Here is a 56,194-nt window from a genome sequence, read left to right as displayed (position 1 = left end):
CCGCCGCGGGACGCTCCGGCTCCTCGTACACCGTGGTGAGCGGCGACACGCTGTCCCGGATCGCCGACGCGCGGGACGTGGACGGCGGCTGGCAGCGGCTCTACGACGCCAACCGCCGGGTCATCGGCGGCGACCCGGACCTGATCTACCCCGGCCAGAAGCTCACGCTCGACGCGAGCCGGGCCCCGGCCGGGCAGGCCCACCAGACCCGGCCGCGGGCCGGGCAGCCGGACCGGGCCGAACAGACCGAGCAGGCCGCGCAGCGGGCCAAGCAGGCGGAGCGGGCCGAGCAGCGGGCCGAGCAGGCGGCTCAGCAGCGGGCGGAGCAGGCGCGGAAGGCGCGCGAGCGGGCCGGGCAGTCGGGCTCGTCGGCGCACTCCTCGTCGTCCTTCACCACGCCGGTCGCCGGCCATGCCATCGGCACCGCCTGGGGCGTCCCGGGCAGCCACTGGTCAAGCGGCCACCACACCGGCGTGGACTTCCCCGTGGCCACCGGCACCCAGGTGCGGGCGGTGGGCTCGGCGGAGGTGGTGGCCGCGGGCTGGGGTGGCGCGTACGGCTACCAGGTGGTGCTCCGCCACCCCGACGGCATGTACACCCAGTACGCGCACCTGTCCTCGCTGTCCGTCCACGTCGGTCAGAAGGTGAGCGGCGGCCGGCAGATCGGCAGATCCGGGGCGACCGGCAACGTGACCGGCCCGCACGTCCACTTCGAGGTGCGCACCGGCCCCGACTACGGCTCGGACGTCAACCCGCTCGCCTATCTGCGGTCCAAGGGCGTCCAGATCTGAGGGTGTTCGAGGGACCCTCCGAGGGGCGTCTCCGAGGAGCGTCGCGTACGAACGGAACGGTGCTCTGCCGCGGCTGGATGGCCGCGGCAGGCCCGCCCTACATCACCAGATGTGCCTTCGCGTGCGTGACCTCCTCGATGTCGCCGCCCGCCTTCGAGATCAGCCGGTGAGCGAGGTTGTTCAGCGCCCGCGCCGCCGCGATCTCCTCGCCGACCCGCGGCTGTGCCGGGTCGTCGGGGTTCCGGTTCGCCCGGCCCTGAGCCAGCATCTCGGTCCCGTCGTGCATCCTCAGCCGGACGACCGCTTCGGTCAGCGGGCCGAGCTCACGGAATTCCATCTCGATGTCGCATCCCACGATCGTCTCCATCGCGGTCATCACCTCCTGCGTCACTTACCAGGATGCGCCTCACCTGGCATTCCGGGCGACCGGGACAGCAGGGCGACGACCTCCGCGTCGCTGGTCTGGGAGAAGTCCTCGTACCACTCGCCGACCGCCGAGAACTCCGCCGGGGTGGACAGGCACACCACGTCGTCCGCGTCCTGCCGCAGCGCCTCGGCGGCGTCCGGCGGCGCGACCGGGACGGCGAGGACCACCCGGGCGGCTCCCTGGGCCCGGGCGACCCGGCAGGCGGCCCGGGCCGTGGCGCCGGTGGCGATCCCGTCGTCCACGACGATCACCGTCCGGCCGCCGACCGCGACCCGCGGCCGGCCGCGCCGGAACCGCCGCGCCTGCCGGGTCAGCTCCTCCTGCTCGTCCCGCTCCACCTCCGCGAGCTCCTCCTCGCGCGCCCGGCTCATCCGCACGATCGCGTCGTGCACCACGCGCACCCCGCCCTCGCCGATGGCGCCGAAGCCCAGCTCGCGGTGGAAGGGGACGCCGAGCTTGCGCACGATGATCACGTCCAGGGGGGCCTCGAGCTCCCGCGCGACCTCGAAGCCCACCGGCACCCCGCCGCGCGGCAGCCCGAGCACCACCGGGTCCTCGTCGGCCAGCGGCCGCAGCCGTGCGGCCAGGCGCCGCCCGGCGTCCGCGCGGTCGACGAAGATCATGATCACCCCCAGCGCAGGAGACCGGACCGAAGAGCCGGCCGCCCGTCGCCTCGCCCGGCCCCCTTACGAATCAATCCGAGAATGCGCCGGTCCGCAAACCGGCGGGGACCCGGTCGGCCCCGCCGGCGCGCGCGAGCGGGCCGGGGCGGCCCACCCTGGAGCCATGGAGAACGCCACGGATCCGAGCGAGTCCGGCCATCTCGTCTTCGTGGACTCGTACGACGCGGACAGCAGATACCGGCGGGTCTGGCTGCGGGGGCTGGGCTGGGAGCCGATGGAGCGGGAGGAGTTCGAGCCGCGGGTGCGCCGGCTGTTCCCGGACATCGACCTGGACGACCCCGGGCAGGTCCACTGGGTCGACCGGCCCGGCCAGTGGCCGCCCTGGCACCCGGGCGAAGCATGACCGTCCTGGTCGGCACCTCGGGGTGGCAGTACAAGGACTGGCGCGAGGTCCTGTATCCGGCCGGCTGCCCGCAGCGGCTGTGGCTGGAGGAGTACGCCCGGGGCTTCGCCACGGTCGAGTCCAACAACGCCTTCTACCGGCTGCCCAGCCGCGAGCAGTTCGCCGCCTGGCGGGACCGCACCCCCGACGGGTTCGTGATGGCCCTCAAGGCCAGCCGCTTCCTCACCCACATCAAGCGGCTGCGCGACCCCGAGGAGCCGGTCGGGCGGCTGATGTCGCACGCCGAGGGCCTCGGGGACCGGCTGGGCCCGGTGCTGCTGCAGCTGCCGCCCACCCTGCGCGCCGACAGCGGGCTGCTGGACGCCGCCCTGGGCTGCTTCCCCTCCGGGACGCGGGTGGCCGTGGAGCCCCGCCACGACTCGTGGTGGACCGACGGGGTCCGGAAGGTGCTGGAGCGGCGCGGGGCGGCGCTGTGCTGGGCGGACGCCGGCTCCCGGCCGGTGACCCCGCTGTGGCGCACGGCCGGGTGGGGCTATGTGCGCTTCCACCACGGGCTGGCCCGCCCCGCGCCGCGCTACGGCCGCCAGGCGCTGGCCGCCTGGGCGCGCCGGGTGGCCGACGCGTGGCCGGAGGGCGCCGAGGTCTACGCGTACTTCAACAACGACCCGGGCGGCGCGGCCGTACGCGACGCGGTGGTCTTCGCCCGGGCCGTGGACCGGCTCGGCCGCCGGGTCAGCCGCACGCCCTCCCTGTGACCCTCCGCGCCACCCCTACTCCTTGACCGCGCCGCCGAGCATGCCCTCGATGAAGCGGCGCTGGAGGGCCACATAGACCACGACCACCGGGAGCGCGATGAGCACCGAGGCCGCCGCGAGCAGCGCCGCGTCGGAGCTGTGCTGCCCCTGGAAGAAGGCGAGTCCCAGCGGGACCGTGCGGTGCGCCTCGCCGCTGACCATGACCAGCGCCATCAGGAACTCGTTCCAGGTCCACATGAAGGTGATGACGACCATGGTGGAGATGGCCGGGCGGCCCATGGGGACCAGGACCCGCCACAGCGTGGTCCAGCTGTTCGCGCCGTCGATCCGGGCCGCCTCGATCACCGCCCGGGCGCTGCCCCGGAAGTAGGTCCGCATCCAGAAGACGCCGAAGGCGAGGGACTGCGCGGTCTGCGGCAGGATCAGCGCCCAGTAGGTGTCGGTGAGCTCGGCGTACCGCAGGTCGAAGTAGAGCGGTACGACCAGCGCCTCCTGGGGCAGCGTCAGGCCGATCACGAACAGGTAGAACAGCACCGTGGAGCCGGGGAAGCGCATCACCCCGAAGGCGTACGCGGCCAGGACGGCCAGCACGGTGGTGGCCGCCACCACGGCCGCGGTCACCAGGACCGAGTTGCCGAGGTAGGTGCCGAAGTGGCCGCGGTTCCAGGCGTCGGCGAAGTTGCTCCAGTGGAGTCCGCCCTCGGGCAGCGAGAAGCCGGTGTGCAGGGAGTTCTGCGAGCCGAAGGCGGTGGAGAGGATGCCGATGACCGGGGTGAGCGCGATGACGGAGAAGAGGGCGAGGATGCCGTAGGTGACAGTGCGTTCGAGGCGTGTGGTCATGACCGCCGCCCTTCCACGAGCCGGGAGACCGTGACGGTCAGGACGAAGATCAGGACGGTGAGGGCCACCCCCACGGCGGCCGCCGAGCCGACCTGGTTGGTCTCGAAGGCCCGGTGATAGACCTCGTAGGCGGGCACGGACGTGGTGTTTCCGGGGCCGCCGCTGGTGGTGATGTAGATGAGGTCGAAGTTGCGCAGCCCCGCCACGATGGTGAGGGTCAGCGCGACGGCGATCTGCGGCCGCAGTCCGGGCAGGGTGACGGAGAAGAACTCCCGCACCGGCCCGGCGCCGTCCATCCGGGCGGCCTCGTACAGCTCGCGCGGGATGCGCTGGGCGCCCGCCAGGAAGAGGACCATGCACAGCCCGGTGCCGACCCAGGTGCCGACCACGCCGACGGCGGGCAGGGCCCAGTCGTAGTCGCCGAGCCAGGGGCGGGCGAGCGAGCCGAGGCCGACCGCGCGGAGCACGTCGTTGAGCAGCCCGTCCGGGGCGAGGATCGAGCGCCAGGCGACGCCGACCACGACCAGCGCGAGGACCTGCGGCAGGAAGAGGACCGTGCGGAAGAAGGTCATGCCGCGGACCCGGGCGCGGGACAGCGCGGCGGCCAGCAGCAGGCCGATGGCCACCGGCAGGGCCGAGTAGAAGACGAGGAGCAGCAGCGCGTGGGCGAAGGGGGCGCGCAGCGCGGGGTCGGTGAACAGGTCGCGGTAGTTGTCGAAGCCCGCGGAGGTGGCGACGGTCAGGCCGTCCCAGTGCACGAACGACAGCCAGACCGCCTGCCCGAAGGGGTACAGCAGGAAGGCGGCGTACAGCAGGAGGGCGGGCAGGATGTAGAGGTAGCCGATGGCGCGCGGCTCGCCCGGCGCCCGCCGGCGCCCTCCCGCGGTGTTCAGGAGGCGCTTCATCGGGGCTCCGCCGGGGAGGGGGTGGCCGCCGCGTGGCGCTCGCGCTGTTTCCTCATGAAGGCGCCGTAGTCCTTCTGCAGGGTGGCGGCGAACGCCTCGGGCGAGGTCTTGCCGCTGATGACGCCCTGGAGCCCGGCGGTGATGGTGTCGAAGAAGGTGGGGGTGGAGTAGTCGAGGTAGGGGACCAGCCCGTCGGCGGCGCTCAGCCGCTTCCATCCGGCGATCATCTGGCCGTCCACGGTGTCCGGCTTGACCCGCTCGGCGGCCGCTCCGGGCACCGCGGGCAGCACGCCGTGGGCGGTCATGACGTCGGCGGCGTGTTCGTCGGTGATGAAGTCGAGGTAGGCGGCGGCGACTTCGGGGTGCTTGGAGCGGGAGGTGATGGACCAGGCGAGGCCCTGGCCGCCGGTGGTGACGGGGGCGGCGCCGGCCGAGGCCGGGGGTGGCGTCATCATGCCGAGCTTGTCGCCCATGGCCTTCTTCAGGTCGGCCAGCTGCCAGGTGCCGGTCAGCAGATAGCCGCCGTCGCCGGAGGAGAACTTCTTGGCGGCGTCGTCGTAGCCGAGTCCGTTGGCGCCCTTGGGGAGGTAGCCGCGCTTGGTCCAGTCGGCGAGGGTGGCCGCCGCGTCCTTGGTGGCGGCGGTGTCGAAGCCCGGGCCGCGGCCGAGGACGGTGTCGCGGGCCTCGGCGCCGGCGAGCTGGTCCTGCAGCACGCCGAAGGTGTGGATGGCCGGGTACTTGTCGAGGTTTCCGAACTGGATGGGCTGCTGGCCGCGGTCCTTGAGGCGGGCGAGGCTCTCGGTGAACTCGCCCCAGGTCCTGGGCGGCTGGACCCCGGCCTTCGCCAGCACGTCCTTGTTGTAGTAGAGGCCGATGTACTCACCGGTCTGGGATATGCCGTACAGCCGGCCGGTGCCGAAGTCGGTGCCGTCGGCGGAGACCCGGTTGAGGTTGAGCAGGGTGTTGGGGTAGCGGGTGTTCCAGGCGTAGATGCCGGCGTAGTCGTCGAGCGGGGCGAGCAGCCCGGCCCGGACGAAGGACACCATGTCCGGGTAGCCCTGGTTGGCCTGGATGACATCGGGCGGGTTGTTGCCGGAGACGGCGAGCTTCAGGGTGGTCTTGAGGTCGTTGAAGCTGCGCGCCACCCGCTTGATGGTCACATTGGGGTACTTGCGGTGGAACTCCTTGTTGAGCTGCTCCAGTTCCCCGTTGGTGCCGCCCCGGATCTCCTGGTCCCAGACCGTGAGGGTGACCTTCCCCGCCTTGGCCGGGTCCGGTACGGCGGTGGCGGGGCCGCCGCCGGGGCCGTAGGCCATCGAGCCGTCGGTGCCGGGCACACAGGCCGTGGCCAGCAGGGCGAGCCCGGCGGCGAGCAGGGCGGGCACGGCTCGGCGGCGTATGCCGCGCGAGCCGGTACGGGGACGTCCCATCAAGGTCTCCTTCAGGCGTATCGGTGGACTCGCGGGCATCGTCACACGCCCCGGAAGCCGATGGTGGGCAGCGCCCGCAGGCGCGGCCACTCGCGCACCCCGGCCGGAATCAGCTCGTCCAGGAACCGGTAGCGGCGTACGAGTTCGCCGCAGTCCGCGCCGTCCTCGGCCTGTCGCGCGGTCAGCGCCCACCAGGCCGCCACCTCCGCCCAGCCGGGGGCGGCCAGCGAGCCGCCGAAGTGCTGGACCGAGAGGGCGGCGGTGAGGTTGGCGAAGGCCAGCCGGTCGGCGAGCGGCCAGCCCGCGAGGGTGCCGGTCATGAAGCCCGCGACGAAGACGTCCCCGGCTCCGGTCGGGTCGAGGGCGGCCACGTGCAGCCCGGGCACCTCGGCGCTCTCCCCGGTGAGCGAGTCGATGGCCACGGCGCCCTCGGCGCCCTTGGTGACCACCGCGATGGGCACCAGGTCGGCCAGCGCGCGCACGGCCTGCTCGGGGGTGTCGGTGCGGGTGTAGCGCTGGGCCTCGGCCGCGTTGGGCAGGAAGGCGTGGGCGTGGGCGAGGTCGGGCAGCGCGGCGAGGTCCCAGCGGCCGGAGTCGTCCCAGCCGACGTCGGCGAAGACGTGGCTGCCCTGCGTGTGGGCCCGGCGCACCCAGTCGTCCTGCCGGCCCGGCTCGAAGGAGGCCACGCAGGCGCGGGCGGGCGGCGGGGCGGCGGGGCCGGCGGGCGGCGGGGCCGGGTGCTCGTGGGTCACCATGGTGCGCTCGCCGTCGTAGGCCATGGAGACGGTGACCGGTGAGTGCCAGCCGGGCAGGCGCCGGGAGTGGCTGAGGTCGACGCCCTCGCCGGTGGCCAGGGACTCCCAGCAGTAGTCGCCGTACACGTCGGCGCCGAAGGCCGCGGCGAGGGTGGTGTGGAGGCCCAGGCGGGCGAGGGCGGTGGCCATGTTGGCGATGCCGCCGGGGCTCGAGCCCATGCCGCGGGCCCAGGTCTCGGTGCCGCGCACGGGGGCGTGGTCGAGGCCGGTGAAGATGATGTCGAGGAACACCGTGCCGGTGAGATAGACGTCGTGCTGGGGGTCTCCGGGGGCTCGCAGGGCGGCCAGCGGGTCTATGGAATCTGCGGTTCCGGCAGTGCTCACCGGCGCGCCCTTCCTGTGCTTCGTGCTGTTCATGTCGATCTGTTCAGGTCGATCTGCGTGAGCGAAACCTTGCATGGCCCGGGCGCCGATTGCAAGAGGTCGGTCACACTCGCGCAAACCCGCTCACGTGGAGTAGGTTTGCCGCCATGTTGCGAGAGACCCGGCACGAGAAGCTGCTGAGCATCCTCGGCGAGGAGGGCGTGCTGCCCATCGGGGAGATCGCCAAGAGGCTCGGGGTCAGCGAGGCCACCGCCCGCCGGGACCTGACCGAGCTGGGCCGCGCCGGCCGGCTCACCCGGGTCTACGGGGGCGCGGTGGCCACCTCGCGCCCGGACGACGAGCGGCCCTTCAGCGAGGTGGAGGTGGACGACCTCGCCGACAAGACGGCCGTCGCCCGCCGGGCCGCCCGGCTGGTCGCCGACGGGGACGTGGTGCTGCTGGACATCGGCACCACCACGCTCCAGCTCGCCAAGCTGCTGCGGGGCCGCCCGGTCACCGTCGTCACCAGCAATCTCGCCGTCTACGAGGAGCTGCGCGACGACCCCGAGGTGACCTTGATCCTGCTGGGCGGGCAGGTGCGCAGCAACTACCGGTCCATGGTCGGCTTCCTCACCGAGTCCAACATCCGCCAGCTGCACGTCGGCCGGCTCTTCCTCGGCGCCAGCGGGGTGCTGCCCGACGGGAGCGTGCTGGACAGCACGCATGTGGAGGTGCCGGTCAAGCGCGCCATGCTCGCCTCGACCCGCGAGGTGGTGCTGCTGGTCACCGCCCGGAAGTTCCCCGGCGACACCGGGCTGGCCCGGATCTGCGGGCCGCAGCAGATCGACACCCTGATCACCAACAAGACATCAGACCCGGCGACCCTCGAGGTGTTCCGCGAGGCCGGTGTGGAGGTAGTGACCGTATGAGGCTGACTGTGCTGGGCGGCGGCGGATTCCGTATGCCGCTGGTGTACCGGGCCCTGCTGGAGGACACCGGGGACGACGCCGGGCGCTGCACCGAGCTGGTCCTGTTCGACACCGACCGCGGCCGGCTGGACGCGATCGGCGCGGTGCTGGCCGAGCAGGCCGCGGGGCGCCCCACCGCCCCCGCCGTGCGGGCCACCACCGACCTCGACGAGGCGCTGCGCGGCGCCGACTTCGTCTTCTCCGCCATCCGCGTCGGCGGCCTGGCGGGCCGGGCCCGCGACGAGCGCGTACCGCTGGCCGAGGGCGTCCTCGGCCAGGAGACCGTCGGCGCGGGCGGGGTGCTGTACGGGCTGCGCACCCTGCCGGTGGCCCTGGAGATCGCCGAGCGGATCGCCGCCGTGGCCCCCGACGCCTGGGTCATCAACTTCACCAACCCGGCCGGGATGGTCACCGAGGCCATGCAGCGGGTGCTCGGCGACCGGGTGATCGGCATCTGCGACTCCCCGGTCGGGCTGTGCCGCCGCGCCGCGCGGGCGCTGGGTGCCGACCCGGGCCGGGCCGCTTACGACTACGTGGGCCTCAACCACCTCGGCTGGCTGCGCGGGGTGATCGTGGACGGACGGGACCGGCTGCCCGAGCTGCTGGACGACGCCACGGCCCTGGAGTCCTTCGAGGAGGGCAAGCTCTTCGGGGCGCGGTGGCTGCGGGCGCTGGGCGCCCTGCCCAACGAGTATCTGCACTACTACTACTTCAACCGGGAAGCGGTGACCTCCATCCGCAGCGCCCCCGCCACCCGCGGCGAGTTCCTCCGCGACCAGCAGGCCGGCTTCTACGAGCGGGCCGCGGCGGCGGGGCGGTCCGGCGGGACCGGGGCGCTGGAGCTGTGGGAGCGGACCCGCCTGGAGCGCGAGGCCACGTACATGGCCGAGAGCCGGGAGGCCAGCGGCGGCTGGCAGCGCGACTCCTGCGACCTGGACGGCGGCGGCTACGACCGGATCGCGCTGGCCATCATGCGCGCCATCGCCCGCGACGAGCGCGCCACGCTGATCCTCAACGTCCGCAACCGCACCGCGGTCCCCGGACTGGACGCGGACGCCGTGGTGGAGGTGCCCTGCCTGGTCGACGCCGGCGGCGCCCGGCCACTGGCCGCCGGGGCGGTGGCGCCGGACCAGCTCGGGCTGATGCTCTCGCTCAAGGCCGTGGAGCGCGCCACGATCGCGGCGGCGACCAGCCGCGGCCCCGCCGCCCGCGCCCAGGCGCTGCGCGCCCTCGCCCTCCACCCCCTGGTCGACTCGGTCAACGTCGCCGACCGCATCCTCGACGCCTCGGGAGCGCTCCCCACCCCATAGCACATGCCCGAACGGGCTTTCCCCAGTCTTCCAGAGACTCCGAACGCGCCCGGTCGGGCGCCGTTCGTGCCCTCTTCACAGAAACGGGCGACGAACGGGCCCGACGGGCGCGCATTCGGTCATCCCCGTACTTCGCCGATCCTCGTCGCAGCCCCGTCGACCAGGCACGACGACGCCCCCGCTCCGGGCGCATCCGGGCACGATCCACCCGGTGCCGGCCCTGGCTTCCCCGTTGCGGGTTTGTAAAACTGCCACGCAAGACAGCAGCAGGCAGGAGGTGCGGTGTGGACGCGGAGGAACGCCGTCGGGAGATCCTCGACGCGGCCCGGCGCGCGGGGTCCGTGGACGTCGGCAAGCTCGCCGCGGACCTCGGGGTCTCCAAGGAGACCGTGCGGCGCGACCTGCGGGTGCTCGAGGACCACGGACTGGTGCGGCGTACCCACGGCGGCGCCTACCCGGTGGAGAGCGCCGGCTTCGAGACCACCCTCGCCTTCCGCACCACCATGCACGTCCCGGAGAAGTCCCGCATCGCCGCGGCCGCCGCCGAGCTGCTCGGCGACGCCGAGACGGTGTTCATCGACGAGGGCTTCACCCCCCAGCTGATCGCGGAGGCCCTGCCCCGCGACCGTCCGCTGACCGTGATCACCGCCTCGCTGGCGGCCGCCGGCGGCCTGGCCACCCGAGAGAACACCACCGTGCTGCTCCTGGGCGGCCGGGTCCGCGGCGGCACCATGGCCACCGTCGACCACTGGGCCACCCATATGCTCTCGGGCTTCGTCATAGACCTGGCGTTCATCGGCGCCAACGGCATATCCCGCCAGTACGGGCTCACCACGCCCGACCCGGCGGTCAGCGAGGTCAAGGCGCGGGTGGTCAAGGTGTCCCGGCGGAAGGTGTTCTCCGGGGTGCACAACAAGTTCGGGGCTGTCAGCTTCTGCCGGTTCGCCGATGTGTCGGACTTCGAGACCATCGTGACGGACACCGGGCTCCCGCTGACCGAGGCCAATCGCTACTCGCTGCTCGGCCCGCAGATCATCCGCGTCTGAGGCCCCCTCTTCCCTTCTCGCTCCACCCCGGTTTCCCGACTGTTCCTCCGATTGGACCCGTGATGCCCACCCTGACACTTCGTGCTGCCCGGATACCGGTCGTGGCCCTGGCCGCGGGGGCGCTCCTCGCCGGGTGCGCCGGTATGGGGGGCGGTGGTTCCGGCGGCAAGACCATCAACGTGCTGATGGTCAACAACCCGCAGATGATGGATCTGCAGAAGCTCACCGCCAAGCACTTCACCAAGGAAACGGGCATCCGGGTCAACTTCACGGTGCTGCCCGAGAACGATGTCCGCGACAAGATCAGCCAGGACTTCTCCAACCAGGCCGGGCAGTACGACGTCGCCACCATCAGCAACTTCGAGGTGCCCTTCTACGCCAAGAACGGCTGGCTGCTGCCGCTGGACGACCATGTCGCCGACGACCGGGCCTTCGACCAGAAGGACATCCTGCCCTCGATGCGGGAGTCGCTGACCGCCGACGACGGCAAGCTGTACGCCGAGCCCTTCTACGGCGAGTCGTCCTTCCTGATGTACCGCAAGGACGTCTTCGCCGAGAAACACCTCACCATGCCCAAGCGTCCCACCTGGCGCCAGGTCGCCGAACTCGCGGCCGAGGTGGACGGCGCCCGCAAGGGGATGCGGGGGATCTGTCTGCGCGGGCTGCCCGGCTGGGGCGAGCTGATGGCGCCGCTCACCACGGTGGTCAACACCTTCGGCGGCACCTGGTTCACCAAGGACTGGAAGGCGCGACTCACCTCCCCCGAGTTCACCGAGGCCACGAACTTCTACGTGGACCTGGTGCGGAAGCACGGCGAGTCCGGCGCGGCCCAGTCGGGCTTCGCCGAGTGCCTCAACAACCTCACCCAGGGCAAGACCGCCATGTGGTACGACGCCACCTCCGCCGCCGGCTCGCTGGAGAGCGCCAAGTCCCCCGTACGGGGCAAGATCGGCTACGTCCAGGCGCCGGTGGAGAAGACCAAGAGCTCCGGCTGGCTCTACACCTGGGCGTGGGGGGTGCAGAAGGCGTCCCGCAACACCGACAACGCGTGGAAGTTCGTCTCCTGGGCCTCCAGCAAGGAGTACGAGGAGCTGGTCGGCCGGACGCTGGGCTGGTCCAACGTGCCCGCGGGCAAACGGGCCTCCACCTACGCCAACCCGGAGTACCGCAAGGCCGCCGGCACCTTCTCCGAGGTCACCCGCCGCTCCATCACCAGTGCCGATCCACGCGACCCGGGGGTGCAGCCGCGGCCGACCATCGGCATCCAGTTCGTCGACATCCCGGAGTTCTCCGACCTCGGGACCAAGGTCGCCCAGGAGATCAGCGCCGCCATCGCCGGAAAGCAGTCCGTCGACTCGGCACTGGAGAAGTCGCAGAAGCTGGCCGAGAAGGTGGGCGAGGAGTACCAAGATGACTGATTCCGTGGCGACGACGCCCGTACGCAGCGGACCGCCCCCCGCCGTGGCCGCGCCCGCCCGACGCGCCCCGAAGAAGCCGGGGGCGGCCCGGGCCTGGGCCACGCGGGCACCCCTGATGCCCGCCCTGATCTTCCTCATCCTGGTCACCCAGCTGCCGTTCGTGGCGACCTTGGTGATCTCCCTCTTCGACTGGAACTCGCTCAAGCCCGACGAGCGGAAGTTCACCGGCCTGTCCAACTACACCTCGGTGGCGAGCGACGAGGCGCTGCGCGAGTCGATCGTCACCACCGTGCTGCTCACCGCCACCGTGGTCATCGTGAGCGTGGTCCTCGGCCTGCTGCTGGCCCTGCTGATGGACCGGAAGTTCCGCGGCCGGGGGCTGGTGCGCACCATGCTCATCGCCCCGTTCCTGCTGGTCCCCGTGGCGTCCGCGCTGCTGTGGAAACACGCGCTCTACAACCCGGAGTACGGGCTGTTCAACGGCGTGCTCAGCTGGCTGGGCGAGCTGTTCGGCGTGGACAGCCCGCCGCAGCCGGACTGGATCTCCGACATGCCGATGTTCGCGGTGGAGGCCTCGCTGGTGTGGCAGTGGACGCCGTTCATGATGCTGATCCTGCTGGCCGGGCTGCAGAGCCGCCCCCTGGACATGATCGAGGCGGCGCGGCTGGACGGGGCGGGCAACTGGCAGATCTTCCGCTTCCTGACCCTGCCGCACCTGCGGCGCTATCTGGAGCTGGGCACCCTGCTGGGGTCGATCTACATCGTGCAGAACTTCGACGCGGTGTTCACCATCACCCGCGGCGGCCTCGACACCGCCAACCTCCCGTACACCATCTACGAGACCTTCTACAACGCCCACGAGTACGGGAAGGCATCCGCCGCGGGCGTGCTGGTGGTGATCGGCACGATCGTCATCGCCACCTTCGCGCTGCGCGTGGTGTCGTCCCTGTTCCGTGAGGAGGTGTCCCGCGCATGACCTCCTTGACCACGCCGGCCGCGCCGACCGCCCCGGTGTCCGTGTCCGCCACCCCGCCGGGCGCCCGCCGGGCTCGCCGCCGCGGCGCCGCGCTGGGCCTGCTGGCCTGGCTGGTCGGCATCCTGTTCGTGCTGCCGGTCGTCTGGATGGCGCTGACCTCGTTCCACTCCGAGGCCGACGCCGCCACCAACCCGCCGTCCCTGACCGCCCCGCTCACCCTGGACGGCTACCGGGAGTTCTTCGGGGTGAACGGCGGGGCCGACCCCTGGCCGCCGCTGCTCAACTCGCTGGGCGCGAGCCTGTTCTCCACGGCCTTCGTGCTGGTGCTGGCCCTGCCGGCCGCGTACGCGCTGTCGATCCGGCGGGTGCGCAAGTGGACGGATGTGATGTTCTTCTTCCTGTCCACCAAGATGCTGCCGGTGGTGGCCGGGCTGCTGCCGGTGTACCTGTTCGCCAAGAACACCGGTTTCCTGGACAACATCTGGCTGCTGGTCATCCTCTACACCTCGATGAACCTGCCGATCGCGGTGTGGATGATGCAGTCCTTCCTCTCCGAGGTCCCGGTGGCCCTCATCGAGGCGGCCCAGATGGACGGGGCCAAGCTGCCGACCGTCCTGCTCCGGGTGGTGGCCCCGATCGCCGCCCCGGGCATCGCCGCCACCTCCCTGATCTGTTTCATCTTCAGCTGGAACGAGCTGCTGTTCGCCAATGTGCTCACCGGCGTGGTCGCGCAGACCGCACCGGCCTTCCTGACCGGCTTCGTCACCAGTCAGGGGCTGTTCCTGGCACAGGTGTGCGCGGCCTCGATGGTCATTTCCCTGCCGGTGCTGGCCGCCGGTTTCGCCGCCCAGGACAAGCTGGTCCAGGGCCTGTCGCTAGGAGCAGTCAAATGAGGGCCGCCGTCATCGAAGCCCCCGGCAAGGTCACCGTCACCACCGTCCCGGACCCGGCCCCCGGGCCGCGCGAGGTGGTGGTGGACGTGGCGGCCTGCGGGCTGTGCGGCACCGATCTGCACATCCTCCAGGGCGAGTTCGCCCCCACGCTGCCGATCGTCCCCGGACACGAGTTCGCCGGGGAGGTCGTCGGCGTCGGCAGCGAGGTCACCGAGGTGGCGGTGGGCGACAAGGTCGCCGTGGACCCCTCCCTCCACTGCCACGAGTGCCGCTACTGCCGCATCGGGCGGGGCAATCTGTGCGACCGGTGGAACGCCATCGGGGTCAGCGTGCCCGGCGGCGCCGCGGAGTTCGCCGTCGCGCCGGTGGCCAACTGCGTGCGGCTGCCGGAGCACGTGGACGTCGCGGACGCGGCGCTGATCGAACCGCTGTCCTGTGCGGTGCGCGGCTATGACGTACTGGGCAGCCGGCTGGGCAACGAGGTGCTGATCTACGGGTCGGGCACCATGGGCCTGATGATGCTGGAGCTGGCCAAGCGGACCGGGGCGGCGAGCGTCGACGTGCTGGACGTCAACCCCGAGCGGCTGGCCACCGCACAGCTGCTCGGCTGCAGCCGGGCCGCCGCCTCGGCCGACGAGCTGGACCAGCCGCGCGGCTGGGACGTGGTGATCGACGCGACGGGCAACCAGGCCGCGATCCAGGACGGGCTGGGCCGCGTCGCCAAGGCGGGCACGTTCCTGCAGTTCGGCGTCTCCGACTACGCCACCAAGGCGGTCATCGAGCCGTACAAGATCTACAACCAGGAGATCACGATCACCGGCTCCATGGCCGTGCTGCACAGCTATGAACGCGCGGCCGAGCTGTTCGCCACCGGGGTGCTCGACCCGAAGGTCTTCATCAGCGACCGGCTGCCGCTGGAGCAGTACCCGCAGGCGCTGGAGCGGTTCCGCTCGGGCATCGGCCGGAAGATCGTCGTCGAGCCCTGAGATCGGAATCGAACCCCGGGACCGGAACCACCCCCCGTACCGATGTGCGTGGTTGACGGCCCGAGCCCGGCGCCCCCAGGCTTGGGCCGTACTGATCACGTGCTGACCACGTACTGACTCACGTACGGAGCACCGGGGACGAGGGGGCGTGGGATGGGCGGCGGCGCGGTGGTGATGGGCGGCGGGCTCGCGGGCACCCTGGCCGTGGCCGCGCTGCTCGGCCACGTGGACACGGTCACCGTCGTCGAGCGCGACCGCTACCCGGAGCGGCCGGTCTTCCGCAAGGGGGTGCCCCAGGGCCGCCACCTCCATGTCTTCCTCTCCGGCGGACAGCGGGCCCTGGAGAGGCTGTTCCCCGGGATCGTCGCGGAGCTGGAGGCGGCCGGCGCACACCGCATGGAGGCGCCGCGCGATGTGCTCACCAGGTCCCGGAACGGCTGGCACCGCCGGCTGCACGAGGGCCGCCACGCCGTGATCAGCTGCACCCGCCCGCTCCTGGACACCACCGTACGGGCGCGGGTCCTGGCGGAGGCCGCCGGTTCGGGGACCCGGGTCGAGGTGCTCCAGGCCTGCGAGGCGGTCGGGCTCCTCGGCGACGCGGAGCGGGTGACCGGGGTGCGGACGCGCTCGCGCGACACCGGGCGCGCCGAGCGGGACCTGCCCGCCGACCTGGTCGTCGACGCCTCCGGGCGCGGCTCGCGCGCCCCGAGATGGCTGGCGGAGCTGGGCCGCCCGGCGCCGCGCGAAGAGGTGATCGACGCCGGAATCGGCTACACCACCCAGATGTTCCGGCCCGCCGAGCCGCTGCCCATGGCCGTGGTCATCGAAGCCAGGCCCGATCTCCCGCGCGGCGCAGCCTGGTCGCCCGTCGAGGGCGGCAACTGGCTGCTGACCCTGGCCGGGATGCGCGGCCACCACCCGCCGACCGACGGCTCGGCGGTACCCGACTTCGTGGCGTCGCTCGGCGAGCCGTATCTGCGCGACCACCTGGGGACCTGCGAGGCGGTGTCCCCGCCGTACGCCTACCGCGACACGGCCAACCGGCGCCGCTACTACCACTCGGCGGGCGGCGTCCCCGAGGGGTTCGTCGCGGTCTCCGACGCCGCCTGCACCTTCAACCCCGTCTACGGGCAGGGCATGTCGGTGGCCGCTCTGAGCGGGCTGGCCCTGCGGGAGTGCCTGGCCGACGGGGGCCCGCGCCGCCCCGGCTTCGCGGCCCGCGCCCAGCGCGCCGTCGCCCGCGCGGGCGAGACCGCCTGGCTGACCGCCGTCGGCGCGGACCGCCCGTACGTCGCCGGTGGGCCGGCGACCCCGCCGGGGGCCGCCGAGCGCCTGCAGACCTGGTACTTCGGCCGGCTGGCGGACCGGGCCACCCACGACCCGGTGGTGGGCGCCGCCTTCCGTGACGTCACCCATCTGGCCGCGCCGCCGACCCGGCTGCTGTCCCCCGCGGTCGCCCTGCGCACGGTGCTGCTGCCGCGGCGGCCGGGGCCGGCGGGCATTCCGCTGCGGGTGGAGGGCGCGGCGGGTTAGCTCCACGGCGCGAGGGCGGGTCAGCTCCGCGGCGCCGGGTTGGCTCCGCGGCGTGATGGCGGGCTGGGGAGACGTCAGCCGCGGGCGTCGCGGAGGTGGGCGGCCGCGGCCTGCTCCAGGTGGACCAGGTCGCTGCTGACCGTGGCGAAGGTGAAGCCCTGGGCCAGCCGCTTGGCGGCCGTGACGCCGTCCGGGCAGTGGATGCCGGCCGCGATGCCCGCGGACTTCGCCGCCTCGGCCACCGTGGTGAGGGCCGCGTCGAACGCCTCGGCGACCGAGGGGTCGGTCGAGGTGCGCCCGCCGAGCGCGATGGTGAGGTCGGAGGGGCCGATGTAGACGCCGTCGAGCCCCTCGGTCGCGCAGATCTCCGCGGTGTTGCCGAGCGCCTGGGCGGTCTCGATCATCACCACGCAGGCGACCTGCTCGTTGGCCTCGGCCGGGGTCGGCCCCACCCGCAGCCCCGAGCGCATCGGGCCGTAGCTGCGGACGCCGTGCGGGGGGTAGCGGCAGGCGCGCACCGCGGCGGCCGCCTCTTCGGCGGTGTTGACCAGCGGCACGATGACACCGCGGGCGCCGGCGTCGAGGGCCTGGCCGATCCAGAACCCGTCGTTGGCGGGGACCCGCACCATGCCGGCGCAGGTGCCGCGCGCGTCGATGGCGGTCATCGCGCCGAGGGTGCCCTTGTAGTCGAGCAGGCCGTGCTGGGCGTCCACGCAGACGTAGTCGTAGCCGAGGCCGGCCAGGCGCTCGGTGCCGACCGGGTTGTCGAGGACCACCCAGTAGCCGAGGATCCGCTCGCGTGCGCGCAGCCGGGCCGCGAAGTCGGCGGGGGAGGTTGTCATGGTCTCAGTCTCTCCGGTCGGGGTCGGGGGGCGCGCTCTCCGCCTGCATCTGATCTCCCCACCCAGTGCGTGTTATGAGCGACACGCTCGCATGGTTGCGCGTAACACGCAAGTATTTGGACCATCACAGCGAGGGAAGGGCGCGGAATGCGCAGAATGCTAAGGTAACCCGCCCGTGCGGCTGACGAGACGGCCGGGCGAGTGAGTCCTCAAAAAGGGGAGGGGACGGCAGGCATGAGTCCGGCAGGTATCCGCACAGCACGCACGACGGCCGAGCCGACGGGGGCGCAGGACCGCAGGAGGCTGCGGGCCCGGGATCGCCGGGCGCTGATCGCGCGCATGGTCCAGACCGACGGGGCCGTGGTCGTGGAGGAGCTGGCCCGCTCCCTGGACGTCACCCCGTCCACGATCCGCCGGGATCTGGCCCTGCTCACCGAGCAGGGCACCATCGCCCGCACCTACGGCGGCGCGATGGTCGCGGGCCACACGGCCGAGCCGACGCTCGGCCAGCGCAGCGGGCTGGCCGTCGCCGAGAAGGACCGCATCGGGCGCTGGGCGGCCGCGCGGATCGCGCAGGGCGACACCGTCATCCTGGACGCCGGCACCACCACCGGCCGGCTCGCCCACCATCTGCGCGGCCGCACCGAACTGACGGTCATCACCAGCGGGCTGACGGCCCTGCGGGAGCTGGCCGAGGCGGACGGCATCGAGCTGATCACGCTGGCCGGGACGCTGCGCCAGGTCAGCCAGGGCTTCGTCGGCCCGCTCGCCGAGCTGACCCTGACCCGGCTCACCGCGGACAAGGTGTTCCTGGGCGCCGACGGCCTCGACGCGAAGCTCGGCATCTGCGAGGCCAGCCTCCAGCAGACGGCGCTCAAGGAGCTGATGGCCCAGCGCGGCGGGCAGGTGTACGTACTGGCCGACAGCAGCAAGCTCGGCCAGTCGCCCTTCACCGCCTGGGCCCCGCTGACCGGCCCCTGGACGCTGGTCACCGACAGCGGCGCCACCGACGACCAGCTCGCGCCCTTCCGCGCCCTGCCCGACGTGGACGTGGTCACCGCGTGAAGGTGTGCCTCCCCGAGCCCACCTCGAAGGGCCGGTCGTCGCCCGGCAGCCGGACCTCGGCCCGGGTGTTCGGCGGCACCAGCGCCTCGACGACCAGCCGCTCGCCCTCGTACCGCCAGCCCGCCTCGGCCCGCCCGTACGGGGTGAGATGGGCGGCCCCGGCGTGGCGGAGCCCGCCGCCGGGGACGGGCGCGATCCGCAGCCGCCGCCAGCCGGGGGCGGCCGGGGCCAGGCCGGCCACGGTGCGGTGCAGCCAGTCGGCGACCGCGCCGAGGGCGTAGTGGTTGAAGGAGGTCATCTCGCCCGGGTTGACGGTGCCGTCGGGCAGCATGGAGTCCCAGCGCTCCCAGATGGTGGTCGCGCCCATGGTGACCGGGTACAGCCAGGACGGGCAGCCCCGCTCCAGCAGCATCCGGTAGGCGAGTTCCGGCTCACCGGCCTCGCACAGCGCGTCGCAGATCAGCGGGGTGCCCGCGAATCCCGTGGCGATCCGGAAGTCCGCCTCCCGCACGATGGCGGCCAGCCGCTCCCCGGCCCCCGCCCGCTGGCGCTCGGTGGGCAGCAGCGCGAAGCACAGCGCCAGCGCGTAGGCGGTCTGCGCGTCGGAGGACAGCCGCCCGGCCGGGGTCACGAACCGCTCGCCGAAGGCCGCCCGCGCCTCCTTCGCCAGCGCCTCGTAGCGCCGCGCGTCGTCGTCCTCGCCCAGCAGCCGGGCGGTCCGCGCCAGCACTTCGGCCGAGCGCGCCAGGTAGGCGGCGGCCACCAGGTCGCCGTCGGTCCGCGCGGCCTCCGGGCTCTCCGGCGGCGCCGCCGGGTCCAGCCAGTCGCCCAGGTGGCGCTGGTGCCACACGCCGCCGCCCTCGCGCGCGTACCGGGCGGCGGTCTCCACCCAGCCGCGCATGCTCGGGTACTGGTCGCGCAGCACGCCCAGGTCGCCGAAGCGCTGGTGGAGCACCCACGGCAGCAGCACCGCGACATCGGCCCAGACGGCCTGCGCTCTGGGGAAGACCTCGAACTCCTGCGGAACGGCGTCGGGCACCACCAGCGGCGGCACCCGCTCGGGGTGGGTCAGCTGCTCGGCGGCCAGGTCGCGCAGCCAGCCGGCGAGCATGCCGGAGCAGTCGTACAGGAAGGTGGCGGTCGGCGCGAACACCTGGATGTCGCCGGTCCAGCCCAGGCGTTCGTCGCGCTGCGGGCAGTCGGTGGGGATGTCCAGGAAGTTGCCGCGCATGCTCCACACGACGTTCTCGTGGAGCCGCTCCACCAACGGCTCGGAGCAGGAGAACCAGCCGGTGCGCGCCATGTCGGTGTGCAGGACGACGGCGCGGACGTCGGCCGGGTCCAGCGGCCCGGGCCAGCCGGTGACCTCGGCGTAGCGGAAGCCGTGGAAGGTGAACCGCGGCTCGTAGGTCTCGGGGCCCCCGCCGCGCAGGGTGTAGACGTCGGTGGCCTTCGCCTCGCGCAGCGGCCGCACTCCCAGCTCCCCGCCTTCCAGCACCTCGGCGTGGCGCAGGGTGACGGTGTGCCCGGCCGGGCCGCTGACGGTGATGCGCAGCCGCCCCACCAGGTTCTGGCCGAAGTCCAGGACGGTACGGCCGGACGGCGTGGTGATGACCTCGACCGGGGCCACGGTCCGCACCCGGCGCACCGGCGGGCCGGTCGGCGCGACCAGCGCCCCGGCCGGCGGGGCGGTGTGCCGCACCGGGCCCCAGCCGGTGGTGTCGTGTCCGGGGCGGGACCAGCCGTCGCGCTCCAGGCGGGCGTCGTATACCTCGCCGTCGTAGATCTCCGAGCGCAGCAGGGGCCCGGTGGCCGCCCGCCAGCCCCTGTCGGTGGCCACGGTCTCCCGCGAGCCGTCCGCGTAGCGGATCTCCAGCTGCGCCAGCAGGGCGGTCTCCTCGCCCCAGATGGCGCGCCGCCCGCCCCCGAAGCCGATGCGGCCCGCGTACCAGCCCTCCCCCAGCAGCGCGCCGACGGCGTTCGGGCCCTCGCGCAGCAGGGCGGTCACGTCGAAGGTCTGGTAGCGCAGCCGGTGGGCGTACGAGGTCCAGCCCGGCGCCAGGACGTGGTCGCCCACCCGCGCCCCGTTGAGCTCGGCCTCGTAGACCCCGCAGGCGGTGGTGTACAGCCGCGCCGAGGCCACCGGGCCGCGGACGGTGAACTCGCGGCGCAGCAGGGCGACGGGGCGCGGGCCGTCCGCGTGGGACCCGCCGGGGGTGACGGGGCGGGCCGTCCAGTCGTCGGGCCGCAGCAGCCCCGCCTCCGCGTGGGCGGGCTCGGACCACGCGGAGGGCCCGTCGCCGCCGCTGCCCCAGACGCGCACCCGCACCGCCACCCGCTGCCGGGAGCGCAGCGCCGGGCCCGGCCAGGGGACGAGCACGCTGTCCGCGGACTCCACCCGCCCGGACGCGGCCAGTTCGGTGCCGTCCTCGGCGAACACCCGCAGCTCGTAGGCGGTCTGTTGCCAGTTTTCGGCCTCGGTCTCGGTGCGCCAGCTCAGCCGGGGCTCGGCCTCGCCGATGCCCAGCGGCTCCCGGTGGTGTTCGAAGACCGGTGTGGTGACCTGCACGGGCTTCATTCCTTTACGAGTCGGAGTCGTACCGGGCCGAACAGGCCCGTCCGTACCTGGCCGGCCGCGACGGCGCGGGTCGGCGAGGCGTCGTCGAGGTATCCGGCGAGCGTGCCGCTCACGACGATCTCGATGTCGTTGTCGCCCGCTTTCAGGGCGTCGGTGACCTCGACCGTCCACGGCCCCCACACCCGGCGGCCGGCCGGGGCGCCGTTGACGTGGATCTCGGCGGTGCCGCGGACCTCCCCCAGGTCGAGCAGGGTCCGCCCGGCCGGGGACCGCGGCAGGTGGACGGTGGTGCGGTAGCGGACCCGTCCGCCCAGGGCGCGCAGCCCGAGCTCCTCCCAGGGGACGAGGTCCACCGGGGCCTCGGCGACCTCGGCCTCGATCGCCGCGTCGAGCAGCGCGCCGCCCCGGCGGCCGTCCACCGCGGCCACCTCCAGCAGCACCGGGGTGGCGGCGGCCAGCGGGGCGGGCAGCCGCACCCGGCCCTCGCGGTCCGTGGCGTACCTCCGGCCCTCGATCTCGACCGTGACGTCGAGCGGGGTGGGGACGCGCAGCGCGACGGTGCCGAGCGGGGCGGGGAAGCGCAGCCGCTCCACCCGCTCGGGGCCGGGCGCCAGGTCGGGCACGAGGGGTTCGACGACATCGCCGGGGGCGGCGGCCGGCTCCAGCCAGTGGGCGCCGGGCAGCGGGTGGGGACGGGCCCAGGAACACACCCAGCGCGGGTCGCGGCCCCCGCTCGCGGTGCGCCGCCGCAGCGGTACGGGCGCGCCGTCGCGGCTCGCCCGCCAGTCGCCGCTGCCGCTGAGCCAGCCGGGGCCGCCGCGCGCCGGCGGGGCCGAGTCCAGGGCCGCCCCGGTCGGGGTGGTGCCGGCGTCGGTGACCCGCAGGGTGAGGGTGTTCTCGCCGACGCGCAGCAGCTCGCCGAGGTCGTACGGGTGGACGCGGATGTCACGGTGGCCGGGGTACGGGCTGAAGTCGCCCTGGCGGCCCACCTCGACGCCGTTGACCAGGACGGCGCAGGCGCCGTCGGCGGCGACCTGGACGACCGGGTCGTCCGGGAGGCGGTCCAGGCGCGCCCGCAGCGTCAGCTCGTGGGTGCGTCCCGGCACCGAGCCGTCCCCGGCCTCCATCCACTCCGGGCGGCGGAAGGCGTCCGGGTCGCGGACCACCGCGAAGGACGCGCGCACCGGCCCGTCCTCGACGGCCGTCAGCTCGATCTCGAGGGCGACGGTGCGGCCGCGGGCGGAGGCGGGCAGCGGGCTGAAGGTGCGGTAGCCCTCCCCCTCCAGGGGCAGCTCCGCCCCGTCGAGCAGCACCCGGCGCGCCGCGCCCGCGCCCACCGCGAGGTGCAGCCCCTCGCGGTCGGGGATGGTCAGATGGGTACGGACGGCCACCCGGCCGCCGGCCGGGACGGCCCGCCAGTCCAGGAACTCCTCGGGGACGTAGCCCTTGGGGCCCAGCCGCTCGTCGTGCAGCGGGTCGTCGGGGATGCCCCGGGACAGCGACCACCTGGCGGGCCGCCACTGGTCCGAGTCGGGGCCCTGGACCAGCGCGAAGGGGCCGAACCCGGCGGTGACGGGCCGCCACCGGGCGCCGTCGGGGCCCTCGCCCGGGTCCAGGTGCTCCAGGCGCCAGACCTCGATGGGCAGCACCCCGGTGCGGTGGGCCGCCGCGAGGTCCCCGTCGCTGTTGTCGAGGGTGGAGGTGGCAAGCCCGCGCCAGGGGCCCGGCAGCGGAATGGTCTCCCGGGCCGGGCCGAGGGGGGCGCGGGTCGGCTCGGGCAGCTCCTCGGCGAGCACCACGAGCGCCACCGCGCCGTCCTCGAACGCCACCTCGAGCAGCCAGGCCCCGTCGGGCGCCCGGGTCACGGCCAGTTCGGTGCGGTCGCCGGTGCCCGGGTCCCAGCGCTGGGCGCGCGGCCGGGCCGGGCCCTCGACCCGGACCCGGGCCGTGCGGCCGTCGGCGGGGACGAAGTCGTAGCCGGCGGTGCGCAGTTGCTCCCAGTACCGCTCCCAGGAGAAGCCCTCGGTGGGCCAGTCGCCCATGGGGAAGCCGACGATCGGCGCCCTGGTGCCGGTGGTGTCGTCGTGGGCGGTCAGGGCGAGGACCAGCGCGTCGCGGTGGCGGCGGAGCAGGTACGGGGCGTCGGCGGTGATCCGCAGCGGGCCGCGGGCCACCGCCTCGGGCACCTGCTCGGCGCGCTCGACGACGGTGATCAGGCCGCGCGCGACGGCGTCGGCGAACAGCCGCGCGGCGTCGGGGCCGTCGGTGGCCGGGTCATCGGTGTCGGGACCGCGGGCGTCGGGACCGCCGGGGAACAGTTCGGGCGCGCGGGCCACGCACACCACGCGGCCGCCCGCCGTGGCGAAGCGGACCAGGGTGCGGGCCGCCGCGGCGCCCAGCGCCCGCGGCCCGGGCAGCACCACGGTGCGGTAGCGCTCGTGGCCGATGACCAGGGCGGCGCCCGTCTCGTCGGCGGTCACCTCGCCCCCGGCGAGCGTGTTCTCGTCGAAGGTGTCGTGGTCGAGGCCCGCGCGCTCCAGCACCCCGCGGCGCTCGGCGAACCAGCAGTTGACGCCGTTGAGCTCGTGGTAGAGGCGGCCGGCCTCCGTGGCCGGGGCGAGCGGGCCGTCCAGCGTGAGATACGCCTGCGCGGTGGTGGTCGGCGACAGCAGCACGGTGTCGCACACATGGCCGCCCTCGGTCAGCACGGAGCACAGCCGCGCCACGGCGGTGGCGAACACGTGGTACGAGGACCAGTACGGCTGGCGCCAGCAGGTGGACGGCGGCGCCCACTCCCACCAGCCGCCGACGGTGCTGTAGTAGACGGCGTGCGGGTCGTACAGGGTGGCGCCACGGCGCAGGAAGGGCGCGAGCCAGTCGTAGGTCTCCTCCAGCGTGCCGCCCCAGCCGGAGGAGTGGAACGCCTCGATCCAGGTGCGGCCGTGGCCCAGCGCGTGCGCCATCGAGCTGTGGACCTTGGCGTCGCCCCAGTGGTCGCTGCCCGGCGCCCCGTATCCGGCGTGGGTGCCCTGATAGTCGCCGTAGACCCGGACGCCGCCCACCGGGTCGCCCTCGCGGGCCGGTGAGGGCTGGTCGAAGCCGCAGACCAGGCCGTGCCGGGCGAAGAACGCCTCCTGCGGGTCGAAGAAGGCCCGGCGGCCCAGCCGGGCGCGGTGCTCGTGGTAGTCGCGGCGCACCCGCGCCGCGTGCGGGTCCCCGCCCTCCCACAGCGCCCACAGCTCGGGTACCAGGTCGTAGCCGTACGCCTCGGCGAAGGTCCCGGCGAAGTCGCGGCCCCAGGTGGGCAGGGCGGGCAGCTCGTCCTGGAAGAAGCCGCCGATGGCGCGGCCGAACCACTTTCCGACGTGCCGCTCGAGCGTGCCGTGCACCCGGTCCAGCAGCGCCGCGCAGGCGGCCTCGCCGAAGTAGTCGAAGCCGCTGACGCCGCTGTGCACCAGGGTGAGCTCGGCGGGGCCGCCGCTCCAGCGGGCCGCGCCGCCGACGACGGGCACGGCGACCCGCCCGGCCGGGCCGCCGCCGTCCCGGCCGCCGCCGTCCCGTGGCGCGCCGCCGTCCCGGGCGCCGCCGTCCCGTGAAGCACCGGCGTCCCGGGCGGGAACGGCGTACGCGGCGAGCGGGGTGTGCCCCGTGGGGGGCCGCACCACCGTCTCGCCGTCGCCCGCGACCACCCTCGTGCGGTAGAGGGCGAGCCCGGCGAACTCCGGGTGCTCGGCGGTCAGCCGGCCCTGGAAGTTGGCGCCCGAGAACCCGATCTGGTCGTACATCCACAGGCTGAAGCCCAGCTCCTCGGCGTCCGCGCAGACCCCGTCGAGCAGCCGCAGCCACTCCTCGCTCAGATACGGCGGGTCGTCCGCCAGCGAGCCGAAGGTCGGGCCGGTGGGCGCGAGGCACATCACCACGGCCTGCCGGATGCCCTGGGAGGTCAGCTCCGCCATCTGGCGGCGCAGCCGGTCCCGGGTGACCTTGGCGCCGCTCCACCACCAGATCGGCAGCGGCCCGTACTCGGGGGCGGGGTCGGTGAAGCGGGCCAGGAGCTCGCGGGCGCCGTCGGTCACGCCGCCGCCCGGCGCTCGGCCTCGATGCGGTCCAGGGACTTCCCGGCCGTGTCCGGCATGAAGAAGTAGCCGAGGCCGCCGCTGATGACCAGGAACGCGGTCAGCAGGGCCGCGATGGCGGTGATCCCGGTGTCGGCGAGGTGGGGCACGAAGTAGCTCCAGATGCCCAGGCAGGTGCGCGCCGCGCCGAAGGTGAAGCCCTGGGCGGTGCCGCGCAGCATGGTCGGGAAGAGCTCCTGGCTGAAGGTCTTGTAGACCGCCTCACCGGCCAGCGAGGCCCCGACACCGAACAGGAAGGTGTTCAGCAGGATCGTCGGCACGGTGAAGGGGAACCACAGGAACAGCGCGTAGGCGATGATCTGCATCACCGCGCCGACGGCCCACAGCATCCGGCGGGTGCGGTGGTCGCGGTCGGTCAGCGGCATGAACACCAGGACGGTCGCGGCGATGCCGACGCCGAACCCGGCGCAGGACAGCGCCACGCTGGTGCCCTGGCCCCCGGCGCCCAGGTTCTTGACCATGTACGGGGTGAACAGGCCCGCCGTGCCGGCGGCCAGGTTCCAGAAGAGGTAGAAGCTCCCGGTCCACAGCAGCGCCTTCAGGTGCGGTCCGCGGAACAGCTCCCGCACCCCGGCCGTGGCGGCCGCGCCCTTGCTCGCCGCGGCCTTCCACACCGCCGACTCGGTCATGCCCCGGCGCAGCGCCCAGGTGATCAGCGCGACCACGAACAGATGGAGGAAGACGATGCGGATGCCCAGCAGGTCGAGCGGGGAGAGGGCGAGCGCGAGCAGGAGCACGATCATCGGCCCGATGTTCCAGGCGACCTGGGTGAAGCCGAGCAGCTTGCCCCGGGCCCTGGCCGGCGAGAACTCCCCCACCAGGGCGAGCGAGGTCGGCACGTCGGCGCCCACGGCCACGCCCACCACGAAGGTGCCGATGAACAGCATCGCCGGGTTGACGGCGAGCGCGATGCACAGGATCGCGGCCGCGTAGATCAGCAGGTCCCACTGGTAGATCCGCTTGCGGCCGAGCTTGTCGCCGAGCCGGCCGCCGATGAAGGCGCCGACCGCCGCGCCGATGGCGTTGGGCCCGATCGCGGCGAGCGCTCCGACGCCCGTGACGCCCGAGTCGCTGAGGCCCAGTTCGTCCTGGAAGAGGGCCAGGCCCGCGCCCAGGGCCACGATCGACCCCGCGTCCAGGTACGAGGCCATGCCGGCCAGGACCGACCACTTCCACTGCTGACGGCTGACGGTGCCCTCGGCTTCGGCCGAGGAGTCCTGGGTGGCTTGATGCATGGTCATCCGGTCGCTCCCGTCCTCATTGACATGCCCCGGAGTCCCGACCCGGAGAAACGTTCGCACGACAGTTCGCGAGAAACGTGGAACGGTCTCCGAATTGAAACGACTCAAAGGTGGGCCGAGGGAGCTGCAAGGGTCAAGTCACGGGCGCATAACAATGAGATTCCGTGCGATGCCGGGGCCGACGGCGACCGCCCCCTTCGACGGCGTACAGTGCGGACCGTAGACCGTTTCACGAGACAGTTACCCGGAAGGCAGCTCCATGGCCCCCACGAGCGACCGGCGACGCCGCGTGACGATCACCGATGTCGCGCGGCACGCCGGTGTCTCGAAGTCGGCCGTGTCCAAGGTGCTGCGCAACGCCTACGGGGTGAGCCCCGCGATGCGCGAGCGGGTGAGCGCGGCCATGGCCGAGCTCGACTACCGCCCGCACGCGGCCGCCCGCGGCATGCGCGGCCGTACGTACACGATCGGCGTCCTGCTGGACAACATCCGCAACGCCTTCTTCGCGGACATCCTCGACGGTGTCAACACCGAGCTGCGCGACGGCGACTACCAGGTGCTGATCGGCGCCGCCGGCTTCGCGGAGGAGGACCAGACCAAGCTGGCCCGGGCCCTGGTGGACCGCCAGATGGACGGGCTGATCCTCATCGGGCCGGGCTTCCCGCGCGCCGAGGTGCTGCGGACGGCGGCCACCGTGCCCACGGTGGTGATCGGCCACCACGACGTGGCGGAGGAACACGACTCGGTCGTCGACGCCGACGCCCTGGGCGCGGGTCTGGTGGTCGACCACCTGGTCGGGCTCGGCCACCGCCGGATCGCCCTGACCTCCACCGCCGGCAACCGGGGCAGCGGCTGGACGGGCACCCCGGAGCGGGTCCAGCGCCGCGGCTACCACGAGGCGATGCGCCGCCACGGCCTCGGGGACCTGGCGCGGGTCGCCATGACCGCCTTCTCCGAGGAGGGCGGCTACCGGGCCGGGATGGAGCTGCTGGCCTCGGCGGAGCGGCCCACCGCCGTCTTCGCGGGGGCGGACGTGGCCGCCATGGGCGTCTTCCGGGCCGCGCGCGAGCTGGGGCTGCGGATCCCCGAGGACTTCTCGCTGGTCGGCTACAACAACACCGCCGTTGCCGCGCTCGCCCCCGTCCGGCTGACCAGCGTCGACCAGGCGGGCGGCCTGATGGGCGCGACGGCGGCGCGGCTGCTGCTGGAGCGCGTCGAGGGCCGCACCCGGTCCGTCCTGATGACCGTCTCCCCCACCCTGGTCCACCGCGACACCACGGGCCCGCCGCCGCCCGAGCCCGCCGGGCCGCCCGGCGGGTGAGCCGGGCGGCCCGGGCGCTCACGGCCCCGCGCCGTGCATCAGTCCACGAAGAGCAGGTCACGCGTGGCGGCCGTGCCCGTGAGGGCGGTGGCGAAGTTGTCCTCGACCTCCGCCTTCTCGGCCGCGTTGGGGTTGGGGTTGGTGCAGGAGACGCCGGCCGTGGAGCCGGACATCAGGCTGGAGCAGGGGCCGGGCTTCATGTCCGGCAGGCCCAGGATGTGGCCCAGCTCGTGGGACGAGATGCGCACGGTGTTGTAGCCCTGGCCGACGGCCTGGCGGCCGAAGTAGATCGTGCCGCTGCCCAGACTCGTCGTGGCGGTGCGCGGCCAGCCGTCGTCCGCGATGATGCGGATGTTGGCCCGCTGGCCCGTGGCGACCGGCTTCAGCTGCACGTTGGCCACGCCGGCGTTCCAGATCCCGGCGCCCTTGGTGACGGCGTCCTTGAACTCCGCCGCCTGGGACGCGTCGTACGTCAGCACCCGCGCGGCGACGGCGTGCGGCTGCGCCGCTCCGGGCGCGGGCGCCGCCACCGCCTGGCCGCCCGCCAGGGCGAGCACCGCGACCGCGACGGCGGGTAATGCGCGCAGGGCCTTGCTGGATCTCACGATCGGCCTCCTCGTGGGGTAAGGGCTGAATCGATGTGCGGCTCCGCCGCGTTCTTGACGCGAGCATGACCAGCCTGCCCGCCTCAGGGCCACACTGCCCACTCACAGCCCTCCCCAACCGACCCCTTCGGGTGTCCGTCCCACGGCACGATCCACCCCTTCGGCCTACTAGACTCGCCGGGTGGCTCTCCCCGAGAACGATCCCCTCACGAACGGTGACCTCACGAACGGTGACCTCAGCGACCCGGCCCCCAGCAGCCCGGACGACAGAGAGCCGGACCCGGGCGACATGAGCGACGCGCTGCGCGTCCTGCGCCGGGTCTTCGGCTACGACTCGTTCCGGGGCGAGCAGCAGGAGATCATCGACCATGTCGTGGCCGGCGGCGACGCGCTGGTCCTGATGCCGACCGGCGGCGGCAAGTCGCTGTGCTACCAGATCCCCGCGCTGGTCCGTAAGGGCGTCGGCGTCGTCGTCTCGCCGCTCATCGCGCTGATGCAGGACCAGGTCGACGCGCTGCGGGCGCTCGGCGTACGGGCCGGGTTCCTCAACTCCACCCAGGACCTGGACGAGCGGCGGCTGGTGGAGGCGGAGTTCCTCGCGGGCGAGCTGGACCTGCTCTACCTGGCGCCGGAGCGGCTGCGGGTGGAGTCCACGCTCGCGCTGCTGGGCCGGGGTTCGCTCTCGCTGTTCGCCATCGACGAGGCCCACTGCGTGGCCCAGTGGGGGCACGACTTCCGGCCCGACTACCTCGCCCTGTCCGAGCTGCACGAGCGCTGGCCCGACGTGCCGCGCATCGCGCTGACGGCCACGGCCACCGAGGCCACCCACGCCGAGATCGCCTCGCGGCTGAAGCTGCAGCACGCCCGCCACTTCGTGGCGAGCTTCGACCGGCCGAACATCCAGTACCGCATCGCGCCCAAGAACGACCCCAAGCGGCAGCTCCTGGAGCTGCTGCGCACCGAGCACCCGGGGGACGCGGGCATCGTCTACTGCCTGTCGCGGGCCTCGGTCGAGAAGACCGCCGAGTTCCTGGTGAAGAACGGGATCGACGCGCTCCCGTACCACGCGGGTCTGGACGCGCGGACCCGGGCCGAGCACCAGGCGCGGTTCCTGCGGGAGGACGGGCTGGTCATGGTCGCGACGATCGCGTTCGGCATGGGCATCGACAAGCCCGACGTCCGGTTCGTCGCCCATCTGGACCTGCCCAAGTCCGTCGAGGGCTACTACCAGGAGACGGGCCGGGCCGGGCGGGACGGGCTGCCCTCCACCGCCTGGCTGGCCTACGGCCTCCAGGACGTCGTGCAGCAGCGCAAGATGATCGACGGCTCGGAGGGCGACGCGGCCCACCGCCGCCGTCTCGCCGCCCACCTGGACGCGATGCTGGCGCTGTGCGAGACGGTCGAGTGCCGCCGGGTGGGGCTGCTCGCCTACTTCGGGCAGCGGAGCACCCCGTGCGGCAACTGTGACACCTGCCTGACGCCCCCGGAGGCGTGGGACGGCACCGTCGCCGCGCAGCAGCTGCTGTCGACGGTGGTGCGGCTCAAGCGGGAGCGCAACCAGAAGTTCGGCGCCGGCCAGGTGATCGACATCCTGCTCGGCAAGAAGACCGCCAAGGTGATCCAGTTCGACCACGACGCCCTGTCGGTGTTCGGGATCGGCACGGAGCTGCGCGAGGCCGAATGGCGGGGCGTGGTGCGCCAGTTGCTCGCCCAGGGGCTGCTCGCGGTGGAGGGCGACTACGGCACGCTGGTGCTCTCCGAGGCCAGCGCCGAGGTGCTGGGCGGGCGGCGCCAGGTCATGCTGCGGCGCGAGCCGGAGCGGGCGCCCCGGGCCGCCAAGGCGGGGTCCTCCGGCTCGTCCGCCAAGTCGGGCCGCGCCACCGCTCCGGTGGACCTGCCGCCCGAGGCGGTGCCGGTGTTCGAGGCGCTGCGCGCCTGGCGCGCGGCCACCGCCAAGGAGCAGGGCGTCCCCGCGTATGTGATCTTCCATGACGCGACGCTGCGCCAGATCGCCACGCTGTCCCCCGGCACCCTGGCGGAGCTGGGCACGGTCAGCGGCGTCGGCGAGAACAAGCTGGCCAAGTACGGGCAGCAGATCCTGGACACGCTCGCGCAGGCGCCTGCGGAGTGACACCCGCGCGGGCGGGGCGGCGCCCGCCCCGCCCGCGCGCGGTGTCCGTGCGACGGCGCTACCGCGTCACAGCGTGTGCTGGAGCCGGTCCGCCATCAGCTTGATGAAGCGCGCCGGGTCGCCGAGCTCGCCGCCCTCGGCGAGGACCGCCATGCCGTGGATGAGTTCGGCCGTCTCCGCCAGCCCCGCCGCGTCCGGGTCCGCGCTGTGGGCCTCGCGCAACCCGGTCACCAGCGGGTGGGTGGGGTTGAGCTCGAGGATGCGCTTGATCTGGGGCATGTCCTGGCCCATGGCGCGGAACATGTTCTCCAGCTGCGGCGTGACGTCATGGGTGTCGCCGACGACACAGGCGGGCGAGGTGGTGAGCCGGGAGGACAGCCGCACCTCCTTCACCTGCTCGCTGAGGGTCGTCGTCATCCAGGACAGCAGCTCGGCGAAGTCCTTCTTCCGCTGCTCGCGCTCGGCCTCGCCCTCCTTCTTCTCCTCCTCGGTGTCGAGGTCCACCTGCCCCTTGGCGATCGACTGGAACTGCTTGCCGTCGAACTCCGGCACGGAGCCGACCCACATCTCGTCGATCGGGTCGGTGAGCAGCAGCACCTCGTAGCCCTTCTCCCGGAAGGCCTCCATGTGCGGGGAGCTCTCGATGATGGAGCGCGACTCGCCCGTCATGTAGTAGATGTGCTGCTGCCCGTCCTTCATGCGGTCCAGGTACTGCCGCAGGGTGGTGGGCCGCTCCGGGTCGTGGGTCGAGGCGAAGGAGGAGATCTCCAGGATCGCGTCCCGGTTCTCGAAGTCGTCCAGCAGCCCTTCCTTGACGGCGCGGCCGAACTCCTTCCAGAACGTCGCGTAGCCCTCGGCGTTGTCGGACATCATGTCCTTGACCGTCGACAGCACCTTCTTGACCAGGCGCCGGCGCATCAGCTGGATCTGGCGGTCCTGCTGGAGGGTCTCGCGGGACACGTTCAGCGACAGGTCCTGCGCGTCGACCACGCCCTTGACGAAGCGCAGATACTCCGGCATGAGCTCTTCGCAGTCGTCCATGATGAAGACGCGCTTGACGTAGAGCTGCACACCGCGCTTGCGCTCCCGCATGAACAGGTCGAGCGGCGCCTGGGACGGGATGAACAGCAGCGCCTGGTACTCGAAGGTTCCTTCCGCCTGCATGCGGATGGTCTCGAGCGGGTTGTTCCAGTCGTGGCTGATGTGCTTGTAGAACTCGTGGTACTCGTCGTCGGAGACCTCGTCCCTGGAGCGCGCCCACAGGGCCTTCATCGAGTTGAGCGTCTCCAGCCGCGGCTCGTCCCCGGCCTTCTCCCCGGCCTTCTCCCCGGCCTCGTCCTGGGACTTGTCCGCCTCCGCCTCCGCCTCCGCCTCCGCGTCCGTGGTCGCGTCCGCGTCCGCGTCCGCGTTCGTGGACTCGGCGGCCATGCGGATGGGCCAGGTGATGAAGTCGGAGTACCGCTTGACGATCTCCTTGATCTTCCACGGCGAGGTGTAGTCGAAGAGGGAGTCCTCGGTGTCCTCCGGCTTGAGCCGCAGGATGACGGAGGTGCCCTGGGGCGCCTCGTCCAGCTCCTCGATGGTGTAGGTGCCCTCACCCGTGGACTCCCAGCGGGTGCCCCGGGTCTCCGTGGCGTGGCGGGTCACCAGGGTGACCTGGTCGGCCACCATGAAGCCGGAGTAGAAGCCGACGCCGAACTGCCCGATCAGGTCCTGCGAAGCGGCGGCGTCCTTCGACTCCTTCAGCTCGCGCAGGAACTCGGCGGTGCCGGACTTGGCTATGGTGCCGATGAGCCCGACCACCTCGTCGTGGGTCATGCCGATGCCGTTGTCGCGCACGGTCAGCGTGCGGTGCTCCTTGTCGACCTCGATCTCGATGTGGAGATCGGAGGTGTCCGCCCGCAGCTCGGTGCCGCGCAGCGCCTCCAGCCGCAACTTGTCCAACGCGTCGGAGGCGTTGGAGATCAGCTCCCGCAGGAAGACGTCCTTGTTGGAGTAAATGGAGTGGATCATCAACTGCAGGAGCTGGCGCGCCTCGACCTGAAACTCGAACGTCTCGGCCTGTGTGTTCACATGCTTCCTTTCACGAGGGAGTACCTGACGTCAGCTTAGAGGGGGTCGCCCGCCCGGTGCCGGAAACCGGCATGCCGGCCCCGATGAACACGGATCCCGTCATACTCGACGACATCGACCGCGGCCTGGTGCACGCCCTGCAGATCGACGGCCGGGCGCCGCTGCGCACTCTCGGCGAGGTCCTCGGCGTCTCCCGCCGGGCCGGGGTCAAGCGGGCCGGGGCGCCGCTGCCGATCCGACCACCCCTTGTCAGGGGGTTTGGCGCGATGGTTTCCTGCGCAGGCTTGCGTCGTTGCTGGATTGAGTCGTTTCAAGCGTTCGTTTCAAGCGTCCGCTGTTCCGCGTGTCCGAAAGGGAGCTGGAGCGCATGGCCCTGTTCGACCTTCCGCTCGAGGAGTTGCGCCGCTACCGGCCGCGCGTCGCGGAGCCCGAGGACTTCGACCGGTTCTGGGAGAAGACCCTCGCCGAGGCCCGCGACCACGAGCTGAACGCCGTCTTCGAGCCCGTCGCCACGGCGCTCACCGGGGTGGCGGTGTACGACGTCACCTTCGCGGGGTTCGGCGGCCATCCGGTCAAGGGCTGGTTCCTCCACCCGGCCGGGGCCCGGGAGCCGCTGCCCGTCGTGGTCGAGTACATCGGCTACGGCGGCGGGCGCGGGCTGCCGCACACCCATCTGCTGTGGCCGGTCGCGGGCTTCGCCCACTTCGTGATGGACACCCGCGGCCAGGGCAGCGGCTGGTCCGGCGGCGACACCCCTGATCCGGTCGGCTCCGGGCCCGCGTACCCCGGGTTCATGACCCGGGGGATCGAGAACCCGGAGGACTACTACTACCGGCGGGTGTTCACCGACGCCGTGCGCGCGGTGGAGGCGGCCCGCTCCCACCCGCTCGCCGACCCCGCCCGCACCGCGGTCGTGGGCACCAGCCAGGGCGGGGGCATCGCGCTGGCCGTGGGCGGTCTGGTGCCGGACCTGGCCGCGATCGCCCCCGACGTGCCCTTCCTGTGCCACTTCGAGCGGGCGGCGACGCTGACCGACCGCGATCCGTACCGGGAGATCGGCAAGTACCTCAGGACCCACATCGGCCGGGACGAGCGGATCTTCCGTACGCTCTCCTACTTCGACGGCGTCCACTTCGCCGCCCGGGGGCGGGCGCCGGCGCTCTTCTCGACCGCGCTGGAGGACCAGACCTGCCCGCCGTCCACGGTGTTCGCCGCGTACAACGCCTACGCGGGCGAGGACAAGCGCATCGAGGTCTACGCCTTCAACGACCACGAGGGCGGCGGCCCGGCCCATCAGGAGGTCCAGCTGGACTGGCTCCCCCCGAGGCTGCGGTCCGCGTGACGGTGACGCCCTCCGGGCCCAGGCGCTCGGCCAGGCCGGAGGCGTAGACGTAGACGTGCAGATGCGCCGTGGTGCCGCCGTACGCCCCGGGGCCGCGCAGCGCGGCGAGCGTTGCCGGATTCGCGGCATCTCGCGAAGTTTCTGGGTTTTCGCGCGATACCGGACCCCATATCGGGCACTCGGGGCTTCGGAGAGGATTGACCGCAGGAGGCGAAAACGATGGAACCGACCCATGCGACCATCGAGTCCCATCCGGACATCCTGCAAATGCGGGAACGCCACACCTGGGCGGAACAGGCGGCGACCAGGCCCCTGGCCCAGGCCGTCGAGGCGATGTGCCTGATCACCGGTCTGTACCTTGCCGCGTCCCCCTGGATCGCGGGCTTCAACGGCATGATGACCCTGGCCGTCACCAATCTGATCGTCGGCATCGCCTACGCCCTGCTCACGGGCGGCTTCGGCCATGCCTATGAGCGCACGCACGGCATGGCCTGGGCCGCCGTGCTGCTGGGCGTGTGGACCATCATCGCGCCGTGGGTGGTCTCGGGGAGCGTCGCCACCACCCGCACCATCATCAGCAATGTCGTCGTCGGCGCCGTCGCCGTCGTGCTCGCGCTCGTCGCCTGCTCGTACGCGACCAAGGCCGCCCGGGGCGGGGGCGGCGGCCGGGGCCCGGCCGCTCGTACGGGGCGGTAACGGCCCGGAACCGAACGGAGCGTTCCCATGAGCGAGCCCTACCGCACCACCCCGTCCCAGGCGGAAGGCGAGCGCGACAACGAGACCCCGGGCCGCGCCGACCACCCCGATGTGCCGGTGTCGACCCCCTCACAAGCGGAAGGGGAGCGTGAAGAGGAAGAGGAGGAAGAGAAGAAGCGGTAGCGGCACACACAGGCGCCGGGCCTCCGGCCCGGCGCGTGCTGCCCTGTCACCATGCCCTCACGCCGCCGTGCCACCACCGCCATGCCCACCATGACGAGCGCCTGGGCGCGGGAGCGCTTCGCGCGCGCCAGAGTCGCCCGGCTGGCCACCGTGGCCGCCGGGGGGCGGCCGCATCTGGTGCCGGTGGTCTTCGCGGTGTCCGGCGACACGGTGGTGACGGCGGTCGACCACAAACCCAAGCGGTCGGCGCGGCTGACCCGGCTGGACAACATCCGGGCCCACCCCGCCGTGTGCCTGCTGGTGGACGCCTACGCCGAGGACTGGGACCTGCTGTGGTGGGCGCGGGCCGACGGCACGGCCCGGGTGCTGCCGCCGGCGGACGCCTCGGCCACCTCGGCGGGATATGTGCGGCTGCTGGCCGGCAAGTATCCGGCGCAGTACGGGGAGCGGCCCCCGTCAGGGCCGGTGGTGGAGGTCACGGTGGGCCGGTGGAGCGGCTGGCGGGCCGCCTGAGAGCGTCAGCCGGCCGGCTCGGCCATCCTCGCGAAACCGCTGCCGAGCTGGGACATCGCGTGGTCGAACTCCTCCCGCGAGATGGCCTCCCGCAGGGTCCGCAGCACCGCGCGGACACCCCGGTCCGCCTCGGACTCGGACAGTCCGGTGCGCCCGCGCACCCGGTGGACCGACTCCTCGGGCTCGAAGAGCCGCACCTCCCCCTGTCCCCGGAGGAGCGCTTCCCGAAGCGGCTCGGGAAGTTCCCGGGCGAGGTCGCGGGCCTCGCCGTCGGTCAGCCGCAGTGCCAGGGTCTCCAGGGTGGCGCGGGTGAGATCGGCCGCCTCCTGCCTGGACAGCCGCGCCCGGTCGGCCACCGCCTGGAAGAACTCCCTCTCGTCCATGCGGGTCTCCTTCTCGCTCACACCTCGCTCGGACGTCGCTCACACCCCACCTTGCCACGCGCCTCCACCGGGTGCGAGGCACCGTGTCATCAGGCGAAGAGGCACGCGCGGGGAGAGGATGGTTGTGTCGGGTACGGCCATCTGTTCCATCACACGTTTCCCTCGAGGAGGTGGACGGCATGAGCTTCTCCTCCGACACCCCGCACGAACCCGAACAACACCGTCCCGAAGAACACCGTCCGGAACAACCCCGTCCCGAGGAACACGCCGCCGGGCAGGCGCGTCGGGAACAGCACGCCGCCGAACCGCCCGGTGCCGGACAGCCCGCCGCCGAGCCGTTCGGCGCCCCGCGGCGCGGCGAGCGGCCCTCGGGCCCCGAGTCCCCGTTCGCCGGTCCCCTGGGCATGCTGTCCGACGCCGCCTGGCAGGTCATGGTGACCGCGGGCGTGGTCGCGATCGTGCTCGGGGTCATCGTGCTGGCGTGGCCCGGGACCACCCTGGCGGTGCTCGGCGCCCTGTTCGGCGCCTATCTGCTGATCAGCGGGATCTTCCAGCTCGCGGGGGCCTTCGCCGCCCATGTGCCCGGGCACTTGCGGGTGCTGAGCTTCGTCAGCGGCGGACTCGCCGTACTGCTCGGCCTGCTCTGTCTGCGGGGGCCGGCGCAGTCGGTCCTGCTGCTCGCCCTGTGGATCGGATTCTCCTGGCTGCTGCGGGGCGTCATGCTCACCGCCGCGGCCATCTCCCATGAGCAGCTCCCGGCCCGCGGGTGGCAGATCTTCTTCGGCATCATCAGCATCCTGGCCGGCATCATCCTGATCGTGGCGCCCTTCGGCTCCATCGCCGCGCTCACGGCGGTGGCCGGCATCTGGCTGCTGGCGCTGGGCGTGATCGAGGTCATCCACGGCATCCAGCTGCGGATGCGGCTCGGCCATCACCCTCCGCGCGCGGCGGAACACCGTGCGCACTTCCGGCACTTCCGGCCGCACCCCCAGCCGTAGGCCGCCGCGGCGGCGCCCTACGGTCGGCCCCCGCCCGGGCGTGGTGATCCGCAACTCGGTGGCCCCACCGGCGCACGTCAGGGCGTGACGCCGATGGAGCCAGTGGGCCCGGAGCGGGACATGAAGGGTGCCGGCCGAGGCGCCCCGGGGGTCAGCCGGCCGCCATGCCCTCCCCCAGGGCCGCGGCGAGGTCGGCGGCGTGGGGCTCGATCGAAGGGCTGCTCGGCCCAGACGGTCTTGCCCTCGGGGGTGTAGCGGGTGCCCCAGTCCTGGACGACGTGGGCGACGAGGAACAGGCCGCGGCCGCCCTCGTCCGTCGTGCCGGCCCGGCGCAGATGCGGGGAGGTGCTGCTGTGGTCGGAGACCTCGCAGATCAGGGCGCGCTCGCGGATCAGGCGCAGCCGGATCGGCGGGGAGCCGTACCGCACCGCGTTGGTGACCAGTTCGCTGACGACCAGTTCGGCGGTGAAGGCCAGCTCGTCCAGGCCCCACTCGCCCAGGGTGTCGAGGGCCCAGGCGCGGGCGTCGGAGACGGCGGCCGGGTCGCGGGAGATCTCCCGGGAGGCCACCTGCCCGGCGCCGAGGGCGCGGGTACGGGCCAGCAGCAGGGCCACGTCGTCGTCCGGCGGGTTGGCCGGCAGGGTCTCCATGACCCGATCGCACAGAGCTTTGGCGGGCCGGTCCGGCCCGGCCAGCGCGGCGCACAGCCGTTCGATCCCGGCGTCGGCGTCGAGCCCGGGGGCGGCGATGAGGCCGTTGGTGTACAGGACGAGCGCGCTGCCCTCGTCCAACGTGAGCTCGGTGGACTCGAAGGGCTGGCTTCCCAGGCCCAGGGGCGGGCCGCTGGGCAGCTCGAGCACATGGACGGGCCCGCCGGGGACGGCCACCAGCGGCGGCGGGTGTCCCGCGCGGGCCAGGGCGCAGCGCCGGCTGACCGGGTCGTAGACCGCGTACAGGCAGGTGGCGCCGACGACCCCGGCCTCGGCGCCGCCGTGGCCCTCCGACTCCGCGAGCCGTCCGATCAGGCCGTCGAGGTGGGCCAGCAGCTCGTCGGGGGCCAGGTCGAGGCCGGCGAGCGTCTGCACGGCGGTGCGCAGCCTGCCCATGGTGGCGGCGGCGTGGATGCCGTGTCCGACGACGTCTCCGACGACCAGCCCGACCCGCGCCCCGGACAGCGGGATCACATCGAACCAGTCGCCGCCGACGCCGGCCTTCGCGTCGGCGGGCAGGTAGAGCGAGGCCGCCTCCACCGCGGTCTGCTCGGGAGCCCCCTGCGGCAGCAGATCGCGCTGCAGGGTCAGGGCGGCGTTGTGCTCGCGGGTGAACCGGCGGGCGTTGTCCACCGCGACGGCCGCCCGGGAGGTCAACTCGGTGGCCAGCGCCAGGTCGGTGTCCTGGAACGGCTGGGGGCGCGGCCCGCGCCAGAAGAGGGCCGCCCCCAGGTGACTGCCCCGGGCCCGCAGCGGCACGGCCATCAGCGAGTGGAAGCCCGCCTCCCGCATCCGGGCGATCGGGTCGGGGCCCGGCGCCCCGCCGTCGCCGGGGTGCGGGCCCAGCCGCGCCACCAGGCGCGGCCGGCCGGTGCGCAGCGCCCGGGCGACGGGTGAGGTGGCGGGGTGTGCGGCGGTCTGCCCCACCTCGACCGGGGTGCCCGGCGGGCCGTCGCCCACGGACCGCAGCCCCGCCCGGCGCAGCACCACCCCCGCGCGGGGGTCCGGCGCCGGCTGCGGCTCGTCGCCCCGGAAGACCGGGTCGAGCAGATCGACGGTGACGAGGTCGGCGAACTCGGGCACGGCCACGTCGGCGAGGTCCTGGGCGGTCTGTGCCACGTCCAGCGTCCGGCCGATGCGCTCGCCGGCCTGGTCCAGCAGGTCCAGCCGGCGCTTGGCCAGAAAGCGGTCGGTGATGTCGTTGGCCATGGTGCACAGGCCCAGCGGGTTCCCCGCGGCGTCGTCCAGCCGGAAGACGGAGGCCAGCAGGGCCTGCTCCTGGCCGGCTTTCCAGGGCGGTTGGTTCACGTACTCGCGGCCGAGGAGCGGGACGCCGGTGTCCAGCACCGCCCGCAGCTCCGCCTCGACGGCCTCGACGTCGATCCCGGGGAGCATCTCGGCCAGCGAGCGTCCCAGCCACTTGTCGGCCGGGATGCCGCTGGCGCGTGCCGTCGCCGCGTTCACCCAGACGTAGCGCAGATCGCTGTTCAGCACGGCCATGCCCATGGGCGCGAGCGCGAACATCCGCTCGATCACCGATCCGCTCGCGCCCCACCAGGGCACCCCCTCCGTGCCGACGGCGCTCACCACCCACCGTGCGGTGCCCTCGCCGTCGGTGACGGCGTTGACCCGCACCCCCAGGTGCACGCGGCGCCCTTCCCGGGTCACCGCGGGCACCAGCCCGGCCCAGCCGCCCTCGTCCCTGATCCACTCCAGCGCGGCGGCGACGCCCCGCGCGTCCGGCGCCACGGCGAGCAGCTTTCCCACCGGGGCGCCGAGCACGTCGGCGGCGGCGAATCCCAGCAGCCTGGTGGCCGGGGCGCTCCAGCCGGTGACGACCCCGTGCGCGTCCAGCAGGGCAGTGGCGGTCTCGACGGCGCCGAAGGGCATTGCGACCGCCGTGACCTGCGATTCCTCGGTGTTCGCCATCGTTTTTCGCCAGTTCTGCCCCCGGCTCCCCACGGTACTCCGCGGGCGGCTCCTCAGCCGGGCAGGCGCGGCACGCTGTCGACGAGGCGGCGGGTGTACGGGTGCGCGGGGTCGCCCAGCACCCGGGCGGTGTCGCCCTGTTCGACGACGCCCCCGCGCTCCAGGACGGCGGTGCGCTCGCACAGGGAGGCGACCACCGACAGGTCGTGGGAGACCATGACGAGCGTCAGTCCCCGCTCCTGTTTCAACTCGGCCAGCAGGTCGACGATTTTGACCCGGGTGGTGACGTCGAGGGCGCTGACGGGTTCGTCGGCGAGCAGCACCCGTGGCTCGCACACGGTCGCGCGGGCGATGGCGATGCGCTGGCGCTGGCCGCCGGAGAACTCGTGCGGGTAGCGCCGCGCGGCGTCGGCGGGCAGCCCGACCCGCTCCAGGGCCTCGGCCACCTTGGGCGCCGCCGTACGCCTGTCGGCGATGCCGAGGGAGCGCAGGGGCTCGGCCACGATGGCGCCCACCCGGCGGCGCGGGTCGAGGGAGGAGTACGGGTCCTGGAACACGCACTGCACGCCGCGCCGGAAGCGGCGCATCTGCTCGCGGTCCCGGAGGGCGAGCGGCTCGCCGTCGAAGCGCACGGTGCCGGCGGTGGGCCGGGCGAGGCCCAGCAGCAGGCGCAGCAGGGTCGTCTTGCCGGCGCCCGACTCGCCGACCAGGGCGAGGCTGTGTCCGGCCCGGACGGTGAGGGACACGTCCCGGACGACGGGGGCGGCGCTCCCCCGGTAGCTCAGCGCGACGTCGTCCAGTTCGAGGACGGGGGTCGTGGTTTCCAGGGCGCGGGTTTCCAGTACGGGGGTCATGGCGCGCTCCTCAGGTCCAGGGCGGACTCCAGCCGTCGCGCGCTGGTCACCAGCGCCTTGGTGTACTCCTCGCGCGGGGCGCGGACGAGTCGTTCGACGGTGCCCTCCTCCACGGCGCGGCCGTCCTTCATGACCAGGGCGCGGTCGGTGACCTTGGCGACGACCGCCAGGTCGTGGCTGACGAACAGGACCGCCATCTCGCGCTCGCGCACCAGGGTGTCGATCAGGGCGAGCATCTCGGCCTGCACGGACACGTCGAGGGCGGTGGTGGGCTCGTCCGCGATGAGCAGTTTGGGCTCGCAGGCCAGGGCCATGGCCAGCGCGACGCGCTGGCGCTGGCCGCCGGAGATCTCGTGCGGGAAGGCGCGGGCGATGCGGTCGGGCTCGGGCAGCCGCACCTGTTCCAGGGCCTCGGCGACGGCCCGCTTCAGCGCGCCGCCGGTCAGGCGGCGCTTTCCGCGGAGCGGTTCGGCGAGCTGCCGGCCCACGCGCATGAGGGGGTCCAGGGCGGTCAGCGGCTCCTGGAAGACGATGGCGGCGTCCCGGCCGCGTACGGTCGTGAGCCGTTTCTCGGTCGCGCCCACGATCTGGGTGCCGGCCAGTTCGACGCTGCCGGTGGCGGTCATGCCCTCGGGCAGCAGTCCGAGGACGGCGAGGGTGGTGAGCGACTTGCCGGAGCCGGACTCGCCGATGACGCCGAGCCGTTCGCCGGGGCCGAGGGTCAGCGAGAGGTCGTCCACGAGGGTGCGCCCGTCGGCGGTGCGGACGGTGAGGCCGCGTATGTCCAGGAGGGTCATGCGCGCCTCCGCCGGGTGGCCGGGTCGAGGGTGTCGCGCAGGCCGTCGGCGACGAGGTTGACGCCGATGACGAGCAGCACGAGCAGGATGCCGGGGGCCAGCGCGCCCGCCGGGGCGGTGGTGAAGGTGGCCTGCGCCTCCTGGAGCATGCGGCCCCACGAGGCGTTCGGCGGCGGGGCGCCCAGGCCCAGGTAGGACAGCCCGGCCTCGGCCAGCACGGCGAGGCCGAACTGGAGCGCCAGGTTGACCACCAGGGTGGGCCAGATGTTGGGCAGCACGTGTCCGGCCACGATGCGGGGCCAGGAGGTGCCGGAGGTGCGGGCGGCGGTGATGTAGTCCTGGGCCAGGACCCGCTTGACCAGGATGCGCACCAGGCGGGCCACGACGGCGCTCTGCGCGAGGCCGATCGCCAGCACGGCCGAGCCGAGGGTGGCCGAGCGGGCGGCGACGATCAGCATGGCGAGCAGCAGGGTCGGGAAGGCGATCAGGATGTCGAGGAACGCGGAGAGCGTGTCGTCGAGCCAGCCCTGGGCGAAGGCGCTCAGCACGCCGAGGGTGACGCCGATGGCGGCCGCGACGAGCACGGACCCGAGTCCGGCCTCGACGGCGATCCGGGAGCCGGTCATCGCCTGGGTGAACAGGTCGCGGCCGAGCTTGTCGGTGCCCAGGAGGTGGTCGGCGGCGGGGCCGGTGAGCCGTCCGCCGGAGGTGTCGTCGGCGGCGTACGGGAGCCAGACGAGGGAGACGAGGGCGAGCAGGGCGATCAGCCCGGCCAGGACGCAGCCGGCGATCAGGGTGTAGGACCGGTTGGGCCGGTTGGCCCGGTCGGCCGGGGATGTGCGGCGCTTCATCGGGGGCCTCCGGAGAGCCTGTTCCGCAGCCGCGGGTCGACGATGCGCTGCACGAGGTCGGCGGCGAAGCCGATCAGCAGCACCGCGAGGGTGGACACGAACAGCACGCCCTGGATGACCGGGTAGTCGTGCTGGGCGATGCCGGTCGCGAGCATCGAGCCCAGGCCCGGCAGCGCGAACACCGACTCCACGACGACCGCGCCGAGCAGGGTGGACGCCAGCTCGATGCCGAGGATGGAGATCACGGGTACGGAGGCGTTGCGCAGCCCGTGCCGCCACATGGCCCGCCCGAACGAGGAGCCGAGGGCGCGGGCGGTGCGCAGGTAGTCGCTGTTCAGGACGTCGAGGGTGGCCGACCGGACGTACCGGGTCAGCGAGGCGCCCATCACCAGCGCGATGGTGACGACGGGCAGCGCGAGGGAGCGGACGGCCTCGGTGGGCGCCGCCCAGCCCTCCTGGGGGAAGCCTCCGGCGGGCAGCCATCCGGCGTTCAGCGAGAAGACGGCAATGAGGATCATGCCGAGCCAGAACACCGGGACGGCGATGCCCAGTTGGGACACCCCGCTGAGCAGCGCGCCGTACCAGGTCCGCCTCTTGTACGCGGCGACGAACCCGGCCGGCACGGCGATGAGCACCGCCAGGACGAACGCGGCCAGGGTCAGCGGGACCGTGACGTCGAGCCGCGAGGACACCTCGGGCCCGACCGGCAGGGAGCTGACGAAGGAGGTGCCGAGGTCACCCGTGGCCAGCTGCCCGATCCAGTGGGTGAACTGCTCGGGCAGCGGCCGGTCGGAGCCGATGGAGTGGCGTGCCGCCGCGATCTGCTCGGGTCCGGCGCCCACCGAGGTGAGCGCGTTGGCGGGGTCCCCGGGCAGCATGCGCAGCAGCACGAACAGCACCACGCTCGCGAGCGCCAGCGACACCAGCAGGAAGGCGAGGCGGCGCAGCAGATACCGCGCCATCAGCCCTTCTTGATGTCGTAGGCGAAGAACTGCGAGTTGAGGCCGTTGACCGGGTAGCCGGACACCTTGCTGCTCGCCACGACGATCTGCGGGTACAGGTACAGCCAGTCGCTGGCGGCGTCCTCGGCGGTCTTGCGGTTGACCTTCTTCAGCAGCTCGGTCTGCTGCCGCGTGGTGGCCGCGGCCTCGGCCTGCTCCACCCACCTGGTGACCTGCTTGTTGTCATAGCCCCAGTAGAAGTCGGGGTTGCCGTACCAGACCAGGTCGCGGTCGTTGACGTGTTCCTGGAGCGTGGCCGTGAAGTCGTGGTTCTTGTAGACCTTGGTGTACCACTCGTCGGGCGTGATGGTGTGGATCTTGACGGTGATGCCGACCTTGGCGAGCTGCGACTTGATGAAGGTGGCCGCGGTGGGGTGCGGGTCGTAGTTGGGGGTGTCGAGGGTGAAGGTGAAGCCGTTTTCGTAGCCGGCCTCCTTCAGGAGCTTCTTCGCCCGGGCGGTGTCATACGCGTTGACCTTGGTGAGGTCCTCGTACCAGGGGTCGGTGGGCGGCACCATCGAGCCGATGAGCTTGCCGTAGCCGCCCCAGACGGAGTCCAGCAGCTTCTTGTCGTCGATGGCGGCGGACACCGCCTGGCGGACCCTGACGTCGGTGAACGGCTTGGCCTTGTCGTTGAAGGCGAGCAGCAGCTTGGTGGTCGAGTCGCCGTCGTTGACCTTGTAGTTCTGGTTGTTCTTGAACTGGTCGAGGGCGTCGGGCGACTGCTCGCTGGTGACGACGTCCACCGCGTTGGTCAGCAGCGCGTTGTTCAGCGCCGTGGCGTTCTTGTAGTAGTGGAAGACGACGTGCTTGTTGGCGGCCGCACGGCCCCAGTAGCCGGCGAAGCGGTCGAGGCTGAGGGCCGAGCCGCGGGTCCACTTGTCCAGCCGGTAGGGGCCGGTGCCGTCCTCGGCGGTCTTCAGGCCCTTGGCGTCGGAGTTGACGATCCAGACGTAGGAGAGGTTGTAGACGAAGGAGATCGACCGCTTCGAGAGGGTGACCTTCACGGTCTTCGCGTCGGGCGTCGCGATGTCCTTGATGACCTCGAGGTTGCTCTTGCGCGCGGACTGCGAGTCCGGCGCGATCACCTTCTCCAGGCTGTACTTGACGTCCTCGCTGGTGAGCTTCTTGCCGCTGTGGAAGGTCACGCCGTCACGCAGGGTGAAGGTGTAGGTGAGCCCGTCGCCGCTGACCTTGTAGTCGCGGGCGAGCAGCTTCTCCACCTTCCCGGCGTCGGTGAGCTTGAACAGCCCCTCGTACACATTGCCGTTGAGCGCCTCGGTGACGCCCTGGCCGCCGCCCGCGGTGTTGTCGAGGTTCTGCGGCTCGTAGAGCGAGCCGATGTTGACGGTGGCGTTCTTGTCGTACGCGCCGCCCGCGGCACCGCCGCCGCCCGCGCCCCCGCCGCAGGCGGTGAGGGTCAGGGCGAGGGTGGCGGCCGCGGCGCCGCCGTACAGGGAGGTCTTCTTGATGCTCATGGAGGTGGTACGCCTTTTTCTGCGGGATGTGCTGCGCGGCGTGGCCGCGGGAGGATCAGTGCTGTGCGGGGAAGCCGTCGCGGAAGACCGGAAGCCGCTCGCCTGCTTCGACGGGCAGGTGGAGGCGGTTCTGCCGCGGCGGCATCGGACAGTTGTACTGGTCGGAGAATCCGCAGGGCGGCACGAAGGCGCGGTTGAAGTCCAGGCGGACCCGGTCCGGGTCGGCGGTGCGCTCCACGAAGAGGAAGCGTCCGGCGCCGTAGGTGGTGTCGCCGTTGGTGGGGTCGCCGAAGACCAGCAGCAGGGTGCCGTCGTCGTCGAAGGCGCTGAGGGTGTAGGCGCGGCCGTCCACGGTGAGGCTGATGTCGCCCGGTACGACCAGGTCGCGGGTGCCGCCGTTGTCCCGGATGTGCTCGAAGGCGACCCGGCGGGCGCCCGGCACCGGGTGGTAGGCGGCCTCCAGGACCCAGGCCGGGTCGTACGGGAAGACGTCGATGCGCTCGAAGTGGCGGATGGCCGCCGACCGGGCGTCCCAGAACCGCAGCCCGTGCTCCGGCTCACCGGTGACCAGGTCGGTGCGGGTGAGGCTGGTCACGGTCACCTGCTCGGGGGCCTCCGCGCGGGCCGCGTCGAGGTCGGGGCGCTCGCCGGCCGGGAGCCAGCGGGTCTCGACGAGGGCGAGGTTCCCGGTCGGGGAGGTGACCGCCCGCCGCCGCTCGGCGCGCCAGGCCTCCCAGGCCGCGGCGGGGTCGGCGGTCGGCTGATCCGGGATGGTGTGGGACACGGCGTGGCTCATTCGCGTAGACGATCACAGGCTGTCACGCCTCGATGGTCACGCTGCGTGAGAAACACCCAAAGAGCTTTCTTTATCTTTCATAAGTACGCCTAATGTCAAGTTTGCGCCGCATGCCGAGACGGCCGGCGACGACTCGCGACGGCCCGGTCGGCGCCCCCCGCCGCGTCCTGGGCTTTGTCCTGCCACAGGAGAAAGTCTGCGGTAATTGCGGCGCAAGTGCTTCCCAGCGCCGACAAGCACTGCTACGTTCCCGGGGAAAGCCCGGTCAGTGGCATGCCGATGACGGCGGGAGGGGCAGCGTGAGGCGCATGACGGCACGACCCGCGAACGCCCATCAGGCGCGTCTGCTCCGCCTGCTGCGCGACGGCGGTCCCACCTCCCGGGCCCAGCTGGGCGACCGGATGGATCTCTCGCGCTCCAGGCTGGCCGTCGAGGTCGACCGGCTGCTCGACACCGGGCTGGTGATCGCCGACGGGCTCGCCGCCTCCCGGGGCGGGCGCCGCTCGCACAACATCCGGCTCTCGCCCGCGCTGCGCTTCCTCGGCGTGGACATCGGCGCCACCTCGGTCGACGTCGCCGTGACCAACGCCGAGCTGGAGGTGCTCGGCCACCTCACCCAGCCCATGGATGTGCGCGAGGGGCCGGTCGCGGTCTTCGAGCAGGTCCTGGCGATGGCCGCGAAGCTCAGGGCCTCCGGGCCGGCCGAGGGGTTCGACGGGGCGGGGATCGGGGTCCCGGGCCCGGTGCGCTTCCCCGAGGGGGTGCCGGTCGCGCCGCCGATCATGCCCGGGTGGGACGGCTTCCCCGTACGGGAGGCGCTCAGCCAGGAGCTGGGCTGCCCCGTCATGGTGGACAACGACGTGAACCTGATGGCGATGGGAGAGCAGCAGGCGGGGGTGGCGCGCTCCGCGAAGGACTTCCTCTGCGTCAAGATCGGCACCGGCATCGGCTGCGGCATCGTGGTCGGGGGCGAGGTCTACCGGGGGACGACCGGCAGCGCGGGCGACATCGGCCACATCCAGGCCGAGCCCGACGGCCGGCCGTGCGCCTGCGGCAACCGCGGCTGCCTGGAGGCCTACTTCGGCGGCGCGGCGCTGGCCCGCGACGCCGAGGCGGCGGTGCGGGAGGGCCGGTCCGCCGAGCTCGCCGCCCGGCTCGAGGCCGCGGGGAGGCTGGCCGCCACCGATGTCGCCGCCGCCGCGGCGGCGGGGGACGCCGCCGCGCTGGACCTCATCCGCGAGGGCGGCACCCGCACCGGCCAGGTCCTGGCCTCCCTCGTCAGCTTCTTCAACCCCGGCCTGGTGGTGATCGGCGGCGGGGTGACCGGCCTCGGCCACACCCTCCTCGCCGCCATCCGCACCCAGGTCTACCGCCAGTCCCTGCCGCTGGCCACCGGCAACCTCCCCATCGTGCTCGGGGAACTCGGCCCCGTCGCCGGGGTCACCGGGGCGGCCCGCCTGATCAGCGACCACCTCTTCTCGCCGGCCTGACCCGGCACACCGCGCCACACACCGCCACCGGCCACGCACCCCGGCCCCCGCACACCCGCACGAGCACCCGCACACCGCTTGACGCCAGGCACCACCGCACACCCGCACACCGCTTCACGCCAGGCAACACCGCTTTACGCCAGGCACACCGCACACCCCCCGCCGCTCCGCGCTCAGCCCTGCCCGCTCACCGGCGCACCGCCGAGGAGGCCCGCCATGGCACCGCCCGCACCACATCCGCTGCTCACCATGTCCGCGATCGCCAAGTCCTTCCCCGGCGTACGCGCCCTCGACGGGGTGGACCTCGACGTCGAGGCGGGGGAAACCCACTGTCTGCTCGGCCAGAACGGCGCGGGCAAGTCCACCCTCATCAAGGTGCTGGCCGGGGCCCACCAGCCCGACCGCGGCGAGATCCGCTGGCAGGGGCGCCCGGTGCGGCTCAGGTCGCCGGTGGCCGCCATGCGCCTGGGCATCGCCACCATCTACCAGGAACTCGACCTGGTGGAGGGGTTGTCGGTGGCCGAGAACGTCTTCCTCGGCCATGAGCTCGCCACCGGCGGCTTTCTGCGCCCCCGCGCGGCCCGTACCGCCACCGCGGCCCTCCTGGCCCGCCTCGGCCACCCGGAGATCTCCCCGGACGCGCTGGTCGGCACGCTCTCCGCGGCCGGGCAGCAGATCGTGTCCATGGCCCGCGCCCTCTCCCACGAGGTGCGCCTGATCGTCATGGACGAGCCGTCCGCCGCCCTCGACCCCGACGAGGTGGAGAACCTCTTCCGCATCGTCGCCGATCTGACCGCCGATGGCGTCGCCGTGGTCTACATCTCCCACCGGCTGGAGGAGATCCGCCGCATCGGTGACCGCGTCTCCGTCCTCAAGGACGGCCGCGTCGCCGCCCGCGGGCTGCCCGCCCGTACCACGCCGACCCGCGACATCGTCGCCCTGATGACCGGCCGCGACGTCGAGTACGCCTTCCCCCGACGAGCCGAACGAGCCGAACAGGCCGACCGGGCCGAGGGGGCTGAGGGGGCGGAAGGGGCCGAGGGGGCCGCCGGCCCCGCGCCCGTGCTGCGGCTGGAGGGGCTGGCCAGGGCCGGGGAGTTCGAGCCGCTGGACCTGGAGCTGCGCCCCGGCGAGATCGTGGGGCTGGCCGGCCTCGTCGGCTCCGGCCGCTCGGAGATCCTGGAGACCGTCTACGGCGCCCGGCGACCGACCGCCGGCCGGGTCCTCGTCGACGGCCGCCCGCTGCGCCCCGGCAGCGTCACCGCCGCCGTACGCGCCGGGCTCGGCCTCGCCCCCGAGGAGCGCAAGGCGCAGGGGCTCCTGATGCTGGAGTCCGTCACCCGCAATGTCTCGGTGTCCTCGCTCTCCCGCTTCTCGCGCGCCGGGTGGCTCGACCGCCGGGCCGAGCGGACCGCGGCCCGGGCCGCCGTACGCGATCTGTCGCTGCGCCCGGACGACCCCGAGCGGCCGGTGCGGACCCTGTCCGGCGGCAACCAGCAGAAGGCGGTGCTCGCCCGCTGGCTGCTGCGCGGCTGCCGCGTCCTGCTGCTGGACGAGCCCACGCGCGGCGTCGACGTGGGCGCCCGCGCCGAGTTGTACGCCCTGATCCGCCGCCTCGCCGACGACGGCGTGGCCGTGCTGCTCGTCTCCAGCGAACTGCCCGAGGTGCTCGGCCTGGCCGACCGGGTGCTGGTGCTCCGCGAGGGCCGCGTGGTGCGCGCGGCGCCCGCGTGGGAGCTGGACGAGCACCGTGTCCTGGACCTCGTCATGGAAGGGAGCCCGTCGTGCTGAACCAACCCGGGGGGCGGCCGGGGTCCGCCACCCCTGCCGATGCCGCCTCCGCCGATGCCGTCCCCACCGGTACCGCCCCCACCGGTACCGTCCCCACCGGTACCGCCTCCGCCGATGCCGTCCCCGCCGGTGCCGTCGCCGGATCGGTGGCCGTGCCGGCGAAGGCGGGCCCGCCCGGAGCGCCCGCCGGCGGTCCGCCGGGCGGCACCCGCTCCGCGCGCGACCGGCTGTGGTCGCTCGGCGGCCTGCGCAACCTGTCCCTGGTCGGGGTCCTCGCGGTGCTGGTCACCGTGGGCGGCCTCACCAAGCCCGACGAGTTCCTGAGCACGGACAACCTGCAACTGGTGCTCACCCAGGCGTCCGTCATCGGCGTCGTCACCGTCGGCATGACCTTCGTCATCACCAGCGGCGGCATCGACCTGTCGGTGGGCGCGATGGTCGCCCTCGCCTCCGTCTGGGCCACCACGCTCGCCACCCAGGACTTCGGGCTCGGCGGCATCCTGATGTGCGCGGTCCTCGTCGGACTGGGCTGCGGCCTGGTCAACGGTGTGCTGATCGCGTACGGCGGTGTGGTGCCCTTCATCGCCACGCTGGCCATGCTGGCCTCCGCGCGCGGCCTCGCGCTGCAGATCAGCGACGGCAGCACCCAGGTGGTCACCGTCCAGCCGGTGCTCGACCTGGGGCTGCCCGACGCGTATGTGCTGGGCGTCCCGCCACTCGTGATCATCTTCGCCCTCGTCACCGTGGCCGGCCGGCTGGTGCTCACCCGCACCACCTTCGGCCGGCGGACCGTCGCCATCGGCGGCAACGCGGAGGCCGCCCGGCTCGCGGGCATCGACGTCAGACGGCAGCGCCTGCTGCTGTATCTGCTGTCCGGGCTGTGCTGTGGCATCGCCGCGTTCATGCTCATCGTGCTCACCGGCTCCGGCCAGAACACCAACGGCAACCTCTACGAACTCGACGCCATCGCCGCCGCGATCATCGGCGGCACGCTGCTCAGCGGCGGCCGGGGCACCATCACCGGCTCCGTGCTCGGGGTCCTCGTCTTCACCACCATCACCAACCTGTTCGCCCTGAACAACCTGCAGACCGACGTCCAGCAGATCGCCAAGGGCGCGATCATCGTCGCCGCCGTCCTGGTCCAGAAGGGTCGTACCAGCCATGCGTGACAACCCCCGCACACCGGCCGCCGCGCCGGTGCGCCCCAGCCGCAGAAACCTGCTGTTCGGCACCGCCGCGGCGGGCGCGCTCTTCGCCGCCGGCTGTACCAGCAACGAGAACAACGACAGCGGTGGGGACTCCGCCGACAGCCGGCAGGCCGCGAACGCGGCCGACACCAAGCCCGGCAAGGAGGTCACCATCGGCTTCGCCGGCCCCCAGGCCGACCACGGCTGGCTCAACGCCATCAACGAGCAGGCGAAGCGGCGCGCCAAGGAGTACGAGGACGTCACCCTCCAGACCACCGAGGGCTCCAACGACACCGCCCAGCAGATCGGCCAGATCGAAACCCTCATCAACAAGAAGGTCGACGTCCTGGTCATCCTGCCCGCCGACGGCAAGGCGCTGACCCAGGTCGGGCTCAAGGCCATGAAGGCGGGCATCCCCGTCGTCAACCTCGACCGGGTCTTCGCCTCCCCGCAGGCGTACCGCTGCTGGATCGGCGGCGACAACTACGGCATGGGCCTCAACGCCGGCCGCTACATCGGCGAGAAGCTCAAGGGCAAGAAGAACGCGAAGGTCGTCGAGCTGGCCGGGCTCGACAACCTGGAGCTGACCAGGCAGCGCACCAAGGGGTTCGACGACGCCCTGAAGAACTACCCGAACATCGAGAAGGTCGGCCGCCAGGCCGCCGACTTCACCGTCGAGTCGGGCCAGGCGAAGATGGCCCAACTGCTTCAGGCCCACTCCGGCTTCGACGCCCTGTGGAACCACGACGACGACCAGGGCGTGGGCGCCGAGCGCGCCATCCAGCAGGCCGGTCGGGACGACTTCCTCATGGTCGGCGGCGCGGGCGCCAAGCGCGCCATGCAGGCCATCAAGGCCGACAACACCGTGCTGAAGGCCACCGTCCTCTACCCGCCGACGATGGCCGCCTCCGCCATCGACCTCGCCCGCGCGCTCGGCCAGGGCAAGGGTGTCGGCGGCCTCGCCGAGCTGGAGATCCCGGCCTCCCTGACGCTCTACTCCGCCGTGGTCACCAAGGACAACGTCGACGACTACCTCCCCACGGGATTCAGCTGACCCCACGCCGTCGGCCCCCTCCGACCCCCGTTCCCCAGCGAAGGAGTCCCATGGAACGTCCCGCGGAAGCAACCGGACCCGCCCTCGGTGTGGGCATGGTGGGCTACGCCTTCATGGGCGCCGCCCACTCCCAGGGGTGGCGCACCGTGGGCCGGGTCTTCGACCCGCCCCTGCGCCCGGTCATGTCCGCCATCTGCGGCCGCGACCGGGACGCGGTGCGGGCCGCGGCCGGAAAGCACGGCTGGGCCGCCGCCGAGACCGACTGGCGCGCCCTGATCGCCCGCGACGACGTACAGCTCGTCGACATCTGCACCCCCGGGGACAGCCACGCCGAGATCGCGATCGCCGCGCTGGAGGCCGGCAAGCACGTGCTGTGCGAGAAGCCGCTGGCCAACTCGGTCGCCGAGGCCGAGGCCATGGTGGCGGCGGCGCGGCGGGCGCGGGAGCGCGGCCAGGTCGCGATGGTGGGGTTCAACTACCGCCGTACGCCCGCCCTCACCCACGCCCGCGCCATGGTGCGGGACGGCCGGCTCGGGGTGCTGCGCCACGTACGGGTGTCCTATCTGCAGGACTGGATCGTCGATCCGGAGTTCCCCCTGGTGTGGCGGCTGCGGCGGGAGCAGGCGGGCTCCGGCGCGCTGGGCGACCTGGGCGCCCATATCGTCGATCTCGCGCAGTATCTGGCGGGTGAGCCGCTGGTCGGCGTCTCGGCGCTGACCGAGACCTTCGTACGGGAGCGGCCGCTGCCCGCCCCGGCGTCGGCCGCGGGGCTCGGCGGGCGGGCGGAGGGCGCGGCGCGGGGGCCGGTCACGGTGGACGACGCGGCGCTGTTCACCGGGCGGCTGGCCTCCGGCGCGCTCGCGTCCTTCGAGGCCACCCGGTTCGCGGCGGGCCGCAAGAACGCGCTGCGGATCGAGCTGAACGGGGACCGCGGATCGCTCGCCTTCGACCTGGAGCGGCTCAACGAGCTGCACTTCCACGACCACACCGAGCCCGCCGTGGACGCCGGCTTCCGCCGGATCCTGGTCACCGAGCCGGAACACCCCTACCTGGAGGGGTGGTGGCCGGCCGGCCACGCCCTCGGGTACGAGCACACCTTCGTCCACCAGGCGCGCGATCTGCTGCTGGCCATCGACGCCGGGACCGAGCCCGAACCGTCCTTCGCGGACGGGCTGCAGGTGCAGCGGGTGCTCGCGGCGGTGGAGGAGAGCGCCGCGAAGAACTGCGTCTACACACCCGTCCCCGTATGAGGAGGCCCCCGGATGCCCCGATCCTTCACGCTCTTCACCGGACAGTGGGCCGATCTGCCGCTGGAGGAGGTCTGCCGGCTGGCCCGCGACTTCGGCTACGACGGTCTTGAACTCGCCTGCTGGGGCGACCACTTCGAGGTGGACCGGGCGCTGGCCGAGCCCGGCTATCTGGACGGCCGGCGGCGGTTGCTGGAGAAGTACGGGCTGCGGTGCTGGGCCATCTCCAACCATCTGGTGGGCCAGGCCGTCTGCGACTCCCCCATCGACGAGCGGCACCAGGCCATCGTGCCGGGGCGGATCTGGGGCGACGGCGACCCGGAGGGGGTGCGGCGGCGGGCGGCGGCCGAGATGGCGGACACCGCGCGGGCCGCGGCCGCCTTCGGGGTCCGAACCGTCGTCGGCTTCACCGGCTCGTCCATCTGGCACCTGGTGGCGATGTTCCCGCCGGTGCCGCCGCACATGATCGAGCGCGGCTACGCGGACTTCGCCGAGCGGTGGAACCCGATCCTGGACGTGTTCGACGCGGAGGGCGTGCGCTTCGCCCACGAGGTGCACCCGAGCGAGATCGCGTACGACTACTGGACCACCCACCGCGCGCTCGAGGCGGTCGGCCACCGCGCCGCCTTCGGGCTCAACTTCGACCCCAGCCATTTCGTCTGGCAGGACCTGGACCCGGTCGGCTTCCTGTGGGACTTCCGGGACCGGATCTACCACGTGGACTGCAAGGAGGCGCGCAAGCGGCTGGACGGCCGCAACGGCCGGCTCGGCTCGCACCTGCCCTGGGGCGATCCGCGGCGCGGCTGGGACTTCGTCTCGGCCGGGCACGGGGACGTGCCGTGGGAGGACGTGTTCCGGATGCTGCGCTCCATCGGCTACGAGGGGCCGGTGTCGGTGGAGTGGGAGGACGCCGGGATGGACCGGCTGCAGGGCGCGCCCGAGGCGCTGAGGCGGCTGAAGGCGTACGACTTCGAGCCGCCGACGGCCTCCTTCGACGCGGCCTTCGGCAGCGGGGAGGGGTGAGGGACCCACGGGGGTCCGGGGGGAGGGCCGCCCGTGCACACCGCACGGGCGGCCCCGCGGGACGCCTGGCCGGGGTCCCGCTGTGGCCGGCCGTCCAGGGACCTGCCTGTGCCCAGCCGTTCAGGGACCCGACTCTGCCCGGCCGTCCAAGGACCTCACTGTGCCTGGCCGTTCAGGCCGAAGAAGGTGATGGCCCGGGCCGCCATGCCGGGGAGCGGGAGGTTGTGTGTCCCGCCCTGGATGCTGATGGCCTCGACGGGGGCCCGGTCGCCGGTGCCTCCGTAGCGGGTGCGGGTCCAGTTGGTCTGCGGACGGTCCGTGCTCGCGGGCGTCTGGCTCGCCCCGAGGACGTTGGTCCACTGCTTGATCTCCTCGCCGAAGTTCGGATAGCGCAGGACGGTGTCCTCGGTGCCGTGCCACAGCTGCATCCTCGGCCGGGCGCCCTGGTATCCGGGGTAGGCGGCGCGCGCCAGGTCGCCCCACTGCTGCGCTGTCCTGATGATGGTGCCGTTGGCACACGCGGTGTTCCAGGAGGACCCGTCGGTGGTGGCGAAGCAGCCGAAGGGCACGCCCGAGAAGGCGGCGCCCGCCTTGAACACGTCCGGGTAGTCGCCGAGCAGCACGTTGGTCATCATGGCGCCGGAGGAGGCCCCGGTGACATAGACCCGGTTGGGGTCGGCGTTGTTGTGCTGGAGGACGTACCGGACCATCGAGACGATGCCCACCGGGTCGCTGCCGCCGTCGCGCCGCAGCGCCTGCGGGGAGGAGACGTCGAAGCAGGAGCCGCTGCGGGTGGCGGAGGGGTAGACGACGATGAAGCCGTAGCGGTCGGCCAGGGAGGCGAACTCGGTGCCGGAGTAGAAGGCGGGGCCGGAGCCCGTGCAGTAGTGCACCGCGACGAGGACGGCGGGCCGCGCCGCGACGTTGTTCGGCACGTACTGGTACATCCTGAGGTTGCTCGGGTTGTTGCCGAATCCGGTCACCTCGGTGAGGGTGGCGGCGGCCGCGGGGGTCGGCGCCAGCAGGAGCAGCGACGCCAGCAGCGGCAGGACGCCGCCGAGTAACGCGGCGGCCAGCGACCGGGGTGTCCTGCGGCGCCTGCCGGCCGTGCTCGCGGTTCCCGCCGGCGCGGGGGTGTTGGTCATGTACCTGTCCTTCCTAGACTGGTGGCTGTGAAGGGCTTGCTGCTGCGGCTCTCGGCGCTCGACGCGGATGCCGCCACCGCGGTGCGCGTGATCGCCCACTTCGAGGCGCTGCTGGGCGGCGGCGCGCTGGACGCGACGTCGCTGGCCCGGTCCACCGCCGGGCTCGCGGAGTGCGCGGCGGGCCTGGAACTGCCCGACGGCCGCGGGGCCCGCTGCGGGCCGGACGGGACCGCCCTCCCGGGCGAGCCGGGGGCCGTCTCCCAGCGGGCGGAGCTCGGCCCGTCCGGGCGGGTCTGGCTGGAGCGCCCGGGGCGGCCGGGGCCGTTCGACGATCTGATCCTGGAGTGGATGGCCATCGCCGCGCGGACGCTGTGCTGCGGCCCCGTACGGGCGCGGGTGTCCCCCGCGCCCGACGCGGCCGATCCCGCGCTGGTGGAGCTGGTGCTGTCCGCGCGCGAGTCCGACCACGACCGCGCCCGCGCGCTGCGGCTGCTGGGCCTGGCGCCCGAACTGCCGCTGCGGATGGTGGCGGTGCGCGGCGACCCGTCCGTGGACCCGGGGCTCGGCGCGGTCGCGCTGCTCGGCCACGCCGGGCTCGACGCCGTCGTCCGCGTCGCCGGGACCGGCCCGTGGGGCACCGCCTTGGTGCAGCCGCCGGCCGGGGCGGCCGCCTCGCCCGCCGCCGCGCTGCGGGCCGCGATGGCCGACCCCCTCCGCGGTCCCGGGGTGCCGCGCGAGGCGGCGCGCCGGCTGCGGGTCGGCGTCGGCGGCCTGGTCCCCGCGCCCGCCGCCCGCGACTCCTGGGCCCAGGCGTGCACCGCGCTGCGGTTCGCGGTGGCGGGCACACCGCGGGAGGCGGTGGCCGACCATGACGCGCTGGGCCCGGTGGCGCTGCTGGCCGACATCCCGGCGGAGCGGCTGGGCGCGCTGCCCGAGGCGCGGCGGCTGGAGGCGCTGGCCGCCCAGCGGAACGGGCGGCTCGCCATCGCCGCGCTGGCCGCCTTCTGCCGCACCGGATCGCTGCGCCGGGCCGCCGCGGAGCTGCATCTGCACCACAGCTCGGTGGCCGCGCGGCTGGCGCAGGCCGAGGCGGTGCTGGGATGGCGGCTGCGCGACCCCGAACACCGCTTCCGCGCCCAACTCGCCCTGTACGCACGTCTCTTGTCCGAGGCCGCCGACGTCTGAGGAAGGTCCGGCTCGGTAGGCCGAGGTTGCGGGGCGCTCATCGCGCGAGCGCCCGCCGCAGGACGGTGACCGTCTCGTCTCTCATCCGCCGCACCACCCCGGCGTACTCCACGGCCGCCGCGCCGTGGAAGGTGCCCGGGAAGAGGTGCAGCTCGGTGGCCACACCGGCGGCCAGCAGGGCGCGCGCGTAGTCGACGCCCTCGTCGCGCAGCGGGTCGTACGCCATCACCGCCACATAGGCGGGCGGCAGCCCCCTCAGACCGTCCGCCCCGGCCCGGGCGGGGGCCGCGTACGGCGACACCCCCTCGCCGCCGGCCACCCCGGCTCCCAGGTACGCCTCCCAGGTGTGCCGGGCCAGGTGGCGGGTCCACACGGGCGTGTCGGTGAAGGCCCGCGCGCTCGGCGTGTCCACCCGGTCGTCGAGCGCGGGGCTGCCCAGGTACTGGAAGCGGATCCCGGGACCGCCGCGGTCGCGGGCGAGCATGGTCAGGGCGGTGGCCATGCCCGCCCCGGAGCTGTCGCCGAGCACCGCGATCCGGTCGGCCGCGACGTCCAGTCCGGCGTCGCCCTCGGCCAGCAGGCACAGCCCGGCGTAGCAGTCCTCCAAGCCGGCGGGGAAGGGGTGTTCGGGCGCCAGCCGGTAGTCGGGCGAGACCACGACGGCGTCGAGCCGGCGGCACAGCCACAGGTTGAAGGCGTGGTCCACGTCCGGGGAGCCCACCACGAAGCCGCCGCCGTGGAGGCTGTAGACGGCGGGCAGCGGCCCGGCGGCGCCCTCCGGCCGGTACGTGCGCAGCGGCACGTCCGGCGCGCCCCGCGGTCCGGGCGCCACCACCTCGCCGACCGCCACCCCCGCGCCGTCCACGGCCGCGACCCGCTCGGCGACCTCGCGCGCCTGCGCGGCCCGCGCGGCGGCCGGGTCGGAGAGGTCCACCGGCGGGATCAGGGCCGCGGCCGCCGCGAGTTCGGGGTCGAGCGGATAGTCGTAGCGCATGTCCCACACCGTGCCACGGGGTGTCCGCGCGGGTCATCAGACAGGCGTCGGGACAACGGGCGTGCTCGTCCGACGTGCGCGCGGCCGCGTGCGGGGCGTCGGCGCGGGTGCTTACGCGGCGTCGGCGTTTACG

48 protein-coding genes and 1 pseudogene (1 of these 49 cut by a window edge) are annotated in these 56,194 nt (G+C 73.2%); 27 read left to right on the top strand and 22 right to left on the bottom strand.

The window, feature by feature from the left end:
* Positions 1-791 carry the 3' portion of a transglycosylase family protein gene (locus BBH68_RS27830; RefSeq protein WP_065966453.1) on the top strand. Its footprint begins 517 nt before the window's first position, so 791 of the gene's 1,308 nt are visible here — the last part of the coding sequence; its start codon lies off the left edge, out of view; its stop codon occupies positions 789-791.
* Positions 792-888: 97 nt separating this feature from the next.
* Here BBH68_RS27830 and BBH68_RS27825 read toward each other — a convergent pair whose 3' ends face one another.
* Both BBH68_RS27825 and BBH68_RS27820 read right to left on the bottom strand, forming a co-directional pair.
* The gene (locus BBH68_RS27825; protein WP_065966461.1) at positions 889-1,158 is read right to left on the bottom strand and encodes a dsRBD fold-containing protein; all 270 of its coding nucleotides are present in this window, start codon (positions 1,156-1,158) and stop codon (positions 889-891) included.
* 44 nt (positions 1,159-1,202) lie between these two features.
* Positions 1,203-1,841 (bottom strand): annotated as a pseudogene (locus BBH68_RS27820) (phosphoribosyltransferase); the annotation flags it as partial.
* A 163-nt stretch (positions 1,842-2,004) separates the two neighbouring features.
* Between BBH68_RS27820 and BBH68_RS27815 the strand changes: the two are divergent.
* Together BBH68_RS27815 and BBH68_RS27810 are read left to right on the top strand one after the other, a co-directional pair.
* Entirely contained in the window at positions 2,005-2,244 is a 240-nt protein-coding gene (locus BBH68_RS27815; RefSeq protein WP_065966452.1) for a hypothetical protein, read from the top strand.
* Complete coding sequence (locus BBH68_RS27810) at positions 2,241-2,999, top strand: DUF72 domain-containing protein (RefSeq protein WP_065966451.1); 759 nt, start codon at positions 2,241-2,243, stop codon at positions 2,997-2,999. The genes BBH68_RS27815 and BBH68_RS27810 overlap by 4 nt, the downstream gene beginning before the upstream one ends.
* Before the next feature lie 15 nt (positions 3,000-3,014).
* On the opposite strand, the gene BBH68_RS27805 is transcribed toward BBH68_RS27810, so the two are convergent.
* The 4 genes from BBH68_RS27805 to BBH68_RS27790 are packed head-to-tail and all read right to left on the bottom strand — an operon-like array spanning position 3,015 to position 7,346.
* On the bottom strand, positions 3,015-3,839 hold the full coding sequence (locus BBH68_RS27805) for a carbohydrate ABC transporter permease (protein WP_065966450.1): 825 nt from the start codon (positions 3,837-3,839) through the stop codon (positions 3,015-3,017).
* Complete coding sequence (locus BBH68_RS27800; protein ID WP_065966449.1) at positions 3,836-4,744, bottom strand: carbohydrate ABC transporter permease; 909 nt, start codon at positions 4,742-4,744, stop codon at positions 3,836-3,838. The genes BBH68_RS27805 and BBH68_RS27800 overlap by 4 nt, the downstream gene beginning before the upstream one ends.
* A complete protein-coding gene (locus BBH68_RS27795) occupies positions 4,741-6,174 on the bottom strand; it encodes an extracellular solute-binding protein (RefSeq protein WP_174589102.1) in 1,434 nt (477 codons plus the stop codon). The genes BBH68_RS27800 and BBH68_RS27795 overlap by 4 nt, the downstream gene beginning before the upstream one ends.
* Before the next feature lie 41 nt (positions 6,175-6,215).
* Positions 6,216-7,346 carry a carbohydrate kinase family protein gene (locus tag BBH68_RS27790; RefSeq protein WP_065966448.1) on the bottom strand — a complete coding sequence of 377 codons (1,131 nt, stop codon included), beginning with the start codon at positions 7,344-7,346 and terminating at the stop codon, positions 6,216-6,218.
* Positions 7,347-7,459: 113 nt separating this feature from the next.
* On the opposite strand from BBH68_RS27790, the gene BBH68_RS27785 reads away from it, so the two are divergent.
* From BBH68_RS27785 to BBH68_RS27750, 8 genes are all read left to right on the top strand, one after another.
* A complete protein-coding gene (locus BBH68_RS27785; RefSeq protein ID WP_065966447.1) occupies positions 7,460-8,221 on the top strand; it encodes a DeoR/GlpR family DNA-binding transcription regulator in 762 nt (253 codons plus the stop codon).
* Entirely contained in the window at positions 8,218-9,570 is a 1,353-nt protein-coding gene (locus BBH68_RS27780; RefSeq protein ID WP_174589101.1) for a 6-phospho-beta-glucosidase, read from the top strand. Before BBH68_RS27785 ends, BBH68_RS27780 begins: the two co-directional genes overlap by 4 nt.
* A gap of 284 nt (positions 9,571-9,854) precedes the next feature.
* On the top strand, positions 9,855-10,616 hold the full coding sequence (locus BBH68_RS27775) for a DeoR/GlpR family DNA-binding transcription regulator (protein ID WP_065966445.1): 762 nt from the start codon (positions 9,855-9,857) through the stop codon (positions 10,614-10,616).
* A gap of 62 nt (positions 10,617-10,678) precedes the next feature.
* Positions 10,679-12,034: an ABC transporter substrate-binding protein gene (locus tag BBH68_RS27770; RefSeq protein WP_065966444.1), complete on the top strand. Its 1,356-nt coding sequence runs from the start codon at positions 10,679-10,681 to the stop codon at positions 12,032-12,034.
* Positions 12,027-13,010, top strand: coding sequence for a carbohydrate ABC transporter permease (locus BBH68_RS27765; RefSeq protein WP_065966443.1), 984 nt, complete (start codon positions 12,027-12,029; stop codon positions 13,008-13,010). The genes BBH68_RS27770 and BBH68_RS27765 overlap by 8 nt, the downstream gene beginning before the upstream one ends.
* The gene (locus BBH68_RS27760) at positions 13,007-13,903 is read left to right on the top strand and encodes a carbohydrate ABC transporter permease (RefSeq protein ID WP_065966442.1); all 897 of its coding nucleotides are present in this window, start codon (positions 13,007-13,009) and stop codon (positions 13,901-13,903) included. Before BBH68_RS27765 ends, BBH68_RS27760 begins: the two co-directional genes overlap by 4 nt.
* On the top strand, positions 13,900-14,889 hold the full coding sequence (locus BBH68_RS27755) for a zinc-dependent alcohol dehydrogenase family protein (protein ID WP_065966441.1): 990 nt from the start codon (positions 13,900-13,902) through the stop codon (positions 14,887-14,889). The genes BBH68_RS27760 and BBH68_RS27755 overlap by 4 nt, the downstream gene beginning before the upstream one ends.
* 153 nt (positions 14,890-15,042) lie before the next feature.
* The gene (locus BBH68_RS27750; RefSeq protein ID WP_065966440.1) at positions 15,043-16,422 is read left to right on the top strand and encodes an NAD(P)/FAD-dependent oxidoreductase; all 1,380 of its coding nucleotides are present in this window, start codon (positions 15,043-15,045) and stop codon (positions 16,420-16,422) included.
* A gap of 74 nt (positions 16,423-16,496) precedes the next feature.
* Here the strand turns inward: BBH68_RS27750 and BBH68_RS27745 are convergent, their stop codons facing one another.
* Positions 16,497-17,264, bottom strand: coding sequence for an HpcH/HpaI aldolase family protein (locus tag BBH68_RS27745; protein WP_065966439.1), 768 nt, complete (start codon positions 17,262-17,264; stop codon positions 16,497-16,499).
* Between the two features lie 234 nt (positions 17,265-17,498).
* On the opposite strand from BBH68_RS27745, the gene BBH68_RS27740 reads away from it, so the two are divergent.
* On the top strand, positions 17,499-18,329 hold the full coding sequence (locus tag BBH68_RS27740; protein WP_065966438.1) for a DeoR/GlpR family DNA-binding transcription regulator: 831 nt from the start codon (positions 17,499-17,501) through the stop codon (positions 18,327-18,329).
* On the opposite strand, the gene BBH68_RS27735 is transcribed toward BBH68_RS27740, so the two are convergent.
* From BBH68_RS27735 to BBH68_RS27725, 3 genes are read right to left on the bottom strand one after another with little or no spacing between them, the layout of a single operon-like run.
* Positions 18,319-20,907: an alpha-L-rhamnosidase gene (locus tag BBH68_RS27735; protein WP_245738338.1), complete on the bottom strand. Its 2,589-nt coding sequence runs from the start codon at positions 20,905-20,907 to the stop codon at positions 18,319-18,321. The genes BBH68_RS27740 and BBH68_RS27735 overlap by 11 nt on opposite strands.
* Positions 20,904-24,983: a hypothetical protein gene (locus tag BBH68_RS42775; RefSeq protein WP_065966436.1), complete on the bottom strand. Its 4,080-nt coding sequence runs from the start codon at positions 24,981-24,983 to the stop codon at positions 20,904-20,906. The genes BBH68_RS27735 and BBH68_RS42775 overlap by 4 nt, the downstream gene beginning before the upstream one ends.
* Positions 24,980-26,284, bottom strand: coding sequence for an MFS transporter (locus BBH68_RS27725; RefSeq protein ID WP_065966435.1), 1,305 nt, complete (start codon positions 26,282-26,284; stop codon positions 24,980-24,982). Before BBH68_RS27725 ends, BBH68_RS42775 begins: the two co-directional genes overlap by 4 nt.
* Positions 26,285-26,543: 259 nt before the next feature.
* Here BBH68_RS27725 and BBH68_RS27720 point away from each other — a divergent pair, with 259 nt between their 5' ends.
* Positions 26,544-27,605 carry a LacI family DNA-binding transcriptional regulator gene (locus tag BBH68_RS27720; protein WP_079151232.1) on the top strand — a complete coding sequence of 354 codons (1,062 nt, stop codon included), beginning with the start codon at positions 26,544-26,546 and terminating at the stop codon, positions 27,603-27,605.
* A 38-nt stretch (positions 27,606-27,643) separates the two neighbouring features.
* Here the strand turns inward: BBH68_RS27720 and BBH68_RS27715 are convergent, their stop codons facing one another.
* Positions 27,644-28,210: a snapalysin family zinc-dependent metalloprotease gene (locus BBH68_RS27715; RefSeq protein WP_065966434.1), complete on the bottom strand. Its 567-nt coding sequence runs from the start codon at positions 28,208-28,210 to the stop codon at positions 27,644-27,646.
* Positions 28,211-28,499: 289 nt separating this feature from the next.
* Here BBH68_RS27715 and recQ point away from each other — a divergent pair, with 289 nt between their 5' ends.
* Positions 28,500-30,341 carry a DNA helicase RecQ gene (gene recQ, locus BBH68_RS27710; RefSeq protein ID WP_065966457.1) on the top strand — a complete coding sequence of 614 codons (1,842 nt, stop codon included), beginning with the start codon at positions 28,500-28,502 and terminating at the stop codon, positions 30,339-30,341.
* Between the two features lie 66 nt (positions 30,342-30,407).
* On the opposite strand, the gene htpG is transcribed toward recQ, so the two are convergent.
* Entirely contained in the window at positions 30,408-32,354 is a 1,947-nt protein-coding gene (htpG, locus tag BBH68_RS27705) for a molecular chaperone HtpG (RefSeq protein ID WP_245738341.1), read from the bottom strand.
* Between the two features lie 131 nt (positions 32,355-32,485).
* On the opposite strand from htpG, the gene BBH68_RS44570 reads away from it, so the two are divergent.
* The 5 genes from BBH68_RS44570 (at position 32,486) to BBH68_RS27690 (ending at position 35,148) form a co-directional block, all read left to right on the top strand.
* Positions 32,486-32,902, top strand: a complete 417-nt coding sequence (locus tag BBH68_RS44570; RefSeq protein WP_425428854.1) for an AsnC family transcriptional regulator — start codon at positions 32,486-32,488, stop codon at positions 32,900-32,902.
* On the top strand, positions 32,788-33,756 hold the full coding sequence (locus tag BBH68_RS27700; protein ID WP_425428853.1) for an acetylxylan esterase: 969 nt from the start codon (positions 32,788-32,790) through the stop codon (positions 33,754-33,756). Before BBH68_RS44570 ends, BBH68_RS27700 begins: the two co-directional genes overlap by 115 nt.
* A gap of 219 nt (positions 33,757-33,975) precedes the next feature.
* Complete coding sequence (locus tag BBH68_RS27695; protein ID WP_174589100.1) at positions 33,976-34,452, top strand: SPW repeat protein; 477 nt, start codon at positions 33,976-33,978, stop codon at positions 34,450-34,452.
* Between the two features lie 27 nt (positions 34,453-34,479).
* Positions 34,480-34,635: a hypothetical protein gene (locus BBH68_RS42150; protein ID WP_170066603.1), complete on the top strand. Its 156-nt coding sequence runs from the start codon at positions 34,480-34,482 to the stop codon at positions 34,633-34,635.
* Positions 34,636-34,716: 81 nt separating this feature from the next.
* Positions 34,717-35,148, top strand: a complete 432-nt coding sequence (locus BBH68_RS27690) for a TIGR03668 family PPOX class F420-dependent oxidoreductase (RefSeq protein WP_065966431.1) — start codon at positions 34,717-34,719, stop codon at positions 35,146-35,148.
* Positions 35,149-35,153: 5 nt separating this feature from the next.
* Here the strand turns inward: BBH68_RS27690 and BBH68_RS27685 are convergent, their stop codons facing one another.
* Positions 35,154-35,531 carry a DUF2267 domain-containing protein gene (locus tag BBH68_RS27685; RefSeq protein WP_065966430.1) on the bottom strand — a complete coding sequence of 126 codons (378 nt, stop codon included), beginning with the start codon at positions 35,529-35,531 and terminating at the stop codon, positions 35,154-35,156.
* A 179-nt stretch (positions 35,532-35,710) separates the two neighbouring features.
* On the opposite strand from BBH68_RS27685, the gene BBH68_RS27680 reads away from it, so the two are divergent.
* Entirely contained in the window at positions 35,711-36,529 is an 819-nt protein-coding gene (locus tag BBH68_RS27680) for an HdeD family acid-resistance protein (RefSeq protein WP_079151231.1), read from the top strand.
* 77 nt (positions 36,530-36,606) lie between these two features.
* Here BBH68_RS27680 and BBH68_RS27675 read toward each other — a convergent pair whose 3' ends face one another.
* The 7 genes from BBH68_RS27675 to BBH68_RS27645 are packed head-to-tail and all read right to left on the bottom strand — an operon-like array spanning position 36,607 to position 44,945.
* The gene (locus BBH68_RS27675) at positions 36,607-39,168 is read right to left on the bottom strand and encodes a SpoIIE family protein phosphatase (RefSeq protein ID WP_065966429.1); all 2,562 of its coding nucleotides are present in this window, start codon (positions 39,166-39,168) and stop codon (positions 36,607-36,609) included.
* 53 nt (positions 39,169-39,221) lie between these two features.
* Complete coding sequence (locus tag BBH68_RS27670) at positions 39,222-40,022, bottom strand: ABC transporter ATP-binding protein (protein WP_065966428.1); 801 nt, start codon at positions 40,020-40,022, stop codon at positions 39,222-39,224.
* A complete protein-coding gene (locus BBH68_RS27665) occupies positions 40,019-40,819 on the bottom strand; it encodes an ATP-binding cassette domain-containing protein (protein ID WP_065966427.1) in 801 nt (266 codons plus the stop codon). Before BBH68_RS27665 ends, BBH68_RS27670 begins: the two co-directional genes overlap by 4 nt.
* The gene (locus BBH68_RS27660) at positions 40,816-41,670 is read right to left on the bottom strand and encodes an ABC transporter permease (protein ID WP_065966426.1); all 855 of its coding nucleotides are present in this window, start codon (positions 41,668-41,670) and stop codon (positions 40,816-40,818) included. Before BBH68_RS27660 ends, BBH68_RS27665 begins: the two co-directional genes overlap by 4 nt.
* Positions 41,667-42,632, bottom strand: coding sequence for an ABC transporter permease (locus BBH68_RS27655; protein WP_065966425.1), 966 nt, complete (start codon positions 42,630-42,632; stop codon positions 41,667-41,669). The genes BBH68_RS27660 and BBH68_RS27655 overlap by 4 nt, the downstream gene beginning before the upstream one ends.
* On the bottom strand, positions 42,632-44,149 hold the full coding sequence (locus tag BBH68_RS27650) for an ABC transporter substrate-binding protein (RefSeq protein WP_065966424.1): 1,518 nt from the start codon (positions 44,147-44,149) through the stop codon (positions 42,632-42,634). Before BBH68_RS27650 ends, BBH68_RS27655 begins: the two co-directional genes overlap by 1 nt.
* 55 nt (positions 44,150-44,204) lie before the next feature.
* Positions 44,205-44,945 (bottom strand): DUF1684 domain-containing protein, encoded by a 741-nt coding sequence (locus BBH68_RS27645; RefSeq protein ID WP_065966423.1) that lies wholly within the window; start codon positions 44,943-44,945, stop codon positions 44,205-44,207.
* 308 nt (positions 44,946-45,253) lie between these two features.
* Here BBH68_RS27645 and BBH68_RS27640 point away from each other — a divergent pair, with 308 nt between their 5' ends.
* The 6 genes from BBH68_RS27640 to BBH68_RS27615 all read left to right on the top strand — a co-directional run bounded on the left by BBH68_RS27640 (position 45,254) and on the right by BBH68_RS27615 (position 52,737).
* The gene (locus BBH68_RS27640; RefSeq protein ID WP_065966422.1) at positions 45,254-46,435 is read left to right on the top strand and encodes an ROK family transcriptional regulator; all 1,182 of its coding nucleotides are present in this window, start codon (positions 45,254-45,256) and stop codon (positions 46,433-46,435) included.
* 216 nt (positions 46,436-46,651) lie between these two features.
* Complete coding sequence (locus BBH68_RS27635; protein WP_065966421.1) at positions 46,652-48,226, top strand: sugar ABC transporter ATP-binding protein; 1,575 nt, start codon at positions 46,652-46,654, stop codon at positions 48,224-48,226.
* A 227-nt stretch (positions 48,227-48,453) separates the two neighbouring features.
* On the top strand, positions 48,454-49,395 hold the full coding sequence (locus BBH68_RS27630) for an ABC transporter permease (protein ID WP_245738340.1): 942 nt from the start codon (positions 48,454-48,456) through the stop codon (positions 49,393-49,395).
* Positions 49,388-50,467, top strand: coding sequence for a substrate-binding domain-containing protein (locus BBH68_RS27625; RefSeq protein WP_065966420.1), 1,080 nt, complete (start codon positions 49,388-49,390; stop codon positions 50,465-50,467). Before BBH68_RS27630 ends, BBH68_RS27625 begins: the two co-directional genes overlap by 8 nt.
* A 50-nt stretch (positions 50,468-50,517) precedes the next feature.
* Complete coding sequence (locus BBH68_RS27620) at positions 50,518-51,717, top strand: Gfo/Idh/MocA family protein (RefSeq protein ID WP_065966419.1); 1,200 nt, start codon at positions 50,518-50,520, stop codon at positions 51,715-51,717.
* Positions 51,718-51,729: 12 nt separating this feature from the next.
* Entirely contained in the window at positions 51,730-52,737 is a 1,008-nt protein-coding gene (locus BBH68_RS27615; RefSeq protein ID WP_065966418.1) for a sugar phosphate isomerase/epimerase family protein, read from the top strand.
* A 155-nt stretch (positions 52,738-52,892) separates the two neighbouring features.
* Here BBH68_RS27615 and BBH68_RS27610 read toward each other — a convergent pair whose 3' ends face one another.
* Positions 52,893-53,882 carry an extracellular catalytic domain type 1 short-chain-length polyhydroxyalkanoate depolymerase gene (locus BBH68_RS27610; RefSeq protein WP_065966417.1) on the bottom strand — a complete coding sequence of 330 codons (990 nt, stop codon included), beginning with the start codon at positions 53,880-53,882 and terminating at the stop codon, positions 52,893-52,895.
* Between the two features lie 27 nt (positions 53,883-53,909).
* Between BBH68_RS27610 and BBH68_RS27605 the strand changes: the two genes are divergently transcribed.
* On the top strand, positions 53,910-55,067 hold the full coding sequence (locus BBH68_RS27605; protein WP_065966416.1) for a PucR family transcriptional regulator: 1,158 nt from the start codon (positions 53,910-53,912) through the stop codon (positions 55,065-55,067).
* Positions 55,068-55,104: 37 nt separating this feature from the next.
* On the opposite strand, the gene BBH68_RS27600 is transcribed toward BBH68_RS27605, so the two are convergent.
* Complete coding sequence (locus BBH68_RS27600) at positions 55,105-56,061, bottom strand: alpha/beta hydrolase (protein ID WP_065966415.1); 957 nt, start codon at positions 56,059-56,061, stop codon at positions 55,105-55,107.
* Positions 56,062-56,194: the final 133 nt, after the last annotated feature.

The sequence above is a fragment of the Streptomyces sparsogenes genome (assembly GCF_001704635.1).
In the GTDB taxonomy this organism is placed as follows: domain Bacteria; phylum Actinomycetota; class Actinomycetes; order Streptomycetales; family Streptomycetaceae; genus Streptomyces; species Streptomyces sparsogenes.
Note: the sequence above shows the minus strand (reverse complement) of the source record. Positions and strands in the feature narration are given on the sequence as shown.

Bases quoted from the DNA above. Each gene is read 5' to 3' on its own strand.
- BBH68_RS27825 (WP_065966461.1), bottom strand. From the start codon at position 1,158: ATGGAGACGATCGTGGGATGCGACATCGAGATGGAATTCCGTGAGCTC.
- BBH68_RS27815 (WP_065966452.1), top strand. From the start codon at position 2,005: ATGGAGAACGCCACGGATCCGAGCGAGTCCGGCCATCTCGTCTTCGTG.
- BBH68_RS27810 (WP_065966451.1), top strand. From the start codon at position 2,241: ATGACCGTCCTGGTCGGCACCTCGGGGTGGCAGTACAAGGACTGGCGC.
- BBH68_RS27805 (WP_065966450.1), bottom strand. From the start codon at position 3,839: ATGACCACACGCCTCGAACGCACTGTCACCTACGGCATCCTCGCCCTC.
- BBH68_RS27800 (WP_065966449.1), bottom strand. From the start codon at position 4,744: ATGAAGCGCCTCCTGAACACCGCGGGAGGGCGCCGGCGGGCGCCGGGC.
- BBH68_RS27795 (WP_174589102.1), bottom strand. From the start codon at position 6,174: ATGGGACGTCCCCGTACCGGCTCGCGCGGCATACGCCGCCGAGCCGTG.
- BBH68_RS27790 (WP_065966448.1), bottom strand. From the start codon at position 7,346: ATGAACAGCACGAAGCACAGGAAGGGCGCGCCGGTGAGCACTGCCGGA.
- BBH68_RS27785 (WP_065966447.1), top strand. From the start codon at position 7,460: ATGTTGCGAGAGACCCGGCACGAGAAGCTGCTGAGCATCCTCGGCGAG.
- BBH68_RS27780 (WP_174589101.1), top strand. From the start codon at position 8,218: ATGAGGCTGACTGTGCTGGGCGGCGGCGGATTCCGTATGCCGCTGGTG.
- BBH68_RS27770 (WP_065966444.1), top strand. From the start codon at position 10,679: ATGCCCACCCTGACACTTCGTGCTGCCCGGATACCGGTCGTGGCCCTG.
- BBH68_RS27765 (WP_065966443.1), top strand. From the start codon at position 12,027: ATGACTGATTCCGTGGCGACGACGCCCGTACGCAGCGGACCGCCCCCC.
- BBH68_RS27760 (WP_065966442.1), top strand. From the start codon at position 13,007: ATGACCTCCTTGACCACGCCGGCCGCGCCGACCGCCCCGGTGTCCGTG.
- BBH68_RS27755 (WP_065966441.1), top strand. From the start codon at position 13,900: ATGAGGGCCGCCGTCATCGAAGCCCCCGGCAAGGTCACCGTCACCACC.
- BBH68_RS27750 (WP_065966440.1), top strand. From the start codon at position 15,043: ATGGGCGGCGGCGCGGTGGTGATGGGCGGCGGGCTCGCGGGCACCCTG.
- BBH68_RS27745 (WP_065966439.1), bottom strand. From the start codon at position 17,264: ATGACAACCTCCCCCGCCGACTTCGCGGCCCGGCTGCGCGCACGCGAG.
- BBH68_RS27740 (WP_065966438.1), top strand. From the start codon at position 17,499: ATGAGTCCGGCAGGTATCCGCACAGCACGCACGACGGCCGAGCCGACG.
- BBH68_RS27735 (WP_245738338.1), bottom strand. From the start codon at position 20,907: ATGAAGCCCGTGCAGGTCACCACACCGGTCTTCGAACACCACCGGGAG.
- BBH68_RS27725 (WP_065966435.1), bottom strand. From the start codon at position 26,284: ATGACCATGCATCAAGCCACCCAGGACTCCTCGGCCGAAGCCGAGGGC.
- BBH68_RS27720 (WP_079151232.1), top strand. From the start codon at position 26,544: ATGGCCCCCACGAGCGACCGGCGACGCCGCGTGACGATCACCGATGTC.
- recQ (WP_065966457.1), top strand. From the start codon at position 28,500: ATGAGCGACGCGCTGCGCGTCCTGCGCCGGGTCTTCGGCTACGACTCG.
- htpG (WP_245738341.1), bottom strand. From the start codon at position 32,354: ATGATCCACTCCATTTACTCCAACAAGGACGTCTTCCTGCGGGAGCTG.
- BBH68_RS44570 (WP_425428854.1), top strand. From the start codon at position 32,486: ATGCCGGCCCCGATGAACACGGATCCCGTCATACTCGACGACATCGAC.
- BBH68_RS27695 (WP_174589100.1), top strand. From the start codon at position 33,976: ATGGAACCGACCCATGCGACCATCGAGTCCCATCCGGACATCCTGCAA.
- BBH68_RS42150 (WP_170066603.1), top strand. From the start codon at position 34,480: ATGAGCGAGCCCTACCGCACCACCCCGTCCCAGGCGGAAGGCGAGCGC.
- BBH68_RS27690 (WP_065966431.1), top strand. From the start codon at position 34,717: ATGCCCACCATGACGAGCGCCTGGGCGCGGGAGCGCTTCGCGCGCGCC.
- BBH68_RS27685 (WP_065966430.1), bottom strand. From the start codon at position 35,531: ATGGACGAGAGGGAGTTCTTCCAGGCGGTGGCCGACCGGGCGCGGCTG.
- BBH68_RS27680 (WP_079151231.1), top strand. From the start codon at position 35,711: ATGAGCTTCTCCTCCGACACCCCGCACGAACCCGAACAACACCGTCCC.
- BBH68_RS27675 (WP_065966429.1), bottom strand. From the start codon at position 39,168: ATGGCGAACACCGAGGAATCGCAGGTCACGGCGGTCGCAATGCCCTTC.
- BBH68_RS27670 (WP_065966428.1), bottom strand. From the start codon at position 40,022: ATGACCCCCGTACTGGAAACCCGCGCCCTGGAAACCACGACCCCCGTC.
- BBH68_RS27665 (WP_065966427.1), bottom strand. From the start codon at position 40,819: ATGACCCTCCTGGACATACGCGGCCTCACCGTCCGCACCGCCGACGGG.
- BBH68_RS27660 (WP_065966426.1), bottom strand. From the start codon at position 41,670: ATGAAGCGCCGCACATCCCCGGCCGACCGGGCCAACCGGCCCAACCGG.
- BBH68_RS27655 (WP_065966425.1), bottom strand. From the start codon at position 42,632: ATGGCGCGGTATCTGCTGCGCCGCCTCGCCTTCCTGCTGGTGTCGCTG.
- BBH68_RS27650 (WP_065966424.1), bottom strand. From the start codon at position 44,149: ATGAGCATCAAGAAGACCTCCCTGTACGGCGGCGCCGCGGCCGCCACC.
- BBH68_RS27645 (WP_065966423.1), bottom strand. From the start codon at position 44,945: ATGAGCCACGCCGTGTCCCACACCATCCCGGATCAGCCGACCGCCGAC.
- BBH68_RS27640 (WP_065966422.1), top strand. From the start codon at position 45,254: ATGACGGCACGACCCGCGAACGCCCATCAGGCGCGTCTGCTCCGCCTG.
- BBH68_RS27635 (WP_065966421.1), top strand. From the start codon at position 46,652: ATGGCACCGCCCGCACCACATCCGCTGCTCACCATGTCCGCGATCGCC.
- BBH68_RS27625 (WP_065966420.1), top strand. From the start codon at position 49,388: ATGCGTGACAACCCCCGCACACCGGCCGCCGCGCCGGTGCGCCCCAGC.
- BBH68_RS27620 (WP_065966419.1), top strand. From the start codon at position 50,518: ATGGAACGTCCCGCGGAAGCAACCGGACCCGCCCTCGGTGTGGGCATG.
- BBH68_RS27615 (WP_065966418.1), top strand. From the start codon at position 51,730: ATGCCCCGATCCTTCACGCTCTTCACCGGACAGTGGGCCGATCTGCCG.
- BBH68_RS27610 (WP_065966417.1), bottom strand. From the start codon at position 53,882: ATGACCAACACCCCCGCGCCGGCGGGAACCGCGAGCACGGCCGGCAGG.
- BBH68_RS27600 (WP_065966415.1), bottom strand. From the start codon at position 56,061: ATGCGCTACGACTATCCGCTCGACCCCGAACTCGCGGCGGCCGCGGCC.